Source organism: Fontibacter flavus (assembly GCF_042432905.1).
GTDB classification, from domain to species: domain Bacteria; phylum Bacteroidota; class Bacteroidia; order Cytophagales; family Cyclobacteriaceae; genus Fontibacter; species Fontibacter flavus.
The window spans coordinates 1-55,582 of sequence record NZ_JBHLWI010000043.1 but is presented as its reverse complement, the minus strand read 5'-3'; the positions used below and the strand labels follow the sequence as shown (position 1 = coordinate 55,582).

At 39.8% G+C, this 55,582-nt stretch carries 48 protein-coding genes; 17 read left to right on the top strand and 31 right to left on the bottom strand.

From position 1 onward, the window contains the following. Positions 1-329: 329 nt before the first annotated feature. On the top strand, positions 330-1,331 hold the full coding sequence (locus ACFFIP_RS15740; RefSeq protein WP_382388660.1) for a hypothetical protein: 1,002 nt from the start codon (positions 330-332) through the stop codon (positions 1,329-1,331). 10 nt (positions 1,332-1,341) lie between these two features. Here ACFFIP_RS15740 and ACFFIP_RS15735 read toward each other — a convergent pair whose 3' ends face one another. The 7 genes from ACFFIP_RS15735 to ACFFIP_RS15705 form a co-directional block, all read right to left on the bottom strand. After that, on the bottom strand, positions 1,342-2,604 hold the full coding sequence (locus ACFFIP_RS15735) for a polysaccharide deacetylase family protein (RefSeq protein ID WP_382388659.1): 1,263 nt from the start codon (positions 2,602-2,604) through the stop codon (positions 1,342-1,344). 252 nt (positions 2,605-2,856) lie between these two features. Continuing rightward, on the bottom strand, positions 2,857-3,246 hold the full coding sequence (locus ACFFIP_RS15730) for a DUF302 domain-containing protein (RefSeq protein ID WP_382388658.1): 390 nt from the start codon (positions 3,244-3,246) through the stop codon (positions 2,857-2,859). Positions 3,247-3,476: 230 nt separating this feature from the next. After that, positions 3,477-4,169 (bottom strand): hypothetical protein, encoded by a 693-nt coding sequence (locus tag ACFFIP_RS15725; protein WP_382388657.1) that lies wholly within the window; start codon positions 4,167-4,169, stop codon positions 3,477-3,479. A gap of 97 nt (positions 4,170-4,266) precedes the next feature. Then, positions 4,267-4,479: a hypothetical protein gene (locus ACFFIP_RS15720; protein ID WP_382388656.1), complete on the bottom strand. Its 213-nt coding sequence runs from the start codon at positions 4,477-4,479 to the stop codon at positions 4,267-4,269. Positions 4,480-4,725: 246 nt separating this feature from the next. Next, on the bottom strand, positions 4,726-5,427 hold the full coding sequence (locus tag ACFFIP_RS15715; RefSeq protein ID WP_382388655.1) for an HAD family hydrolase: 702 nt from the start codon (positions 5,425-5,427) through the stop codon (positions 4,726-4,728). An 18-nt stretch (positions 5,428-5,445) separates the two neighbouring features. Further along, positions 5,446-6,528 carry an MBL fold metallo-hydrolase gene (locus ACFFIP_RS15710; protein WP_382388654.1) on the bottom strand — a complete coding sequence of 361 codons (1,083 nt, stop codon included), beginning with the start codon at positions 6,526-6,528 and terminating at the stop codon, positions 5,446-5,448. Between the two features lie 192 nt (positions 6,529-6,720). After that, on the bottom strand, positions 6,721-7,338 hold the full coding sequence (locus ACFFIP_RS15705; RefSeq protein WP_382388652.1) for a TetR/AcrR family transcriptional regulator: 618 nt from the start codon (positions 7,336-7,338) through the stop codon (positions 6,721-6,723). 291 nt (positions 7,339-7,629) lie between these two features. Between ACFFIP_RS15705 and ACFFIP_RS15700 the strand changes: the two genes are divergently transcribed. Further along, positions 7,630-8,751: a Gfo/Idh/MocA family protein gene (locus ACFFIP_RS15700; RefSeq protein ID WP_382388650.1), complete on the top strand. Its 1,122-nt coding sequence runs from the start codon at positions 7,630-7,632 to the stop codon at positions 8,749-8,751. A 245-nt stretch (positions 8,752-8,996) separates the two neighbouring features. Here the strand turns inward: ACFFIP_RS15700 and ACFFIP_RS15695 are convergent, their stop codons facing one another. The 13 genes from ACFFIP_RS15695 to ACFFIP_RS15635 all read right to left on the bottom strand — a co-directional run bounded on the left by ACFFIP_RS15695 (position 8,997) and on the right by ACFFIP_RS15635 (position 26,027). Beyond that, positions 8,997-9,602 (bottom strand): hypothetical protein, encoded by a 606-nt coding sequence (locus tag ACFFIP_RS15695; RefSeq protein WP_382388649.1) that lies wholly within the window; start codon positions 9,600-9,602, stop codon positions 8,997-8,999. Between the two features lie 251 nt (positions 9,603-9,853). Then, the gene (locus ACFFIP_RS15690; protein WP_382388648.1) at positions 9,854-10,507 is read right to left on the bottom strand and encodes a hypothetical protein; all 654 of its coding nucleotides are present in this window, start codon (positions 10,505-10,507) and stop codon (positions 9,854-9,856) included. A gap of 276 nt (positions 10,508-10,783) precedes the next feature. Continuing rightward, positions 10,784-11,965, bottom strand: coding sequence for a TolC family protein (locus ACFFIP_RS15685; RefSeq protein WP_382388647.1), 1,182 nt, complete (start codon positions 11,963-11,965; stop codon positions 10,784-10,786). After that, complete coding sequence (locus ACFFIP_RS15680; RefSeq protein ID WP_382388646.1) at positions 11,962-15,057, bottom strand: efflux RND transporter permease subunit; 3,096 nt, start codon at positions 15,055-15,057, stop codon at positions 11,962-11,964. The genes ACFFIP_RS15685 and ACFFIP_RS15680 overlap by 4 nt, the downstream gene beginning before the upstream one ends. 68 nt (positions 15,058-15,125) lie before the next feature. Beyond that, positions 15,126-16,622 carry an efflux RND transporter periplasmic adaptor subunit gene (locus tag ACFFIP_RS15675; RefSeq protein ID WP_382388645.1) on the bottom strand — a complete coding sequence of 499 codons (1,497 nt, stop codon included), beginning with the start codon at positions 16,620-16,622 and terminating at the stop codon, positions 15,126-15,128. Between the two features lie 228 nt (positions 16,623-16,850). Beyond that, positions 16,851-17,243, bottom strand: a complete 393-nt coding sequence (locus ACFFIP_RS15670; RefSeq protein WP_382388643.1) for a hypothetical protein — start codon at positions 17,241-17,243, stop codon at positions 16,851-16,853. Positions 17,244-17,570: 327 nt separating this feature from the next. Next, positions 17,571-18,281, bottom strand: coding sequence for a hypothetical protein (locus tag ACFFIP_RS15665; RefSeq protein WP_382388642.1), 711 nt, complete (start codon positions 18,279-18,281; stop codon positions 17,571-17,573). Between the two features lie 128 nt (positions 18,282-18,409). Next, positions 18,410-18,835 (bottom strand): DUF1801 domain-containing protein, encoded by a 426-nt coding sequence (locus ACFFIP_RS15660; protein ID WP_382388641.1) that lies wholly within the window; start codon positions 18,833-18,835, stop codon positions 18,410-18,412. Positions 18,836-19,013: 178 nt separating this feature from the next. Beyond that, positions 19,014-19,577 carry a YdeI/OmpD-associated family protein gene (locus ACFFIP_RS15655; RefSeq protein WP_382388640.1) on the bottom strand — a complete coding sequence of 188 codons (564 nt, stop codon included), beginning with the start codon at positions 19,575-19,577 and terminating at the stop codon, positions 19,014-19,016. A 44-nt stretch (positions 19,578-19,621) separates the two neighbouring features. Further along, positions 19,622-20,788, bottom strand: a complete 1,167-nt coding sequence (locus ACFFIP_RS15650) for an MFS transporter (RefSeq protein WP_382388639.1) — start codon at positions 20,786-20,788, stop codon at positions 19,622-19,624. 27 nt (positions 20,789-20,815) lie between these two features. Continuing rightward, complete coding sequence (locus ACFFIP_RS15645; protein ID WP_382388638.1) at positions 20,816-22,474, bottom strand: amidase; 1,659 nt, start codon at positions 22,472-22,474, stop codon at positions 20,816-20,818. A gap of 515 nt (positions 22,475-22,989) precedes the next feature. Continuing rightward, positions 22,990-24,390, bottom strand: a complete 1,401-nt coding sequence (locus tag ACFFIP_RS15640) for an aldehyde dehydrogenase family protein (RefSeq protein WP_382388637.1) — start codon at positions 24,388-24,390, stop codon at positions 22,990-22,992. Then, a complete protein-coding gene (locus ACFFIP_RS15635) occupies positions 24,387-26,027 on the bottom strand; it encodes an acetolactate synthase large subunit (protein ID WP_382388636.1) in 1,641 nt (546 codons plus the stop codon). The genes ACFFIP_RS15640 and ACFFIP_RS15635 overlap by 4 nt, the downstream gene beginning before the upstream one ends. Before the next feature lie 195 nt (positions 26,028-26,222). Here ACFFIP_RS15635 and ACFFIP_RS15630 point away from each other — a divergent pair, with 195 nt between their 5' ends. Further along, positions 26,223-26,387 carry a DUF1328 domain-containing protein gene (locus ACFFIP_RS15630; RefSeq protein WP_382388635.1) on the top strand — a complete coding sequence of 55 codons (165 nt, stop codon included), beginning with the start codon at positions 26,223-26,225 and terminating at the stop codon, positions 26,385-26,387. Positions 26,388-26,425: 38 nt separating this feature from the next. Here ACFFIP_RS15630 and ACFFIP_RS15625 read toward each other — a convergent pair whose 3' ends face one another. The 5 genes from ACFFIP_RS15625 to ACFFIP_RS15605 form a co-directional block, all read right to left on the bottom strand. Then, the gene (locus ACFFIP_RS15625) at positions 26,426-27,256 is read right to left on the bottom strand and encodes a fumarylacetoacetate hydrolase family protein (protein WP_382388633.1); all 831 of its coding nucleotides are present in this window, start codon (positions 27,254-27,256) and stop codon (positions 26,426-26,428) included. A gap of 38 nt (positions 27,257-27,294) precedes the next feature. Further along, positions 27,295-28,500: a BamA/TamA family outer membrane protein gene (locus ACFFIP_RS15620; RefSeq protein WP_382388632.1), complete on the bottom strand. Its 1,206-nt coding sequence runs from the start codon at positions 28,498-28,500 to the stop codon at positions 27,295-27,297. A gap of 110 nt (positions 28,501-28,610) precedes the next feature. Next, on the bottom strand, positions 28,611-29,237 hold the full coding sequence (locus tag ACFFIP_RS15615) for a hypothetical protein (RefSeq protein ID WP_382388631.1): 627 nt from the start codon (positions 29,235-29,237) through the stop codon (positions 28,611-28,613). 151 nt (positions 29,238-29,388) lie between these two features. After that, entirely contained in the window at positions 29,389-29,946 is a 558-nt protein-coding gene (locus ACFFIP_RS15610) for a porin family protein (protein WP_382388630.1), read from the bottom strand. A 223-nt stretch (positions 29,947-30,169) separates the two neighbouring features. Beyond that, complete coding sequence (locus tag ACFFIP_RS15605; protein ID WP_382388629.1) at positions 30,170-32,338, bottom strand: tetratricopeptide repeat protein; 2,169 nt, start codon at positions 32,336-32,338, stop codon at positions 30,170-30,172. A 147-nt stretch (positions 32,339-32,485) separates the two neighbouring features. Here ACFFIP_RS15605 and ACFFIP_RS15600 point away from each other — a divergent pair, with 147 nt between their 5' ends. Beyond that, complete coding sequence (locus ACFFIP_RS15600) at positions 32,486-33,448, top strand: NAD(P)-dependent alcohol dehydrogenase (RefSeq protein ID WP_382388628.1); 963 nt, start codon at positions 32,486-32,488, stop codon at positions 33,446-33,448. A gap of 27 nt (positions 33,449-33,475) precedes the next feature. After that, positions 33,476-34,030: a class I SAM-dependent methyltransferase gene (locus ACFFIP_RS15595; protein WP_382388627.1), complete on the top strand. Its 555-nt coding sequence runs from the start codon at positions 33,476-33,478 to the stop codon at positions 34,028-34,030. Positions 34,031-34,092: 62 nt separating this feature from the next. On the opposite strand, the gene ACFFIP_RS15590 is transcribed toward ACFFIP_RS15595, so the two are convergent. Beyond that, a complete protein-coding gene (locus tag ACFFIP_RS15590; protein ID WP_382388626.1) occupies positions 34,093-35,790 on the bottom strand; it encodes an amidohydrolase in 1,698 nt (565 codons plus the stop codon). A gap of 86 nt (positions 35,791-35,876) precedes the next feature. Continuing rightward, positions 35,877-36,743: a TraB/GumN family protein gene (locus tag ACFFIP_RS15585; protein ID WP_382388625.1), complete on the bottom strand. Its 867-nt coding sequence runs from the start codon at positions 36,741-36,743 to the stop codon at positions 35,877-35,879. A 346-nt stretch (positions 36,744-37,089) separates the two neighbouring features. Between ACFFIP_RS15585 and ACFFIP_RS15580 the strand changes: the two genes are divergently transcribed. Beyond that, a complete protein-coding gene (locus ACFFIP_RS15580) occupies positions 37,090-38,781 on the top strand; it encodes a bifunctional metallophosphatase/5'-nucleotidase (protein ID WP_382388624.1) in 1,692 nt (563 codons plus the stop codon). 75 nt (positions 38,782-38,856) lie between these two features. Here the strand turns inward: ACFFIP_RS15580 and ACFFIP_RS15575 are convergent, their stop codons facing one another. The 3 genes from ACFFIP_RS15575 to ACFFIP_RS15565 form a co-directional block, all read right to left on the bottom strand. Next, positions 38,857-39,660, bottom strand: coding sequence for a universal stress protein (locus tag ACFFIP_RS15575; RefSeq protein WP_382388623.1), 804 nt, complete (start codon positions 39,658-39,660; stop codon positions 38,857-38,859). Positions 39,661-39,799: 139 nt separating this feature from the next. Beyond that, positions 39,800-40,402: a class I SAM-dependent methyltransferase gene (locus ACFFIP_RS15570; RefSeq protein WP_382388622.1), complete on the bottom strand. Its 603-nt coding sequence runs from the start codon at positions 40,400-40,402 to the stop codon at positions 39,800-39,802. A 99-nt stretch (positions 40,403-40,501) separates the two neighbouring features. Then, positions 40,502-40,822 (bottom strand): antibiotic biosynthesis monooxygenase family protein, encoded by a 321-nt coding sequence (locus tag ACFFIP_RS15565; protein ID WP_382388621.1) that lies wholly within the window; start codon positions 40,820-40,822, stop codon positions 40,502-40,504. Positions 40,823-40,883: 61 nt separating this feature from the next. Here ACFFIP_RS15565 and ACFFIP_RS15560 point away from each other — a divergent pair, with 61 nt between their 5' ends. Further along, positions 40,884-41,924: an acyloxyacyl hydrolase gene (locus tag ACFFIP_RS15560; protein ID WP_382388620.1), complete on the top strand. Its 1,041-nt coding sequence runs from the start codon at positions 40,884-40,886 to the stop codon at positions 41,922-41,924. A 3-nt stretch (positions 41,925-41,927) separates the two neighbouring features. On the opposite strand, the gene ACFFIP_RS15555 is transcribed toward ACFFIP_RS15560, so the two are convergent. Next, the gene (locus ACFFIP_RS15555; protein ID WP_382388619.1) at positions 41,928-45,926 is read right to left on the bottom strand and encodes a hybrid sensor histidine kinase/response regulator transcription factor; all 3,999 of its coding nucleotides are present in this window, start codon (positions 45,924-45,926) and stop codon (positions 41,928-41,930) included. 234 nt (positions 45,927-46,160) lie between these two features. On the opposite strand from ACFFIP_RS15555, the gene ACFFIP_RS15550 reads away from it, so the two are divergent. The 10 genes from ACFFIP_RS15550 to ACFFIP_RS15505 all read left to right on the top strand — a co-directional run bounded on the left by ACFFIP_RS15550 (position 46,161) and on the right by ACFFIP_RS15505 (position 55,441). Then, positions 46,161-46,793, top strand: a complete 633-nt coding sequence (locus tag ACFFIP_RS15550; RefSeq protein WP_382388618.1) for a hypothetical protein — start codon at positions 46,161-46,163, stop codon at positions 46,791-46,793. Positions 46,794-46,901: 108 nt separating this feature from the next. After that, entirely contained in the window at positions 46,902-47,504 is a 603-nt protein-coding gene (locus ACFFIP_RS15545; protein ID WP_382388617.1) for a hypothetical protein, read from the top strand. Positions 47,505-47,515: 11 nt separating this feature from the next. After that, on the top strand, positions 47,516-48,136 hold the full coding sequence (locus tag ACFFIP_RS15540) for a hypothetical protein (protein WP_382388616.1): 621 nt from the start codon (positions 47,516-47,518) through the stop codon (positions 48,134-48,136). Positions 48,137-48,159: 23 nt separating this feature from the next. Next, positions 48,160-48,714: a hypothetical protein gene (locus ACFFIP_RS15535; RefSeq protein ID WP_382388615.1), complete on the top strand. Its 555-nt coding sequence runs from the start codon at positions 48,160-48,162 to the stop codon at positions 48,712-48,714. 178 nt (positions 48,715-48,892) lie between these two features. After that, a complete protein-coding gene (locus ACFFIP_RS15530; RefSeq protein WP_382388614.1) occupies positions 48,893-49,702 on the top strand; it encodes a DUF4412 domain-containing protein in 810 nt (269 codons plus the stop codon). A gap of 17 nt (positions 49,703-49,719) precedes the next feature. Continuing rightward, positions 49,720-50,325, top strand: a complete 606-nt coding sequence (locus tag ACFFIP_RS15525; RefSeq protein ID WP_382388613.1) for a hypothetical protein — start codon at positions 49,720-49,722, stop codon at positions 50,323-50,325. A gap of 21 nt (positions 50,326-50,346) precedes the next feature. Further along, positions 50,347-50,685 (top strand): DUF4870 domain-containing protein, encoded by a 339-nt coding sequence (locus ACFFIP_RS15520; protein WP_382388612.1) that lies wholly within the window; start codon positions 50,347-50,349, stop codon positions 50,683-50,685. 20 nt (positions 50,686-50,705) lie between these two features. After that, positions 50,706-51,512, top strand: a complete 807-nt coding sequence (locus ACFFIP_RS15515) for a hypothetical protein (protein WP_382388611.1) — start codon at positions 50,706-50,708, stop codon at positions 51,510-51,512. 16 nt (positions 51,513-51,528) lie between these two features. Next, positions 51,529-54,588: a vWA domain-containing protein gene (locus tag ACFFIP_RS15510; protein WP_382388610.1), complete on the top strand. Its 3,060-nt coding sequence runs from the start codon at positions 51,529-51,531 to the stop codon at positions 54,586-54,588. A gap of 157 nt (positions 54,589-54,745) precedes the next feature. Next, positions 54,746-55,441 carry a hypothetical protein gene (locus tag ACFFIP_RS15505; RefSeq protein WP_382388609.1) on the top strand — a complete coding sequence of 232 codons (696 nt, stop codon included), beginning with the start codon at positions 54,746-54,748 and terminating at the stop codon, positions 55,439-55,441. Positions 55,442-55,582: the final 141 nt, after the last annotated feature.

The following is a 55,582-nucleotide window of genomic DNA, read 5'->3' as shown; positions in this document are numbered from 1 at the left end:
TTAACTTGAATTCATTTACAATTAAAGTTTTAAGGCTTCCAGCACTCCCTGCTTTCGGAAGCCTTATTTTATATCTCTAATATAATGAATTTCAGTTAATTAACCACTAACTAAACGGCATTAATTTGTAATTATTTATATGTGAAGTATGCTTGGTATTTTTGATAAATATTCTAACATTCTTAAATAGCTTTTATATCCTTTCGATAGGCATCAATATTGTCATTCATCTATTTAATGTAATTGAAAGCATGATGAAGCATCCAAATTCTATTTATGAAGAGGGACCAAAACCCTTCCTAAATCCTTTTCTATTTCAAATTGACCCCATGAAAAGGCTGTTGCTGGTCAATTTTGAAAAAGACACTGATTCAAAATACATAGGTTTGGAACCCCAATATTTTGATGACAAGATTAATGGGAAAGGACTTTTGGTAATCGCCTGGAGAAAGGATATGAAGGTGGATGTTTACCATGAAGCCTCTCTTCATCCAAATCCTGATAAATTTGATATTGCAGGAAAAGGTTTAGGGTTGATGCAGAAAGTGATTTTTGAGCAAAAGGATTTTGAAATCAATGAGTATGGGGTTCAGGCTAATATTATTTTTAGGGATTCAGAAAATCGAAAAGTTGAAATTTTGATCAAGGAATCCCACCCCAAAATGCGTGAACCATTCGGGTTATTGGCCCCAATGGGGGATGCAGCTACGAATCCATCAGCTATGCCACTGGTTCTACTTCATGATTTCTATTTTGTCCGCAGGAATAACACCGTTATACATGTAAAGATTGACGGTAAAAGCCACCAACCTGATAAACTTCCCATTCCCTTGGATAACACGTGGATGTATTTCACAAGATATTCCTCAGATCCTTTTATCGTCACTTTTAATCCTTCTCAAAATGGTGCTTTAGTCAATGACTTGCAGGGTGTGATACTGGAAATCAACGGATTTGGAGCAGAAATGAAGAAACTTGTCAAATCAGGTGCTGGACATGAAATCAGGCTGGTTTTTTCTCCTGCATTTCCTCAGATCAACTTGTTGAAAGAAGGCACTGAACTCAAGGGGGAATTTGTGATTTCAGGTCATGAAAGCACTGGGAAAATCAAAGGGATATACCATGTGAAAAGGGAAATGAAACAAGTTCAACTTAAAATTTGGCCTTTAGGGGGTTGGATTCCCAATGAAAGTAAGTTTTCCCTCAGATTTTTGTATATGGTAGCAAAAGTCTTTAAAAATTGGCCGAAAACATATGAATGGCAAGCTACCTTAAAAGAGGTTGAAGGTGGATGGGAAATCCATTCCAAATGGGAAAGAAAAAATTATTAATCACAAATAATCAATGGTTAGACTTTAATGACAAGGGCTGATTTCCTATCTTATTTCTTTTGGACCTGATCAAGCTGACATAATTATTTGACCGAATCTTCTCTTTTAAGTTCAGAAGGGCTTTGTCAATTTTTCTGGTAAAGTCATCTAAGATATTTCTGTAATTGATATAGGCACTGAAGGGATTTTGATCTTCCTGCAAGGAATCATTATTCTTGGATTCAAAAGACATTTCATGTAGGTTAATATCATCCTGTAGATAATGCCAAGTTTTGATGAAGTTCTCTTGTTTGGTTTGGTAAACCTTGTCTTTTAGACCGGTTAAAATGTCCAATATTTCTTTTTGGAGCTGGTTAGGTGGGTTTTTCTTTTCCTGAAGTTTTATTTCAAAAGAAACATTGGTCACTTTTGGGGAAAAATCAGCAGAAAGAGCTGCTTCCAAAGGCGTAATGAACCCAATATTACTCTCCATTGCTTTTTGGGGTAACTCATGGATAAAGTTCAATAAGGGTTTGTTGGCATCTTTTTCACCCAAAAAGCCCTTATAATCTATTAACAGGGTAACAATCTGGTTTTCTTCAGGCATCGCATTGATCCAATGGATAAATTCATCGGCATAACGTAAAGGAGGCTTGTTCAAGACTTCTGATTTTTTTAGACCCTCCGGTTTTTGTAAAAGGTTTTCAGTGAAAAGCATTTTCAATCCATCCCTGTCCTTGATTTGATACAGGGTGTGTTTGGAAAAACCTTCATGCATACCGTATGATTCTTGATTGATGACAAGGTCAAATTCAAGAAAAGGCAAAACGGAATTCAGGAATTCAAGACTGAAATAATTGGTATTTAAAAAGGAACGGGGATACTGCCCAAAGAGATTGAGCACCTTGTTTTTTTGTTTGCTTACCTGATATATAAATTCCTGTTCATTATTCAGGTTCAAAATGGAATGGGAATAGGTTTCACCTAGAAACTCCACACTTCCCAGGTCATTGATCTTTTTGAGGTCTTGGATAATGTCCGGACAGCAAGTTTCCATAAGGTCCATGGTAGTTCCTGAAAAGGCAAAACTGATTTTAAAATACTTTGAGAATTGGTTAAAAAGCGCCATCAATTGTTGGTTGACAGGACCATATTTTTTAATTGCGGCCTGTTGCATTTTCGCGCGATTATTCTCTTGATTAAAATAGGAGCTAGAACCACCGATTTCATAAAATCTGAATTTATTGAGCAATACAGGATGGTGAGTATGAAATATTAAACAGATATTTTTCATCGGTCAAAACATTAGGTTGAATGTTCTCAAACCTCAATAGGAAATCATCAAATCCCAACATGGGAACTGTCAGGAACCTATAACGTAAAATATTAGTTAAAAAGCGTTCGTAGCTTACTTTTCAGTTATAATTTACTGTAAATCAAATTTATATATTAAAAATATGAGATGGTATGATTTTCATCATCTTTTAAAAAAATCCCTGAGCAAAAAGTTTTACCCAGGGAAATTGAATACAGGAGAAATCTCCTGTTAAACTTTTTCGACTACTCTTTCCAATTTATTTCTGACCTCCTTAGCCAACGGTTCAATATCACCATGTCCTACACTTGCCATGGCTGCAATTGGGTCGATGGCTGAGACTTCGATTTCTCCGGATTCCAACTCACGCAAAGAAACATTGCAGGGAAGCATAGCGCTCATATTGGGATCAATGCTCAATACTTTATCAGCAAAAACGGGATTGCATGCTCCTAAGATTACAAAAGGTTTGTAATCTTTATCGAGTTTCTTCTTCATAGTTGCCTGAATATCTATTTCAGTGAGTACGCCAAAGCCTTCTGATTTGAGCGCTTCTGTTACTTTTTCTTTAGCACTGGAAAAATCCTGTTTCGCGATTTTTTTAGATATGTGGTATGTCATGGGTTTAGAATTTTGATTTATTCAACTAAGGTACAAAAATCAAATGGCACATCTTAGTGATCAATGTTACGCAATCAAGGACCTCTAAAAATATTTTATTCATAGATCTTGGATTAGCAAAATGCCATCAAGGGTTAAACTATATTTCAGTACTTAGGTATTCCTTAACCCCATTTCTATGACCGTGATATTTGGAAAGGGATGGTCTACAAAAATACTTCAATTTCATTTTAATCACTGAAAATAAAAAAGCCCAATCCTCCCGGATCACGGATGATGATATTGTCAACAATACCCTCTTTGTTGAAATAGGTAATTTCCTCAGTGATTGGTATTTTGAGATCACGGATTTTTTGGATCACTTGAAGGTTTTCAACGCCATTAAAATAATTGAGAGAGGGGCTGAAAAATAGGTGTGGGCAGGTGAGGGGCTTCATGATCGATACACCAAAATCTCCATTTGCCATGACGACAAAACCACTATCAAGGGATCCATAAATGGGCTGGAAACCCAGGATTGTGAATATTTCGTATGATTTCTGCGCATCCATGCATTCCAAGCTAATTCCCATGGAATTGCCCAGTATGCTAAAACTATTTTCTGATTGCGTTAATGCCGTTGTCAGTTCCCCCTCATGAAGATATATCCATGCACCGCTGCTATCATTCAGCAGGTACCCCTCTTTAGTTTCCTTGATATAGGTTATTTCCGCCAATTTTTTCACCTCATCCAGCCAAGAGTTTTTATATAATTTGATCCCAGCACGGGCATACCTGTCCGGATTGATTTCTATATAAGCCTTTCCATCAGAATAGAGTAGAGGATTTTCTGAAAACTGTTGAAAGCCCAGCGTAGAAAAGAAGAGTTTGGAAGACTCAAGTCTTGGTGTTGGAGTTAGTATGGTTGCTTTTATATTTGACATTTGAGCTCAAATTAGGCTAAAGAAAATAAATAAAATAACATTACATAAGTTTCTTCTCCTTCTGAAATTGATCTTTGCTTAATAAATCATGGAGAAATTACTCTTCTTTCGCTCTTTTTTGATAACGGATAGCTTTGAAAGCAATAAATGTTGCCGTTCGATGGGTGAGACCTTCATGTTCGACCAAAAATTGAACGATATCTTCCTTGGTACGTAGGTTTAAAATGGACAACATACTGATCCATTTATCGAGCGTAATCCCAGTATTTTTAAATAGGATTTCATCCATGGATGATCCGTGTTCCTCCATTTTTAAAGAAAGATTATGAAATTAGATATTAAATTGCAGCTGGTCAGCAAGTTAGGTAAAATTGGGTAGATTAGCCCTCTCTAGGTAAAAAAAATACTCAAATGGTAGAAATCGTTTGTTTTAGGGAAAAGATTTTATATGATTTAGGAAAAATATTGTCTCTTTACCCATTTACCTTCAAAAGTTTATTGTACTAGATGATTTTAGCTTTGCTGAATTGTTCTTTTTTATCATTACTGCTATAATTTACCTGTTCTCAAGAATGTCGGCCACTTTTCTGATGTTTTCCACTTGGTAGAAATTTGAATGCTCAATGGTATGGCTTACTTCTTCATGTATCCAGGTTATATGAAAAGGTACATGTATTGCAGTTCCGCCCAATTCCAATACAGGTAAAACATCAGACTTGATGGAATTGCCTATCATCAGAAAATTTTCAGGCTTACAATCCAGATGTCGGAGCAGCTTTTGATAGTCGCTGATTTTTTTATCGCTCATGATCTCAATATGGTGGAAATGTTTCTCCAAACCTGATTTTTGGAGTTTTCTCTCCTGATCCATCAAATCTCCTTTGGTGGCAAGCACCATTTTATAGTCACCGTTTAATTTTATCAGGACTTCTTCTACTCCTTCCAAGAGGATCACGGGCTTTTCAAGCATCTCCTTACCGATTTGGAGGGCTTTTTCCACGATCTTAATATTGGCAGTGTTTTCTGAAACCTTTAAAATCGTTTCGATCATGCTCAGCATAAATCCTTTTATACCATAGCCATAGAGTGGAAGATTCTGGATTTCGGTTCTAAAAAGTTCTTGGTCAATAGTATGATGTGGTAGGTAGTCTTCCAAAAGAGCACAAAATTTGTTTTCTGCCTCTCTGAAATAGGGTTCATTTACCCATAAGGTATCGTCAGCATCAAATGCTATAACTTTGATGGTTTTATTTTTCATAAAAATTGATCTTTTTTCCTAATTGCTTACGAGAAGATTCCTTCCCAGGATTGGCTCAATCAAATTGCCATTGATTTTTGAACTATTTTGCACTAAAATATCCCAAGGTTCCATCCTAGGTTCATCAGAAAGGTCAAAAGTACCAAAATGCATTGGAATGAAATGCTTTCCTTCCAGAACATTGAAAGCTTCAATAGCATCTGTAGGACTGATATGGGCTTGGCGCATAAACCATTCTGGTTTGAATGCACCTACACCCATTAGGCAATAATCCGGTGATCCTAAAGCGTTTTTGATGTCCGAAAAATGCGGGCCATGACCACTGTCCCCCATAAAGTAAATGCTGTAATCTCCGTTCTGAATATAAAATCCTCCCCAAAGACTTTTGTTGTCATCCCAAAGCCATCGTCTTGACCAGTGCCTACTGGGCACGTATGTGATCCTAATGCCGGAATCCAATAAAGAATATTGCTGATACCAACCTGCTTCTTGGATGGTATGTCCATTGGACCAGGACTTGATGATATTTTCAATCCCTAATCCTGTCAGGATCTTTAAGTCTGAGTTGTTTTGGGTGAGGTATTTAATGGTTTTTGAATCCAAATGATCCCTGTGGTTATGTGATAAAAGAAGATAATCCAATGCAGGTAATTTTTCAATCGGAAAAGGAAGTTCACTTTCCCGCTTAAGGAAGGTATTGTCAAAAAGCAACGGGTCAACCAGAAATACTTTTCCATCGATTCTCATCAGAAAGGTTGCATGTCCAAGCCACATCAGGTAATCCGCATTGCCTTGGAAGATAGTAGAGTCAAATTCCACGACCAGTCTTCTGGATTCATTTTGTTTGGCTTCTTTTTGAGGATTTTTGCTGGTTTGCCATTTTAAAAGGTCTCCAAAACTGCTTTCGAAAGGGCTGTATAAGTTGGTAAACCGGCCATTTTCATCAAGAGGTGTACCTTTCCAATCTGCCGAAGGAGGGATAGTGATCAACTCGGGATTGGCAATAAAATTGGAATCTGGCTTAGATTTGGAAATATTACTGATCACAAAGAAATATAATGGAATGAAACCAATGATGAGGTAAGTTCTCAGTTTTTTCATAATACACTGATAGAACAGCCATGAATATATAAATGTTCGGCTTGGTCAAAAAAATGAAATTGGCTTAATTTTATTTTTTGCAGCTTTTTTATTTTAAATATCTGATATTTTATATCGACTTACTTCATTGAGTTTAGAAGTGATGAAGCATAGGGCTTTCATGCCAATTAATATCTGAAATCTAAACTTTTGTTACTGCCTATCCAGCATCATGCAGAAAGCCTGATAGCTGTTCATCACGATATTTTCTTCTTCGTTGATTTTAAGTTTTTGGGCTCTTCTTCTGATTTTGAGGGAAACCAAACCATGAATTGTTGACCAAACTAGGTAAGTGGTGGGTTCGGCGCTTTGGCCTCTAAAGTACCCCTGTAGCATGCATTCCCGCACATTCTTTTTCAAAATGCTGAAAATGGATTCCCCTTCGGACCATATTTTATCATCGATGTCATTGATGTGTTCCATAGGAGCAGAGAGGGTAAACATCAGGTCATAAATAATGGGGTTCTCAATGGCAAATTGGATGTACTGCTTTCCCATTGCTTTCAATCTGCCCATTGGGTCTGCTATATTGGAAACAGATTCCATTTTCGTTTTAAGATTTTTGAATCCCTCTGCATGTAAGGCATGAAAAATCTCATTTTTATCTTTGAAATAATGATAAATGATACCAGGGCTGTATTCAATGTTATCTGCAATATTTCGGATGGATGTTTTCTCAAATCCATGCTGGAAAAATAGGCTCCTGGCAGAATCTAAAATCAGATCCTTCAGATGCGCTTTTTCTCTAAGTTTCCTTTCTGCTACTCCCATAATTATCTGTTAAACAAGCTAATATAATTAAACGTTGTTTAACAAAACAATAAAAATGGCGTAGGAATACATAAAAAGTGTATTTGAATGCCATAAAAAGAGTTCCATGCGTTTATTTTTAGGCTTTTCTTGATCAAAATAGCCTTGGTTTCAAATTCAAGGAATTTTAAATTCTCAAATATTTTTGAGTTTTTATGGTAAGGTATTGATGGTGTGGTTTCGGCAGATTTTTTTGTTTATATTGCTATTATTGAAAAATCATCATACCTACCTACTTAAACCCATCCAATCATGAAGTCAAGAAGAGATTTCCTCCAAAAAATCACTGTAACAGCCTTTAGCATTCCTTTAGTTTCTAGTTTAACTCCGGGCGTTTTGGCCAGATCAACTTCTTTTGAAAAAAATGACAAAGTTCTTAGAGTAGCTATGATGGGCCTTGGTAGCTATGCCAATAGGGTAGCAGATGCCATGAAAGACTGTAAAAGAGCCAAAATCACAGGTGTCATCAGTGGGACGCCAACTAAAATCAAGGATTGGCAGTCCAGGTTCAATATTCCCGCGAAAAACTGTTACAACTATGGGAATTTTGATGCCATCCTTAATAATCCTGATATTGACGCCGTGTATATAACGACTCCTAATGCCTTGCATCATTCCCAATGTTTGAGAGTTGCAGCAGCAGGAAAGCATGTGATCTGCGAAAAGCCTATGGCGATTAATGCCAAAGAGGGCAGGGAAATGATTGAAGCTTGTAAAAAAGCAGGTGTTCAATTATTGATTGGCTATAGGATGCATTTTGAAGCCAATACAAAAGAAGTTGTCAGGATGAGAAGGGATGGGGAGTTTGGTAAAATCATGTTTTTCCAAGGGCTGAGCGGCTTTATCATCGGTGATCCAACACAATGGCGTCTAAATTATGAACTCGCCGGTGGTGGTGCGATGATGGATATAGGAATCTATTCGATCAATGGCGCTCGGTATATGATAGGAGAAGACCCAATTTGGGTGACTGCCCAAGAAGTGAAAACAGACCCTGTCAAATTCAAAGAAGGTGTGGATGAAACCATTACTTTTCAGATGGGCTTTCCGAGTGGTGCCATTGCATCCTGTCTGTCGACTTATAGTATGAATTACCTGGATAAATTTTACCTGAACGGCATCAAGGGTTTTGCTGAAATGCAGCCATCCACTGGGTATGGTCCTATCAAAAGTGCTACCCATAAAGGAAGGTTGGATTTACCCCACGTGACGCATCAAACCACCCAGATGGATGAAATGGCAGCAATAATATTGGATGGGAAAATACCCATGATTCCCGTTGATGGGGAAGAGGGTTGGAAAGATATGGTTATTATTGATGCCATTTTTGAAGCAGTCAAGACAGGGAAAAAAGTGGAAATCAAGTATGTGTAAGGAAGCGGGATTCTTTTTGAAACATTGAGGAGTTAAGAGTTTTAGGGATTCATTAAGTCGGATTTCGGAAGGTGGAACTTAAGCTTTGAGTGCGCTGCGGCGTGCTTGAAGGGTTTTTAAGTTTGGATTCAAAGATTATTCTTTCTCATTCCTTTCTTGGTAATCGTAAAAATAATATCAACTTCCAAAGACCTTTTGGAATGCCTTAATATGTTCCAACATCGTTCATTAAGCATCATAGCTTCTTAATCCACCTCCAACCAATCATTATAGAATTTTGCAATATCTCCGGGGTTCTTTAGTTCTTTATTACGGATTTTTTCCATCAACTCAGGGTAATCTTCAAAGTAATTTTCCAGGTTGTTCATTTTAAGGCCTAGTAAGCCTTGGGTTACCCTTATGAAATAGTCTTCATCCCTTCGCTTGAATAGATCAATTGCACCAATTGTAGAAGATTCCTGATCCAAGAATTCCCATTGGTAATAAGTAAGAAAGCCTTTTTCTCTTACTTTCATAAAATGGTGCTTGCCCAAACCCTTTCGGCTAAGGTATTCAGTTTTGAACAAACGGGAGTAGCGCAAAATCCATTGGCTTTCGAAGATATCCTCTCCTCTGGTATATCCTCTGATCTTTTTGGCGCTGTATTTCCTGTTTCTGGAAAATTCACTTTTAAAACGGATTTTAGGATACAATTTTGCAAAAGGAGGCTCTTTTCGGTCTTTGATTGTTCCATGGATCGTGTCCAATGATTGGGTAACCACATAGCCGGGTTCATAGCCCCTCTGGGCTTTAACCTCTGAAAAAATAGATATTAGTAAAAGGAAGAAGAGAAAAAAGACATTTTTTGACATGCAGAGCTTTGTAGTTTGTTTTCCAATATTTTGGTTTAGTTCTTTGAATTTACAAAAAATGGGGGAATTGGAATAAGTCAAGCTCAAATTCTAGTTCGAATCTTCAGGCTTGGACTCTTTTAGCTACTGGCTTTATGCTGTATGGGGGTCAGTCTGAAGACAGACAGCAAAAAGGTCCAAGACTAGGTCTTAAACCATTCCGAGTAAGTTTGACAGCAGCACGGCTCAATAAAAACTTTTTAACATATTCATCAATCCCTTTTTGGCAATAAGAAGTATAAAACAAAACCAAGCAAACCAATCAATAAACTAGAGGCCATTTGAATGATGATGTCATATCCTAAAACATATAAAGCAATAATCAGGATGAATAACGTAAGACCAAGGATCTCCCAAAATGGTTTTCCTATAATCTGAAGGGTTTGAGGAGCCATTAAATTTTCGTTGGTATAGGGTCGAAAAAGAAATTGCCACTTTTCAATATCCCATAAAAGCAGGAAAAAAACAGCCAATAACAGCAATCCTGTTATTATTGGTGTTCCGGTAAATCCATAGGATACTGTGATGACAAAAATGTTTAAGATAATCCCAAAAAACATGGCTGCACCCAAACTTGCAAAGCGTTGGGTCATCAATAAACCTCCAGCTATAATCTGAGACCAACCTATGAAATTCCAATAAAGACCGGACTCTGCCATAACCCTGAAAAAAAGTTGGATAGGCTCCAAATCTTGGATTGGCTTGTTTGCAGCAAGCGCCAAAGGAATAGGATTATCAGATAGTTTCCCCATCCCTATTGCTGCTATTACAAATGAACCCCCAATAAGATATCGAAGATAGATTGTGAAAATCTGCAAAGCCTTGAATTTCCTAAAGAAGCTTATAAATTGGATCAGTTTCTTCATGATGGATTGAAGGACAAATTCTTTTAAATTTTTGATAATCTATTGTTTTCAGGCATATAGCGGTCAATTTCAATAAAATAATGCCCCAATATCCATAATATAAGAGTCTAAATCAAAAGCCAAATTCTCCCAATTTTTTTGCCATTTAGAATCTGTTTAATGCAATTCTTTAGACTTGGACTTTTATGGCCAATGGCTTTATGCTGTATGGGGTCATTGGGAATAACGACAAACAAAGCTAAGGGAGGTCTTGTATTAACTCCTTTTGAATTATTTTCACAATCTAAACCTCAACAACTCCGCCTTTACCCGATAATAATCGTTTTCAGTCTGCAGGTAATTGGTATAGGCGGTGTAAAAGTAATTGGATTCCAGGAAATATTCTATGGTAGAAATATGGCCAAGTTCCAGTGCTTTGTCCAGATAGGCGATGCTACTGATGTTCTCCAGTACATTTCGGTAGTCCTGCAAAGTGGTGGACAGCTTCTCATACCTTTCGTAAAGCTGTCTCAGTTCGTAATACCGCTCGTTCTGGTAATCTGTCCATTGTAATGAGGCAAAACTAAACTCGGCCTCTTTTTGACGGACTTTGTATTTGTTTTCCCAAAGAGGAATGCTTGCACCCAGGCGGAACCCCTGAAATGTCTGACCTAAAAGAGACTGATACCGATAACCCGTAGATATCTTTGGCAAGGCCATAGCTTTCATGTGTTCGAGCCGGATTTTGGAAGTTTTGTTTTCCATTTCAACATATTTCCACATCGGGTCAGCTGCTTTGAATTCCTCAAAAAGCAGTTCAAAATCCGTAGTCAGCTCTTCTTCCTGATAACTTGATGCCATCACTTCCAGCTCTATGCCTCCATTTAAGGATTTCAGGTTTTGAAGCAATTGGTTGATGCCTGCAAGGTTGGATTGGAAATCCTTATTGATTTCGATCAGTTGCAATTTGGCCTTGTTGACATCCAGGATATTGCCGTCTCCGGTTGTTAACTTTCGTTCAAAATCCCGTAGCAACCTTTCTGTGGCTGCCTTTCTATTGGAAATCTGTTGCTGAAGCTTATTTCTAAAAACAAGTTCAAGATAAGATTGCTTGGCTTCTAACAAAATTTCCTGTCTAGTGGCCATCAAGGCAAAATCTGCTTGACTGCTTAGACCTTTGGCAAGTTCTCTTCTTTTTCCATATGCTGTAGGAAAATCAAAGCTCTGATTGATCCAGATATCGGTCAAATTACCAGCTGCTGATGGAGAACCATCCATATAATCGTATTCAAAATTGGGATTATAAAGGGGAAGATCCGCTTTGAATTCCAATTTACGCGCTTCAAAGTTCTGCTTTTGTGCCTGAATGGTTTTGTTGTTTGCCTCTATTCCCATCAAGACCTGCTCAAGATTACTTTGGGCAAGGACGGAAAAAGAGACCAAGCAGGAGAACAAGAATGCTATACTGTAAGTTTTCATGATAGCTCGGTTTTGGAATCTGAATTGCTGATGTAATAGACCATTGGGACGATGATCAGGTTCAATAGGGTAGAGGTGGTCAACCCTCCAAGGATTACTTTGGCCATGGGGCTTTGAATCTCATTACCGGGAAGGTCACCTGCCATCGCCAATGGGATAAGGGCAAGTGCCGCAGTAATGGCTGTCATCAAAATGGGGCTTAACCTGTCTTTGGATCCTTGAATGATGGTATCAAAAAGACCCATTCCTTTTTCCCGGAGTAGTTCATAATGGGATACCAAGAGTATGCCATTACGCGTGGCTATACCAAAAAGGGTAATAAATCCAATTATAGCAGGAATACTCAGGATACCGGAAGTAAAATAGATACTTAGAATTCCACCGATCAAAGCTAAAGGAAGGTTGATCATTATAATGGAAGCTAATTTTACCTTCTTGAATTCCTGAAAAAGTAAGAGAAATATTACCAAAAGCGAAAAGAAGGAAGCAACCAAGAGTGTGGTACTGGCTTCTTCTTCAGCCTCAAACTGTCCGCCCAGTTCTATATGATAGCCTTCGGGCAACTGGATCTTTTCATCAATTCTTGCCCTAATTTCATCGACTACACTTTTTTGGTCACGTCCGCTCACATTGGCAGAGACCACAGTTTTTCGCTGTACGTTTTCCCTATTGATCGTACTTGGACCGCTGCTGCTGACAATATCCGCTACGTAATGAATTGGGATTTTATCTCCCGAATCCGTATCGATCAAGGTGTTGAGGATATGGTCCATTTTGTCTCTATTATCCTCATCAAAACGTACAATGAGGTCGAACGAGCGGTTGCCCTCATAGATCTCAGACACTTTTTCACCAGCAATCCCCACATCTATCATTTGGTTAAACTGGGCTATACTGATTCCGTACTGACTGAGTAATTCACGGTTTGCTCTTAATTGGTATTGTGGTATTTCTATTTGGGGTTCTACCGAAATGTCCACCAATCCTTCTATGTCTTCGATTTCATGTTTGATCTGATTGGAAAGTTTGAACATCCGGTTAAGGTCGGTTCCGAATATCTTGATGGCAATATTGGCCCGAGTACCAGAAAGCATGTGGTCAATTCTATGGGAAATGGGCTGCCCTATACTGATATTGGCCTCTTTGATGTGGGAAAGTTTTTGCCTGACATCGGCTAGAAATTCCGCACGGTCTCTTTCTTCCAAAATAAAAGGTATTTCAATTTCTGAAGAATTGACACCTTGAGCATGCTCATCCAATTCAGCCCTTCCCGTTCTTCGGGTAGTAGAAATGACTTCGGGAACTGACAGTAGCGCTTCCTCAATCCTAGTTCCTATCTTATTGCTTTCTTCCAAAGACAATCCCGGTCTTGCCACTGCCGCAATGGTCATGGCACCTTCATTAAATTCTGGAAGAAAGCTTCTGCCTAATTGGCTGAAAATCAAAATTGCTAGAGCCAGGGCTCCTAAAGTCAATCCGATAAACAACTTTTTGAAGTTCATGGCCTTTTCCAGAAAAATACCATAGAAATGTTGGAGTTTGTCCACCAACCAACTCTCCTTATCCTGCTTCATCAATTGTTTCTTGTCGGTCAACAAAAAACTGCATAATACAGGTGTAAGGGTGATGGCAATGATCAAAGAGGCAAATAGGGAGACAATAAAGGCAATGCCTAGCGGAGCAAGTAGCCTTCCTTCCATTCCGGTAAGGAAAAACAATGGTAAAAATGCTACAATGATGATAAAGGTGGCATTGATAATGGAATGCCTGATCTCAAAAGAGGCATCAAAAATGACACTCAATTGTTTCCCTCGCTGTTCTTTGGGAAGTTTGGCATTTTCTTTCAATCGCTTGTATACATTTTCCACATCGATGATGGCATCATCCACCAGGTCACCAATGGCAATGGCCATGCCGCCCAAACTCATGGTATTGATGGTGAATCCAAGCCATTTCAAGGTAAGGATGGCTACAATCAATGAAATTGGAATGGCTAACAAAGAGATTACTGTTGCCCTCCAGTTCATCAGAAAAAGAAAGAGTACAATGACCACAAAAGCAGAACCTTCCAGCAACACTTTTTGGATATTGCTGATGGAGGCATTGATAAAGTCCGCTTGTCGAAAGACATTGGTGTTGATTTGGATATCAGCCGGCAGGGTTTTCTTGAGTTCATCCAGTGCAATGTCAATTTTTTCGGTTAACTCAAGTGTATTGACATCAGGCTGTTTGGACACGGAGAGTACTACAGCCGGCTTGGCATAAGCTGAAGCGTCTCCGATTTTAGGAGCCGAACCGATTTTTACATCAGCGACATCCTCTATTCGGATAATCTGGTCACCCTGTTTTTTGATGATGGATCTTCCTATTTCGTGGATTTCATTTGTTCTACCTAAACCTTTGATGATATATTCATTGCCATATTGGTTGAGAAACCCTCCGGAAGAATTGCCATTGGAGGATTCGGCAGCAGTGATGAGTTCCTGAAGGGAGACGTTGTGATAACGCATCCTTTGAGGATTGGCCAAAATCTGGTATTGTTTATAATCCCCACCGTAGACAATGACCTGGGCCACACCACCAGTTGCCAACAGTCTGGGTCGGATAATCCAATCTGATATGGTCCGAAGGTCCATCATAGACGTGCTGTCCGCATAAAGTGCCACAAACATGATTTCCCCCATGATGGAGGACTGTGGCGCCATTGTTGGGGTACCCACACCCAGTGGAAGTCTGTCGGAAATCGTAGCTATTTTTTCATTGACAATCTGCCTGGCCCGGTAGATGTCGGTATCCCATTCGAATTCAATCCAGACTACGGAAAAGCCGCCTGAGGAGGCAGATCGTACCCGCCTGACATTGGTAGCGCCATTGACAGCCGTTTCGATAGGAAAGCTAACCAATCTTTCGACTTCTTCCGGAGCCATTCCATGGGCTTCTGTAAGTATTACAACAGTAGGTGCAGTAAGGTCTGGAAATACATCCACCTCCATATTGAATGCTACGTAGGTGCCGAAAAAGGACAGCAATGCGAATCCAACGATTATCAGTAGCCGATTATTAAGAGAGAAATGTAATATTTTATTGAGCATGGTGATATATCATTGTTGGTTGAAAATCAGTGTACTATATGATTTTTTGTATCAGGTTACCTCAAACCCTAATGTGTATGTCCATGCTCCGGAATGGCACCTGAAGAAGTGGCAAGCTTGATAGAATAGGCTCCTTTGGTGACCACGCGATCTCCTTCTTGAAGACCTGCCAACACCTGAACCATTTTCCCATCATTACCCCCCAACTGAACCTCCTGCTTCAGAAAGGTTTCCCCGCCTGTTTGGATATAGACAAAGTGACTGCCCATTTCTTCCATCAAAGCTTCCGTTGGGATCAGTAAAGCATCGGGAATGATGGTGGATTTCAGAAATACCTCGGTGATAGCTCCAGGGATAATTTGACCAATATTGTCGATTTCAAAGCTGATAGGGACATAGGCAGCATTTGCATTACTGCTTTTTCCATATGAAATTACTTTACCATTCATCATCTCCGTGTCAAAGACCTTGTCATCACCAGCCATCCTGAAATTAGCGGCTGTAAAGGACGGCAGGAGGTGGAAATATTTTTGGGATATCTCTGCCTGCAGGATTAACTTCTGGTTTTTGCTGATAACAGCCAAAGGGGTTCCTGCTTCTACATACTGACCCTCGCTGACCAGTATATTTTTGACAAAACCATTCAAGGTGGAGGCTATTTTTTGTCCTGTGTTGGAGTAGTTTTTTGCGATAACCTGATAGCTGTTGGATGATGTTTCATAAGCTGCTTTGGCCTGTAGAAAGTCTTTCTCTGAAATGATCTGATCTTTCACTAAGATTTCAGCCCTTTCAAAATCCGCTTTTGCCTGTTCATACCGGACCTGAGCATCTTTGAAAATAATCTCTGGGTTGCCTTGGGTCAGCCCACCGCCAGTAACGGTAAATAGCTGCTCTCCAGTCTTGACAGCAGAGCCAATAATGGATTTGTTGCCGGTAAACAAAACCGTACCACTTGATTTGGCAGTCAGGATGGTTTCGTCTCCAGGAGCGGAAAGGATCCGGCCACTTGTTTTGAAAACCTGGCGAAAAACTTCTTTTTTAACAGGAGCATTGGCAAAATCAATGCGCCAAGCTTGGTTTTTTAAGTAGGAAATTTCATCCCCGTTTGCAGCCTTACTTAAAGCACGTACGGCTGACGTCAAGTTGGGATACACATTCACCTGTGGAAAGCTGACTGTCTCAGAAACATTTGGAGCTTTAATGTCAATAGTAAGCTGGCCCACGCCTTCAGATTCGGGTGTTAGGTCAAGTTCAAAAATACCAGGCGTTTCAGGCTGATTACTGGAAGCGGTGTACTTTTGGCCATTGAGAGAAAGGCTTAAATGTATCTGCCCTTCTTCCAAAGGCTTGAAATTTTCTCCCAAAATGGTGATATGTGCCATGATGGTGGACATCTTATTTTGCACCAAAGGCTGAAAATCAATAAAGACTTCCACGCTTTCTGTGTAGGTAGTCATGGCTTCTGAAGGAATTGCCGATTCCTCTTCGTGCTGATGTTCTTGTCCGGATTGGCAGGAAGCCAAACCGAGCAAAAAGCAGGTCAAAATAATTTTTGCCTGTTTCATATGATTTGAATTTATTGGTAAAGTACTGGGAAGGATTGTTCGTGGTGATTGATCCTAATTTTTGACACCTGACTTTGTTTGATAACCAGCCCGATAGAAAAGTAGGAATTACAATCCGTTTGCATTTTTTGATACAACTGCGATTTTTAATATGATTTCCACTAATTCGGAACGGTAAGAAGTAACCCAAGGTCACCTATAATCCTATAGTAAGTGCAAAAGGATCAATCAGGTAAAAAAAGGAGGTGCCCTCAGTCCCCAAGGTAAAAGTTTAAATATCGGATCAAAATTCCCAATGTGAGGAGCAAATGAATCCTTTACGAAAATGAAGTTTCTTATAACATTCAGATCATCCGGAAATACAGCCGACAGAACCAAAGTTTGTTTGCTTACAGGTTGCTCGACATGTGTACAGTGCATTGCCTCCATTCCTTTTTCAGAATGGGGGACCAAAGAAAAGATGGTTTCCAATATACCATGATCATGCTGATGGTGGGAACATTGATGGGATTTGATAAAAAGGCTTTCAAATGGGTCCTGATGATGGTGGGGAATAAAGTTATGTCCCAGCATCATGATCTGGGCCAAAAATAAAAACCATATGGCAAGGTTCCGCTTCATATTAACTTGTTAAAGTTAATCTATTTTTCTTCTGAAAAAAGTGACTTTGATCATGTTGATACAAATCTTTAAAAAAAAATAAGAGCTGATATTCTGAAGCTAAACTAAAACTTTGTACATCTACTATGTACGATGAACCATCCGCGACGGCGGACAAGATGTACAAGGTAGCATGTACCAAAAAATATCCTGTGAAGATTATTGGTAATTGTTCATCAGTAATTTTGAGCTTGGATATCCCTTGACTATAGGGTAGGTTTGAAATTCAAAATATTGAGTTTAGTCTTTGGTCTTTGGTATTTGGAGTTTGTAATTTGTAATTTGTTTTCAATCTTCCCAAGTAGAGCCAAAAGGCGTCATCCTGAAAAACTGTCCTCTTACTTCAGCATTTTCGACTTTAAGGTATTTGCCATTTTCAGCTTTCAACAATGCGCTGAATCTTACAGTGGCGACAACATAATCAGCATTGTTTTCAGACCTTTCTTCAATTTCAGAAAGGGTTACATTAAAAATTGAATTGGCCACTCCAATACTAGAATACATGGTGCCTTCATCAAAAAATTGGACAACAAAATTCCCAAAATCTTCAAAATCAGTTGCCATTCCATATTGGGCAGGCTTGAATAAATTGAAAAATGATTCCCTAGTACTGAAATCCATACAGGAAAAAATCCCCATTACCTCTAGGTATCTTTTATAATAGCTGTTTTCTACGGCATTTAGATCGTTTTCTGACAATAATATGGCAGTTCCCAAAAACGGATTTTCAAACATTTCATAACCCACCCCACAATTTCCTATACCTGACCCTCCAATCTGAATGGGGGATAAATCTGACCAACAAACTGCTTCTTGTCTACTGGGATTACGAAATGCGGATTGGTTGGGATTGCCCTCATAAAACCTTAGGATAAAGCCACCATAGTACGCTGTTTCAGGTTCGCAGGAGAGAATAGGATCATCCTCTTTATTTTCTAAACATGAAGTAAGGGAGAAAATAATCAATGCGGCAAAAAGTAATAAAGGTTTATTTTTCATAATCTGGTTCAGGATGGTAAATCTAATATCAAAAGATAGTCATTTTACGCAGACCCTGACTAAAAAGCTCTTTATAAATTTAATCTTTTTTCAAAGAAAGGGTAAAGGAGGGTTTAAAGGTTGTGAAATTATTTGTCAGCGTATTTTTCAAGCGTAAAACTGATAGAGGCTTTTGCCAAGTCTTTGGTGATTTCTGGATTGACATCCGATAATTTGTTGATATAGACACAGCCTTTGCCTGTTTTATGTTTACCCAGTTTGGCCAGCAAATCAGCATGCTGACCGTTCACATCACAGGAAAAATAAAGTGTGATGGCATTTTTTCGTGGTGAAAAACCTACCAATGGTGCATCGCCCTCATGGCCACTTTGGTATTTGTAATGATAGCTGCCAAAGCCAATAATGCTTGTACCCCACATTTTTGGTTCATGTCCTGAGGCATCTTTTAAGATTTCAATTAGGGCAAGACTGTCCTGTCTCTTTTGCTCATTTTCCACCGCTTGGATAAAATCCCATACTGATGAATCCGTTTCCTTTGTTTTGTTTTCAGGCATTTTGTTTTTTTTTTATGTACCATGTACAATGTATCGGGTTCCAAAGATGATAATTGGTAATTAGTTATTGGTTAATTAGTAATTAGTTAATTCGTGAAATGTAATTTTGGGCTTGGAGCTTGGACCCGCCTGACCATTGGGCAGGATTTGGGTTTTGGTCTTTTGTAATTTGGAGTTTTCAACTCTTCTTATACATATCATTCAGCCCAATTCCATCCATAATCATGGGCTTGATTTTCTCTAGTCTATCGATTTGGGTCTGTTCCCTTTTAGCTGTGGTGATGTACTCTGCAAATTCTTTTTGTTTTCCTAAAGTCAGCTTGTCAAAGGCGGCTTTCAATTTTTTGTCTTGCTCTAAGGCCTGTTGTAATAGTTCCGGTAAATCAGGCTTAGTGGGTTTGGCAGGAACCAATTTTAAACCTGCTTTTTCGTTTTCAATGGCTTCTTTGATGTAAGCAGATACTGATGCTTCGTCTATTTCCTCTATTGAATTGAACCGCCATTGCCGAAGACCCTTGGTTTTGCCTTCCTGGGCATTGATGAAAACATTTTTTGAGTCTTTCATGAAAACCCCATTGTAAAACCAGATGCCAACATAGGATTTGAAAGGTGCTATGCCCATCACATTTTTTCCCTCAAGGGTATAGACATCTATGCCCCATTTGATGCTATGTTCCAATTCGGTTCGTTCTGCCAGGGATTTGAGCAGGGCGATTTCTTCATTCCATTGTTCTTTTTTCATTATTGGCAGAGGTGTTCTTCTTCAAAGATGCAAAAAATCTACTTTTATTGGGAATCAAAAGTTTCTTTTCTGAAATGATAAAGCCCGATCAGCGGGCCAATACCCAAGATTAAAAACAAATATTCGGGAGAGAGGATAGGGTTTAGGTAATTCAATAACTGTATACTGAGCACAGAAATGCCAAAACCTATTGAATTAACGATGGTCAGGGCCGTACCCCTGTTTTTTTCAGGGGAGTTTTGGGCAACCAAAGTGGAGAACATGGGGGAGTCAGCAGTGACTGCCAAACCCCATATGAGTAAAAATAAAAGGAAAATCAACATGGATCCTTGTATAATCAATAATGGAGAAAGGAAACAGCAGATTCCTGAAATGCTCAGCGCCCAATTGGCGATTTTATTTGGAGGGAATTTTTCAGACAAAAAACCGCCCATTGCGCATGAAAGACCTCCGATGCCGATAATAGAAAAAGCCATGAAAGGGATGTCAAATTCCATTTGATGGCGGAGTCCATAGTATTGGATCACTATAGGAACAAAAGCCCAAAATGCATATAATTCCCACATATGGCCGAAGTAGCCCAAGGCTGCGGCGCGAAAAGGTTTTAGGCTGAAAACCTTGAAAAACACCGTAAAATCGAGGGATTGGCTTTTTTTCCGGAATGGACCGTTAGGAACAAAAAGGATGATCATTAAACCACCGATTACAGCTAATAAGGAAGTCGTATAGATCACAAATCTCCAGGGAAATTCATTTGTCAGGCTTCTGACCAAATGGGGAAAGGCAGTACCCAATACCAAAGCGCCAACCAATAAGCCCAAGGATTTACCCAATCCTTTTTGGAAATAGTCAGCGGCGATTTTCATTCCTACAGGATAAATCCCTGCAAGGAAAAATCCTGTTCCGAATCTCAATAGAAGGATCTGCAATCCTGATAAGCCCTGTAAACTCACGGCAAGATTGAAAAGGGCCGCTATGATTGCACTGATGAGGAAAACTTTGGAAGGAGAAAATTTATCTGAAATGGTCAACACCGCAAAGATCAAAGTCCCGGCAATGAATCCTAATTGCACTGCACTGGTCAGGTGACCAAGGTATGCCGGCTCCAAGTTCAGGTCAACCGCCATATCCAAAAGTACGGCATTACCGGCAAACCAAAGAGATGTGCTCAAAAACTGGGCAATGACAATTATGGGTAAGATGTGTTTCAAAACAATGGTTAATAAAATGGAGGGAATCTATTCTTTTAGGCCTTTAGGTACCAGCCCATGATATTGATACTGCTTCTGATAGGCCTCAGCCAAGGCAATCAACTTATCTTCTCCAAAATAATTACCCAACAAAGTAATACTAGTAGGCCTTCCTTTTTCATCGAATCCATTAGGTAAACTCAAGGCAGGATGTCCTGTCAAATTGGTAATCAACATTTGTCTACCGGCAAAAGTAGGGGAAATGACCACATCGTAATCCTTGATCATTTGGTGGAACTTTTCTATCAGCTTGCTTCTGTGCCTATTGGCCTGCAAATATTCCACAGCAGGGATAAAACGGGATTGCCTGAGGGAATTGGCGCGGGAACCTTTGTGTTGCTCCACCATCTCATCAACAACTCCGGAGAGTACTAACTGGTCAAAAAAAGCACCTGATTCCGCACGGAGGATAATGTCAAAAACTGAAAAAGGGAAGTTTTCAGGTAATGTTACTTTTTCGGGCCTGATGCCCAAGGCTTCAAATTCACTTAAGGTTCTTTGGTGATGAATACTGATTGCTGAAGTGTCTTTTTGAAATAAATCCTGTAAATAGGCTACTTTTAATTTTTTGATATCTGGACTTTGCTGATAGTTGAAAGCCGCATTTTTGACTGACTTGTCCAAACCATCCTGCCCTCTGATATAATCATAAACGATGGCACAATCTGTGGCATTTCGACATATAGGACCTACTTTGTCCATACTCCAGGAGAGCACCATAAAACCATGCTTGCTGACTGCCCCAAAGGTAGGTCTAAGGCCGGTGCTTCCAGTTCGGGTGGAAGGTGAGATGATAGACCCCAAGGTTTCTGTTCCAATAGAAAATGCTACCAAACCTGCAGCAGTAGCTGATCCTGAGCCTGCTGAAGAACCTGATGCACCTTGTTCCAGATCCCATGGGTTTTTGGTTTTCCCTCCAAACCAAACATCACCCCGGGCAAGGCTACCCGAAACCAATTTGCCCAACAAGACAGCTCCCGCTTCTTCCAATTTCCTGACAACGGTAGCCGTTTCATCGATAATTTGGTCTTTATATGGAGCTGACCCCCATGTAGTTGGATATCCAGGTACTGAAGCCAGATCTTTTAAACCATAGGGAATCCCATGAAGTGGACCTTTATATATCCCTTCGGAAATTTCCTTATCTGCCTTTTGTGCCTGTTGAAGTGCAAGCTCTTCGGTAACGGTCACAAAGGCCAGTAATTTTGGGTCATGTTTTTTGATTCGGTCCAGGTAAATTTTTGTCAGCTCAACTGAGGTAATCTTTCCGGATTTGATCAAGCCAGCCAAATCCTGTATAGAGTAAAAGGCCAGTTCTTCTAAATTTCCAGGGAGCTTTGCCTGTAAATTGATGGGCCATTGATTTTTTCCCAGATCAGGGCTTAAAGGATAATCCAAAGGAATGGGGTCAAAATGAAGAGCGGGGGAAATATCATTCTCCAAATGAAAAGTCCTCATCGTATCAAAAGCTTTTCTATTGCTTTCCAGGTATTGGAGCATGGTGTCGATTGCTGCATCTTCAAAATGAAGGTTGAAGAGTTTTTGGGCAATTTTGACATCCTCTCTTGTGAGGGGTTCTGTGGTTTTGGCTACAATGAATCCAAATAGGGTTCCTACTAATAATAATAACCATCCATGTTTTTTCATGGATTCAAAATATAAAAAAAGAACGAATCTCTAATTCTTTTTGAGATATGCGGGGAGGATTCTTTTTTGGAGGAGGATTACTTGATGCCAAATTAACAAAATCCAAATTTCAAATTTCAAATCACAAAACTCAACCAGCTTCTCGAAATTTTAATTTCGTGGAGCAATACAGCAGATTTTTAATTTGCAAACTTTCTGAAAAATAACTGTTCGTTGAAGTTAAAATCGGGAAACCTTTGAGTACGCCGAGGCGCACTCAAAGGTTATTCCAGCTTCTTAATGAAATCCTTAATCGTTCCCCATCTCTAACATCTGACATTTCGTCCTGCCCTTACCTTTGTGGTTAAATTAATAAAGCGTTGCGTTTTTTAGATTTCTCCTTCGTCGAAATGACTAGGTGAAGCCTTTGAACTATCTGACCTTCTGAACTTTTACAATGCTTTTTCTTAAGAAATCCATAAAACCTTAACTTCTGAATGGTTCAAAATACTCCTTCATACTTCCGACCTCCGCCTTTACAAAAACCTACTTTTAATCACCATCAGCTTCTCCCTGGTCATTTCATGCATAGAATAAGGGATACCGCCTAGTCCTTCTCCTGAAGCATCTCTACCCCCAAAAGGCATCCAGTCCACCCTAAAGGCTGTATGGTCATTGACCATGACAGCAGTGGCATTGAGTTGCTGCACTGTATCCAAGGCAATGTCCAAGTCCTTGGTAAATACTGCGGCCTGAAAATGATAGGGCAGGGCATTGGCCTTTTTGATCGCTTCTTCTCTATCTGCATAAGGATACACACAGACAACCGGACCAAAAATCTCTTCCTTGGACACCTTGATGTTCTGTGGAGGATTATATATAACCGTAGGGGCGTAGCAAGTATCTGAAATGCGCTTACCGCCACATAGGATTTCCCCACCATTTTCTCTGGCCTCATTTACCCATTTTTCCACCCGGTCCACTTCCTTGGGCAAAATCAAGGGGCCGACTTCGGTTTTCTCATCGAGAGGATCACCAACAATTAGCTTTTCCGCCATCTGGGCCATTTCTTCAGCTACTTTTTTGGCAATGCCTTCATGTACAAATACCTTTTGTACCGATACACAGACCTGTCCGGCATGGTAAAAGCCGCCTTTGACCAAGGCAGGGATCATATCGTCCAATTGTGCGTCAGACTCTACGATTACAGGGGCAGCACCACCGTGTTCAAGTGCGCAACGGGTTCCGGGTGCCAATTTTGACTTCAGGTACCAACCAACTTTTGCAGAGCCTATAAAAGAAAGGTAATTGACCCTCGGATCGGTGACCATTTTTTCAGCTGCTTCATTATCCGTTATTACTACCTGAACCCATCCTTCAGGCACTCCGGCTTCTTTCAGAATTTCCGCAAAAGCCAAACAGGAAAGGGGAGTAGTAGAGGCGGGTTTCACAATTACGGGACAACCTGCTGCAAAAGCGGTAACCGTCTGGTGGACAATGAGATTGAGAGGGTGGTTAAAAGCAGAGATAGAGGCAACCACTCCAATAGGTTCTCTTGTGGTAAAAGCTATACGGTTGACTGAGGCTTGTGTCAACCCCATAGGAATTTGTTCTCCAGTCAGTCGACCTATTTCCTCAGCAGCAATTTTCACCCCATTGATGGCCCGCATGACTTCCACTTTTGAGTCCACATAAGGCTTGCCGCCTTCAGCAGCAGCGGTTTTGGTGAGTTCTTCCACCTTGGCTTTCATCAGTTCCTGAACTTTCTCCAGAATCTCAATTCTTCGGTATGCTGGAAGCCATTGCTTCCGGTCTAAAAAAAGGGAATAAGCTTTATCTAATGCACTTTCCACTTCTTTGGCACCTACCATTGGAATTTCCTGGATTAGGCTTTGGTTATAGGGAGAAAATACTTTCAATGTCTTATGGTTACTCATAGTTTTTGTGCTTTTTCTTTCAACATAACATTTAAAATGGGATGATTCAAAGAATAATCCACTGGTAAATCGATAAGTTTTACCCCATCGGTACTCAAGCAGGTCTGCAGGATCTTTTGAAAATCCCGGTCAGATTCCGGTCTGAATCCTTTTGCCCCGTAACTTTCAGCATATTTTACAAAATCTGGGTTTTGGTAATCCAGTCCAAAATCATCGAAACCCATATCCTCCTGTTTCCATTTGATCATGCCGTAAGCTTTATCATTGAGTACAATGACGGTCAGATTCAATCCCAGCCTCACGGCAGTTTCCATCTCTTGGGAATTCATCATAAACCCTCCGTCTCCACAGACTGCAATCACATTTCTGTCAGGATACAACATTTTTACCATCATGGCAGAAGGCAAACCAGCTCCCATAGTGGCTAAAGCATTATCCAAAAGTAAGGTGTTTGGTTGATGGCAGGTGTAATTTCTTGCAAACCAAAGTTTATAGATGCCATTATCAAGGGTAATGATGTCCTCAGAGGCAAGATTTTTACGAAGAAGGTTTACCAATCTTTGGGGCAGCATAGGGAATCTTTCATCTTCAAAATATTTACTGAGGTTTCCCTCTATTTCGGATTTGATCTTTTTGAAAAAGATAAAATCCCAATGAGACTGCTTTTGCAAATGAGCCGTTAATTTTTTCACAGAGTGGGTGATGTCGCCGACCACATTCAATTGTGGGAAGTACACAGGGTCCACTTCAGCTGGGTTGAAGTTTATGTGGATTACTTTTTTGCCTCCTTTTTGCATGAAAAAGGGTGGCTTTTCAATCGTATCATGTCCTATATTAATGATAAGATCGGCTTCATCAAGGGCCGTATGGAGAAAGTCCTTACTGGACAATGCAGCAGTTCCCAAGTATTGACTGTGTCTTTCATCAATGACACCTTTGCCCATCTGGGTTGTGAAAAAGTAAATCCCGGTATGGTCTACAAAAGCCCTCAGGGCTTCACAGGTCACTTTTCTGTTGGCTCCTGCTCCGATTAAAAGCAGTGGCATTTTAGCCTCTTGGATCATATTCACTGCCTCTTCAATGGCCCTTTCATCAGGTTTTGGAATGATGTGTCCAATCGGTTCAAATACCTCCGTAGAACAATCTTCTTGGGCTATATCTTCAGGAAATTCCAAATGTACTGCTCCTGGTTTTTCTTCAATGGCCAACCTGAAAGCCTCTCTAACCTGTGAGGCAATATTGTTGGCATTGACAATTTGTTTGGTGTATTTGGTGATGGGGCGCATCATATCCACCACATCAATGATCTGAAACCTGGCCTGCTTACTTTTTTTGATGGGTTTTTGTCCGGTGATCATCAGCATGGGCATACCACCTAGTTGGGCATAAGCAGCAGGAGTGACGAGATTGGTGGCCCCAGGTCCTAAAGTGGCCAAACACACTCCTGGTTTTCCTGTAAGACGACCATAGGTGGCGGCCATAAATCCGGCACCTTGCTCATGTCGGGTAATAATTAATCTGATTTTGGAGTTTTTGAGGGACTGGAGCAAGTCCAGGTTTTCTTCACCGGGTACAGCAAAGATGTATTCTACTCCTTCATTTTCTAATGCTTTGACAAATAGGTCTGATCCTTTCATAAAATCTATTTATAGTGATGGAAAAAAGATAAATACATCTATATAACCACAAAAAGGCCAAATTGATTTACGAAAAGTCCATTTTTATTACGGAATATAGACCGTTTATATTCTTTGATGATTTGCAAAAACCATATTTTTTTCCGAAATTATTGAATTGAATTTGTAAATATTTCGAAAATAAAACAGAAAGTTATGCTATCATTCGTAGTTACCGCTTTAATTATAGCCCTGATTGCAGCTGTTTTAGGCTTTACAGGCATTGCCAAAGGACTTGCGGCCATCGCTAAATTGGTGTTTTACCTATTTCTGATCTTGTTTCTGATCAGTTTGGTAATCGGATTGATAAATGGGTTCTAATGTGTTGAAGTGAAATTCCAGTTGCTTTCATTGAAGGATTAGGCTTGGGCGATACTATTACTTAGCCTACCAATGCCTACTATATCAATATGAACCCAATCCCCAATGTGAAGTGTAAAGCTGTCGTCTGGCACCAAACATGTTCCGGTCATCAAGTAAACACCCTGTGGGAATGACATTTCCCTTGTCAGGTATTCAACCAATTCATCATGGGAGCGTTTCATTTGATTGATTGAAATTTCACCTTCAAATACGGTTTTCCCGGCGCGCTCTATCGACATCTTTATTTTCGTGTCTTGGTCGATTGGTTTTTCCGGTACCCAAAGACAGGGACCTATAGCTGCAGAATGGTCATAGCATTTGGCTTGAGGAAGGTAGAGTGGATTTTCTCCTTCGATATCTCTCGAGCTCATGTCATTTCCAATAGTATAGGCCACTATCTGATTATTATTATTGATAAAAAGGGTGAGCTCAGGTTCTGGAACATTCCATTTCGAATCTTTTCGGATGTTTACTGCACCATTGGGTTTGGCAACCCTGTAATGCGTGGATTTGAAAAATAATTCAGGCCTTTCCGCTTCATATACTTTAGAATAGAAGACTGCTGCACCGCTTTCCTTGGATTCTTCCATTCTGGCCTCGCGGCTTCTATAATAAGTCACCCCGGCTGCCCAAATTTCCTGGGTTCCGATTGGGGCATTCAATTCATTTGGAGACCAATTGATTTCATTCCATGGATTCAGTTCCTCCTGAAGCTTTTGGAAGAGGTTTTCTTGGTTTACCAGTTTGTCCCAATCTCTTGTCTGAGCAAGGTAATACTTGTCCTCATGTTCGATGATGATGTCTTTGGATGATTTGTATAATTTCATGTTTTCGGTTAATAGGTTTAGGTTAATATTTTGTTTGATCAAAACATTTCATTCACATTCAAAAAGATTCCAGAGGCACCTCTGACTCCAAATCCATAGTCAAGTGCTATGTTGATGCGCTTTTTAGGAAGGACCATATAGCGCAGACCTAAGCCATAGCCCAACTGAAAATGATTGAAAAGATCGACATCTTCAGACCTGCTGCTGGCTGTGGTGGTATTGGCAAAGACAACCCCTCCAAATCTTTCTTTATTCCTTTGTAGCGGGAATCGCCATTCCAGCTCACTATAGACCAGGTCTTCTCCTCTGAATCTTCCCTGAGTGTAAGCCCTACCTGATCTTGAAAACATATCCCAACCTACGGCAGGAAGAAACATATAAGGCACTTCTCCATGGGTCACAGACCAGGCATAGGTCCATAAGGCCAGGATATTTCTTGGTCGTTTTTTGCTAAGGCTAAAGTAATCACGGTATTCCAACCATAAAGTACCACTGTTTGAGGTACTGCCTAAGAATTCAGGAAATGCCCTCCAGGAAGCATAGAGGTATTTTCCTGTATAAGTATTGGCGATATTGTCTCTGCTGTCATATACTGCATTGAGCGAGAATCCGGATTGTTTGTAACTCGTAGTTGGTAATCCTTTGGATACCTGATAGGTTTCATGAAAAGTAATTTCTGGAGGATTTGCCTCAAGATTCAGTTCGCGGTCATCTATTCTGAACATTTTGTCATAATGGTATCCCAATCCGTAGAAAAACCTGGTGTCCTGATGTCTTTTCATCGCCACCCCATACATTCTGAAATGCCTGAAAAAGATCATTTCTTTTTTCAGGTCATCATTTTCTTCAGTAGGAATAGGTGTAGGCCCTGGACCGATCCAAAATTGAGGTCTTGCCCATATTTTTGTTCCCAGACCATAAGTGGGCTGATTGTTGATGTTAAACCTAAAGTCAGTGAGCAGGGTATAGGAGTCATCTTTCAAAAAAGCATTTGACCTCAATGAGGTATACAATTGCTTTTTAGTGGTGATAAGCGCCATACCTATTGCAGATGACATTCGGGTGGTTTCAGGATTGCCCATGGTCCAATTGATGGAGGGGGCTACCCCCAAAATCAAACCTGAGGTTGGATCTGCCGCGATAGCAGGAAGGGGAACGATCGAAACTTTTTTTTCTTTCTTCTGCTTCTTTTCACCGCCTTCTTCTGAAGGCCCTTGAACCTGTAATATGCCAATGGGGATCATCCCAATACATAGTAAAAGGGCTAAGTTTTTTCTAAAAAAAAATAATGTGCTAAGTTTCATAAGGGGATATAGGTCAGGGTTGATTGGCATCTAAACTATACCCTAAGATATTATTTAATTTTCATTAATTCATGCTCAAAAATGAATTCCTTTCCATCATCGAGTTTGAGAATGATGGTAAATTCAAGGTCTAATGTTCCACCATTGAGTTCATCTTTCCATTGCAATAAAAGAGATTCTCCAGTTCTGAAATAATTCTCTTGTTGGATAAATTCGGCAATGGCTTTTCCTGGAAATTGGGGGAAATCAGTAAGATTAAACCTGTCGGATATATTTTGTCCAACCATAAGTGTTTCTGTTTCAGATAAAACTGTTTCTTTCAAATTGATGATTTCCAAGGAAATAAGGCGTTGTTCGGAAATACCTTGGATAGGATCACATGCATAAGCCGCTGATATGAAACTGATCCCAGGACTTTTGGATGTGTTTTCAGTGATAAACTCAATTTGGGCTACTTGAATAACTTTGAAATATTTATCCCTATCATAGTAAGATTCGGGGTCGAAGTTGGTAATGTTGAGTACAAAATCTTCTGTTGAAAAGTCTGTGATGATAAAATTACGGGCAGGAGGCAAAGGTCTACAGCCACAGGAATCACGGCAAAAAAGATCACAGGCAGTGGGTAATACACCCATTACAATCATAAAGAGCCATAGCAGAAAAATTTTCCCTTTCATCGGTAGTATTGAAATGTTGACCTCCACAGGACGTATTGTAATTCCTGTTTGTCCTCCAAGGCTACATTAAATGTAAGGAAAAAAGCTGGATCTGATGCTTTTAGGCATTTCAGATCCAGCGGATAAATTATGCTTTATGAACAGTTTATAATCAGAAAGTCAGGCCAAGAGACAATTGTAAAACATTGTTTTTGACCCTGGCATCCGGCTTGACGTCAGTCAATCCCACATTGTAACGGCCTTGAATAAATAATGGCCCAACAAGATTGAAAGTCATACCTGCACCTAGGGAGAAATCAAAAGTTTTGGAATCCGAAATGTCCACATTTTCAGCTTCACTGAGCAAAAAAGAGGCCTGAGGTCCAAAATCCAAACTTAGCCTGCTTGGTATCAAGTAAACTCTTGCCATAACAGGAATAGCCAGGTAGCCCAGTTTATTTTCAATGTCCTCACCCACACCGGAGAGTTTGGAACCCGCTGTAGAATAAAGCAGTTCAGGCTGTAGTGAAAAGGTATCCATCAATTTCAATTCCACAAAAGCACCGGCGTGAAAACTGGTAATAGCGTTGAAATCATAATTGTCCAAGCCAGAGCCTGAATAATTGGCAAAGTTTGGACCGGCTTTGATGCCAAAGTTAATTCCTTGGGAAAATGCGGTTCCGGAAAACAGCATCAAAAACGAAAACGATAATAAAATGAGCTTTTTCATAGGGTAGCGTTTTAATTGGTTAAATAGTTAAAATCAAATTTTACCTGAATGATTGAAACCAGGTGATATAATTATTTTGAATTCTCAAAATATTTCCAAGCCAATGTTTTATGGATTATAACAAATTGGATGCCTAGTTTGAATTTCTTCTAGTTAGGAAGGGAATATTTTTTGAGATAATACAGCATCAACCTGGGAAACAAGGTAACATGGATCAAAAAAATTAATGGACTAATTCTGAGTTTACAGATGCCTTTTTGACACTGAAATAAAAGATACTTCCCTTACCAGGTTCGCTTTCCACCCAAATTTTGCCACCGCTTTTCTCTATGTATAATTGACAAAGATTTAATCCCAGACCAGTCCCTTGTTCTCCGGTAGTACCCCTCTTGCTATCTGCGAGGGTGTTCTGAAATAATTTCCCAACTTCTTCCTGACTCATTCCCAAACCTTCATCCTGAATTGCCACAGTGACAATATCTTCCTGCTCTTTAGTAGAAAGGGTAATCCGGCCTCCTTTATTGCTGAACTTTATCGCATTGTTGATCAAATTCCTCAAAATCAATTCCAGATGATTGGGATCCATCATCACAGCAAGATCTTCCGGAATCAGATTCTGGATCTGCAACATTTTTTGTTGGCTTAGAGTGGAAAAAAAGTTAAGCATTTCAATGGATTTTTCGTGGAGAATTATGGGGCAGGGTTCTGATTTGATCATCTTCATTTCACCCATTGACCAACGCAGCAGGTTGTTCAGTACTTCTAAAATTGCACCGACATTTTTGTACAGTTCAGGTACCAATTGCTTGAATTCATCATCATCCATTTGGTTTTTCCGGTACAAGCCCAAAAGCATGTATAAACTTCCGATAGGGCCTCTGAGGTCGTGCCCAATGATGCTGAACAATTTTGATTTTACCTGATTGGCTTTTTCAAGTTCATCTGTTTTTGCCTGTAATAGTATTTTTGCCTTCTTCTGCTTCTTGTAATTCAGGAAGATGACCGAAGCGATGATTATTAGACCAAAGAGCGAAAGAATGAGCAACCTCTTCTGGAAATTTTGCCTTTGTTTTTCTTTTTCAATTTCAAGATCAAGGGCTTTTTGTTCTGCCTGAATGATGGCCAACTTCTTATCATACTCATATTCCGCCTCGATTCTGGCGGTTTTTCTTACTATTTCCTGATTGAAAACACTGTCCGCATAAGCATGGAATAGTTGGTTGTGGTATAAGGCAGACTTGTAATCTCCTAAAGCTTCATAGTTTTTGCTAATAAGTGCGTTAAGATCTCTCAATTCTGCTTTGGAATCCAACTGTTTTGCCAGGATGATCCCTTCTTCGGCAAATCGTAGTGACAACTTGTGATTTTTTAAATTAAAATAGATGTTAGATAGGCTGGTAATGCTCAAAAGCATGCCTCTTTTATTGCCGATTTCCTCATCTATTTTTTGGGATTGGAGAAACAGTTCCAGTGCTTTGTCCATTTGGCCTTGATCTTCATAGATACTGGCCAAGTTATTCATGGCTGCTGAGATGCCCTCTTTTTCTCCGATTTTTTGAGAAATTTCAAGAGACTGTTGAAGGGCAATCAAGGCTTTGTCAAATTCTCTTTTTGTTTGATAAAGACTTCCTATGTTGTTGAGAGTAGTGGCCATTCCTTGGGTATCTCCAGTCTGTTCTTTGAGTTCCAAAGACCTTTGGTAGTAATCTAAGGCTTCAGACAACTTTTCCTGCTTTTCATAAATGAGGGCGATATTATTATAGACAAATGAAATGCCAGTGGTGTCTTTTAATGATTCCGATATTCGGAGTGCCCTGAGATTGGTTTCTAAGGCAGCTACATAGTTGTCCCTGTAATAATGGATAGAGGCAATGTTTTTGAGTGTGGAAGCAATTCCTTTTTGGTCATCAATTTTTTCTTTTATCTCCAATGACTTTTCATAAAAACCCAAGGCTTGAGGATAATCGCCCAGTCGGTTGTACACATTGGCCAGGTTATTATAACCGGATGCCAAACCTTTTAAATCCTTTAATTTTTCCCTTTCAGCAATGGATAACTGATAATATTGGATTGCCTCCTGTGAGTCACCTAAGAAGTAGGCAATATTCCCAAGGTTATGCAGACACTCACTGTATTTTTCATGGTTTTTGGAAGACAAAAAAATTTCACCTGCTTGTTGATGATATTGAAGTGAATGTTGAAAATCACGGTCCTGGTAGTAGGCCATGGCTATCTCTAATTGTAACTCGGCAATTTTCTCCAGCCTATTTGGGCTTTGTCTTTTCAAGTTGTCCAAAACCCTCAACAATGAATCTGTCTGACCAATTGCTAAAAAGTGGGGTGAAATCAGAAAGCAGCTGATCAGGAAGAATATTGTTTTATTAAGCATCATAATTCTTTGTTACAATGATAAGCAAACAAAAATAATAAGCTTATCAAAAGTCCAGAAAAGTATCTCTAACTTTATGCTATGTTGAGGTCAAAAAAGGAATTTTGTAGCTATTTCCGAATCCTTAATTCAGTGAGTGGAATGTAAATCATGAAAGCAGCCGTCCGTCATCATTATGGAAGCCCAGATCAGATCAGGATTGAGAATATGCCCAAACCTGTACCTAAGCCCCATGAGCTTTTGATCCGGGTATATGCCACCACGGTAAATAGAACAGATTGTGGTGTATTGAGCGGTGCCCCCTATGTTTTTCGATTCTTTGTAGGTTGGCCAAGGCCCAGGACGGCCATTTTGGGTACTGATTTTGCAGGAATAATCGAAGAAGTTGGTAGTCAGGTTACCAAATTTAAAGTGGGTGATAGGGTTTGGGGATTTGATGACAATGGTTTGCCTTCTCAAGCGGAATATTTGGCTTACAGAGAGGATAAAAACATTTTGACAATTCCAGAGAAACTTTCATTTTGGGAGGCGGCAGCATGTGCCGAAGGAGTCCATTATGCAGTAAATTTCCTAAAATATGTCAAATTAGGTTCTGAATCTAATGTGTTGGTCAACGGAGCCACAGGAGGCATTGGCTCTGCTTTGGTTCAATTACTGAAATACCAAGGAGTGAAAGTGACCGCAACAGCGAATACCAAAAACATGGATTTGATAAGGTCTTTAGGAATAGACAAGGTAATTGATTATGAAAAGGAGGATTTTACAAGGTTAGAAGAGAAATTTGATGTCATATTTGATGCCGTTGGAAAAGGCACTTTTAAGAAATGTAAACCAATTATGAAAGAAAATGGATTTTATCTGTCCTCGGAATTGGGAGATGGCATAGAAAACCTGTATTTGCCTTTGATTACCAAACTAAAGGGAGGGAAAAGGGTGTTGTTTCCAATTCCAAAGGATATCAAAGGCAGTATGGATTTGATCCAAAAGGCAGTTAAGGATAGTGGTTTTCGCCCGGTGATTGAAAAAAGCTTTCCTCTGGAAAATGCCAAGGAGGCTTACCAATATGTTGCACTAGGAAGTAAAACAGGTAATATAGTGTTGGAGATTGGATGAAGACAAGATTTTAATGAATGGTTGGAAATGAGTAATTCTATAAAATATTTCCTTTTCGTAGGGTTCTTTTACTGGGTAAGCTTTGAGGCTAAGTCTCAGGAAGATTCTGCTTCATTCGCTGATCTTGTTCCATTTGTCACCACCCCTTGGGAAGTAGTGGATGCCATTTTGGAATTGGGAAAAGTCACTAAGGATGATGTGATCATTGATTTAGGTTCAGGAGATGGTAGGATTCCCATCAGGGCTGCTGAAAAATTTGGAGCCAAAGGCATTGGTGTGGAAATAGATGCAGAACTTGTAGTGTTGGCCATTTCAAATGCCGAAAAAGCTGGAGTATCCAAGATGGTTGAATTTTATCAGGGAGATCTCTTCGCCATGGATTTTTCTGAGGCTACTGTACTGACCTTGTATTTGTTTCCGGACATCAACCTCAAGCTAAGACCTAGGATTCTGCAAATGAAATCCGGAACGCGGATCATTTCCCATCGATTTGATATGGGGGATTGGAAACCTGATGCTACACAGGTGATAACACTTCCTGACGGTAAGGAACATGTGATTTATTTGTGGATAGTGCCTTGATTTTTGACTAAAAAAAATACCTGCGAGGTTTCAGAAACCTCGCAGGTCTTCCAAAAAAGAAATTATTTAGCTTTATAGACTAATTTTCCTCCTACTACGGTCATGGCCACTTTGGTATTGAGGATATCATTTTCCGGAACTTCCATGATATTCCGGTCAAAAACAGTAAAATCAGCTGCTTTTCCTACCTCAATGGAACCCTTGAAATTTTCTTCAAACTCAGAATAAGCACCATCCAATGTATAGGATTTTAAAGCCTGTTCTCTTGTCATTTTCTGATCGGGCTCATAACCTCCTTCCGGGGTCATTTTGAGGGTTTTTCTGGTCACAGAAGCATAGAAAGAAGGTATAGGATCAAGAGGTTCAACAGGAGCATCAGTACCATTGGAAATCACAGCGCCTGACTGTAACAATTTTTGCCACACATAAGCACCGTCCTTAATACGTTTAGCACCTAATCTGCCTATCGCCCAGGGTCTATCTGAGCTCAAATGAATGGCTTGAATGGCGGCAATTACACCCATTTCCCCAAACCTGCTGATGTCATCAGGATGAAGGTGCTGGGCATGTTCAATTCTAAAACGATGATCCGTTATATTTGGGAACTTGGCAAAAGCCGCCTCATAACGGTCCAAAACTTCCCTATTGGTCCTATCTCCAATGGCATGGGAACAAACCTGAAAACCAAGTTCAAGTCCTTTTTCGGAAACTTCACTGACAAGCGAAATAGGCATGGTCTCATGGCCTGTATGTCCGGGTTTATCCTCATATTCTTCCAATAACCAAGCTCCCCAAGGGCCGAGGGCACCGTCCATGTTCAATTTAATGGATCTGACGGTCACCATATGGTCAGGGTCAATTTTAGGCCCTTTCTTATACCATTCCTGAAGCAGGTCAGGCTGTCGGCTGCTCAACATGATGTACATTCTTGAAGTTAATTTGCCTTCATTTTTGAATTGCTCTACCAAGTCAATAACATCCTGCCCACTGCCGGCATCATGAAAGGAAGTGATGCCCTTTTCAGCCAATTCCAGCAAGGCCAACTCTAGTGCTTTTTCTCTCCTTTCTGGGGTATCAGCGGGAATCAGTTTCCTTACTAAGCCTGATGCAGTTTCCACCAAAACACCTGTTGGATTACCTAGTTCATCTCTCAATACCTCTCCGCCTTCAATTTCCTGTTTTGGATTTTCACTTCCGAGCTGTGTAATACCTGCAAGTTCCATGGCTTTTTGATTGACAAAAGAAGCATGTCCTGAAGCATGGGCTAGGAAAACAGGATTGTCGGGGGTGACTGCACTAAGCTGATCATGGGTTTGGAATCCTTTTACGGTATTATCCGGCATTTTGATCCACTTGTCCTGATGCCAACCTCTACCTGTTATCCATTCTCCTGGTTTAGCTTTAGCAGCTGCCTCAGCCACCTTTTCGATAAGTTCATCGTAGGTTTGTACATACATCAGGTCGATTTCCAGTTTGTTGTAGCCAATACCCATCAAGTGGGCATGGGATTCTATGAAACCGGGTGTCATGGTTTTTCCTTGAAGATCAATGACTTCGGTTTTATTACCTACATAGGATTGGATTTCCTTAGTTGTACCAACAGCGAGAATGAGGCCATCCTTGACTGCTACTGCTTCTGCTTTTGGATTGGCTTCATCTACTGTGTAAACAATTCCATTGATGTAAACCTGATCAGCATCGTTTTGACTGCAGCTTAGGAGCAAGAAGCCAAAAACGATTAAGAAGTAAATATTTTTCATAGGATATAATTTTCAAAAGCAAAATTGAAGATTTGGGGTGTAGCTTCAAAACCACTCCTGTAATCAGTTGTTTGGGATTTTTTGAATTATCTTACAGGTTCTACCGTGTAGCCTGCATTTCGGAGCAATTGAATCACACCTAATTCAGAGGACAAATGCCCTGAACCCACAGCGATAAATGTAGCTTGTTCTTTAATGGCCTCTTCAATTTGTGGAATCCAGGTTTCGTTTCTGAAGTTAAGTAAGATATCGCCATTTTGCTGAAACATCTCATTGACGGTGATCAATTCAAAAAGTAGGTCAATGTCTTCATTCAAATAGGCATCTACCAAGGTTTGGAATTCCTCCATGCTATTTCCTTCAATGACCATTTTGCCGATATCGTCCAGTTGGGTTTTGATAGGAATTTGGTCAAATAATCCGATCTGAAATTCGGCTGTTTCCAATCCTCCCATACCTTTGCCTAGTTCTTTGGCTTTTTCGATAAAGAACATTTCATAACCACTTATTTCTTCACAGGGCAACATCTTGGTCATTATCATGGTGGAAAGGATAAATGGTTTCATGACGCCTAATTGGTCCAGGCCTACACCTAATTGTGCTTTTAAAAATTCATCTACGGCAACTTGATGATCCGGATCAAATTCATCTTTGATATTTTTGAAATCCTTGTTTAGGGAAAGTCGTTGCATATCCATCATCACATTGGGATCAGATATGTCAATTTCCATAATGATCTTTTCTGAAGATTCAAAAGCCTGTAGAATTCTTGCATCCATTTTGAATTGATCCTGGCAAATCAGGTGTATAGTACCGAAAAGGTAGGATTCCTGTTCGAGTCCGTTTCCACTGATTTTCCAAAGCAGGGACTTTTCTTCTGTAGCAAAAACATTGAAAATTAACAGCATTAAAAAATTGCTGATGATCAATGATTTGAATAGTAGTTTTTTCATGTTATGTGGCTGTGTAATAATTGTTGCTAGGTCCGATTTAACGCTGAAACAAATTTCTAGATACTTCAATTTTTTGTTTTCAATCAAATGTCACACTTTATAATTGTCACAGGATAAAATTAGTTGATTTTCTTTTAAAAATTTCCGCTAATGTAAAAATATGAATGGAAAGGTATACGTGTAATAAAAGTCACAAAAGATCAAATCAGAAAACTTCATATTTGAAGCAAAGATATAATTTGGGTAAGTTCATGCTTGCTTGAATTGTAGTGAAAATAATTTATATCTTGTTTGCAATCTGTTGAATATTAGTAATTTAATCCTGAAACATTACAATTGACCCATAATGAATAATTCAAAAAGAGAATTTCTCAAGAAACTTGGCGCTCTAGGAGCTGGTACTGGTTTATTGGCAGCGAATCCTTTTGTTGCCTGTGAAAGTCCAAAGAGCGAAAATGCTTCCGCTTCAGACGAACCAAAAGACAAATTCAAGGTAACCATCTTTCAGACTACTGATGTGCATTGTCAGCTGCATCCCCATGATGAGCTTTTTTGGGAAGATGGTCAAATCGTCTTTAGGAAAACAGGGGGTTATGCCAATTTACATGCGTTTATTCAACAGGAAAGAGCAAAGTGTGATTATTCTTTCTTAATTGATACTGGAGACATGTTCCAAGGATCCATGTTGTCAGTAAAGACTGAAGGAAGTGCCATTGTTCCGATTTTAAATGCCATGTCTTACGATCTCTATTCTCCCGGTAACTGGGAAGTAGTGTACAATAAAGCGCCTATGCAAAAGCTTATGGGGTCGCTTCAGGCAGGTAAAGTTTGTGCGAATATGTACCATGACTTAGGTGATGGTAGAAGAGGTGAGTTGATATTCCCTCCTTATCACATCTGGCATGTTAACGGCGTGAAAATTGGTTTTATTGGGTACAATGATCACTTGGTGCCAAAAAGACAATCTCCTGGCTACAGTGAGGGAATCATCTTTACCAAACCTGAGGATAACCTTGCACATTATGTAGATGTGCTCAGAAATCAGGAACAATGTCAATTTGTGGCCATCATGTCCCATATTGGATTGTCTCAGGAAATAGCTTTGTCAAATCATCCTTCATGTGAGGGGGTAGATTATATTTTAGGTGCTGATACGCATGAACGCGTAAGAAAACCTATCCAAGGGAAATACGCCAAGGTGGTGCAGCCAGGTGCATTTGGATCATTCCTGGGTAAGTTGGAGTTAAACTTTGACCAAGGAAAGCTGGTAGGTGAAACATATGAAATGCTTGAAATTGAAGCAGATAAAATCACTGAATCTCCAAGATTGGCAAAAATCATTGATGAGGTAGAAGCGCCATTCAAAGAAGAAATCAGTAAAGTGGTGGGTTACAGCACCATTCCACTTTACAGATATTTTGTGATCGAAAACCCAATTGATACCATGGTCACAGATGCTTTAAGCTGGCAAATGCCGGACATTGACATCGTGTTGTCCAATGGCTTCAGGTTCTGTCCACCTTTGGCCACTCCAGATGAAACCGGTAATATTCCGATCACAAGAGGATTTATCTATGATATGTTGCCTGTAGATTCCGTGGTTCGTAGAGGTGAAGTGACTGGACAGCAGTTGTGGAACTGGATGGAAAAGGAATTGAATAATGTGTTTGCTGAAGATGCTTCCAAGAGATTTGGTGGTTGGGTAACCAAATTCAAAGGAATGGAAGTCAGATTCCATGCTTTTGGAGAAGAAGGTAAAAGGATACAATCCATGACTGTCAAAGGTGAGCCAGTAGATTTGAATAAGACTTATAAGATTTCTGCCTGCGAAAGGGAAGGAGACCCGGCTGATGTGGTGTGTAGAATGAATGATGTGAAAAATGTAGTCAATACAGAATTTACTTTGCACCAAGTGATGCTTGGCTATTTGGCGGAAAACTCTCCTGTAACACCTACTCCAAGAGGTGCAGCAGTAGCTTTGGATGCTCCGGCTACTTTACTGTCCCAGGTTAGTGGTGTAGATTATGAGTTCAGATAAGAATTTCAAATGGTAAATAAAGATAAAGCCCCAAACGATTTCATTTGGGGCTTTCTTTTTGCTTCTGATTGAAACTTATTTGATGACCAACAAAGGCACATGCGTATGGTAGGCCATTTCCAGTGTTTCACTTCTGTTAAACAGGTATTCAAAGAAGGTTTTATTTTTGTAAAACATCACCAGCATGGTATTCTTATTTTTGTCGAGATAGGCGTTCATGCCTTCCCCTGCTGTTTTGGCATTAAGCATCAGGAAACTGATCTCTGACTGGGGATATTTTTCTTTGATATAACCTTCAAGTCCCTTGAATTCAATTTCTTTTTCGAAATTTTCCTTTGTTTTGACATGGAAAAATTCATAAGGTAATCCTAAGGGAGCCGTCATTTTGAAAAGGTTTTTAAAATATTTTTCCTCTTCTTTTTCAAGTTCCAAAGCCACAGAGATTTTATAGTTATTGTCCCATTTAGCATGTTGGGGAACAGCAAGAACAGGCACCATGCTTTCTTTGATGACATGTCCGGTATTGGAACCGATCAGTGTTTTTTTGATGCCACTTGCACCCTGAGTGCCCATGACGATGAGGTCATAATCTTCTCGGTAGGCAAAAGAGGTGACCGAAGTGGAAACTGAGCCCTGTACCAATTTGTAATTGAATTCCAGGCCTTCCGCTTTTCCTGCTTCAGTAGCTTTTTTAAGCTCTTTTTTTGCTTCCTGCTCTATCTGACCGATGATTTCAGTTGCCTGTGCTGCGAAATCATATACCGCATAGAAAGCGTAGAAAAGGGTAATGGATGCCTTTTCTTTGTGGGCTATTTTCTTGGCAAACTCCAAAGCATTGTTGGCGTTATCGGAGAAATCGGTAGGGACGAGGATTTTCATGGTCTTGATGGTTTGTGTTCTGCTAAGCTCAAATTATTTCTCAATATCAATGAAGGGGCATTTAGATTTCCCTTCATTCATTTGTACGTACTCAAGATACCTAGGATTTGCCAAGAAAAAGCTGATTTTAATCAGTTTGTCATTTGATTTTTTTTCCGCGGAGTCGGATCACATGACCATCTCCTGCATGTCCTTCCCCTTCTTTGAGATGTAGGATGTCATCAAATTCAAGTTCCCAATGGATATTTGGAAAACTGGATTTTATTTCCTCAATATCATAGAGCATTTCCAGGTTTTTAGGTCCGCCTGAGCTGTATTCCAACTGTCTTTTTCCAAATCCTTCAATCAGGAGGGTACCTCCCTTCTTTAGCGATTTTTCGAATTTTTGATGGACTTGATCTCTGATACTCAATGGCAGGTGAAAATAGATCAAAGCAATGGCATCAAAACTTTCAGGTTCAGGAATAAATACAGTTACATCGCAAACAAGATAGTCGAGTTTAAGGCCAGCTGCATCAGCTTTTTGCAAAGTATGTTTTTGGGCAATCTGACTTTGGTCCAAGGCAGTGACATTCCAGCCCAAAGCTGCGGCATGCAGGGCATTTCTGCCTTCTCCTTCACCAGGGAATAAGATTTTCCCTGGAGTTAAATGTGTAAGCTGCTCTTGGATAAATTCATTGGGTTTTTCACCATATAGGTTTGGTGATAAGCTGAATTTTTCGTCCCAAAATTTACTGTTCATAATTGCGGTTACTATAATTGTTTTCAAACTCAACAAAGCAAATCAAAAGTGAGCTAAAATTATAGAACAAAAGTCACCCAAGATGTTGAAACTGCGTAATCAGCTTTTTTCAAATCCATAATCACGTTCTACCAGACTTATTCTGGTTTTATAAGTGGCATACCATTTTTCTTTTCCCAACTTTTGGGCTAGTAAATGATCGGTTTGCATTTTCCATTTTCTGATAGATTCCAAACTCTCCCAATAGCTTACGGTGATGCCAAGACACTCTCTGGCAGATTCATGACCTAAATATCCTTCCTGTTCTTGGGCAATGTCAACCATTTTTTCAGCCATCAAATGGTAATCTTCTTCGATCTCTGTACGTATACTGGTAAAAATAACCGCATAGTAGGGCGGGGGAGGTGTGTTGGCTATCATCTTGCTGTAGTTTGTATTTGAATTGTAATTAGTTTTTGCTTTTAGAATAGACTATAAAGTAATGAAAAAGATCTTTTTTTTGTTTTCATTATGTTTGTTTCATACCTATCTTTTTGCACAAAATGTAAAAAGGCTTGGTCTGGAAGGTAATTATGGATTTATCATCCCACATTCACAAGATCTAACAAGAATATCACAAACAGATCCATTTGGATTTTCAATTCACTATCAAAATCTCAAAACTGACAAGAAAAACTGGGAGAATTGTTTTTGTTTTCATTATTTGGGACTACAGTTTTCGTATCATAATTTCGGAAATCCAGAGATCATTGGTTCAGCTAGCAGTCTGACAGGTACCTTCGAACCCATTCTCTGGAAAAACGAAAAATGGACTTTCAGCCTTTTGTCCAGCATAGGGGTAAGTTACCTGAATAAAGTTTACAATGAAGTTTCCAATCCAGAAAACATCTTTTTCAGCGCACCGATTAGTTTCCTGATATACCTTACACCAAAATTGGAATATAGTATTGCTACAGATTGGGGTATGCAAATGTCATTTTCTTATAACCATATTTCCAATGGTGGACAGCGTCAGCCTAACAAGGGAATAAATTACCCGATGGCAGGTCTTGGATTGGTTCGGTATTTTCAAAATAATCCATTGCCAAACTATGAGAAGGAAGTAATTTCCAAAAAGCCCATCTATTATCTCGAAAGCGGTTTTTCAACCCAGCAAGGCCAAGATGGTAGAGAACCCAATATTTCACTAGTTTTTGCAGGGATTAAACCTTTGACCAATATCAATGGATTTGGGGCTGGGTTGGAACTCAACAAGGATTTTTCACTGGAAGTTGAAAACAGCAGAATAGAAGCCCTAATGCCGGCACCATTTATATCCCATCATTTCTTATTTGGGAAGATTGATTTCAGTCAGAGAATGGCAATGTACATTCATAAACCAGTAGGTTACAACGAATACATTTTTTATCAGCGTTATGTGCTGAATTATAATATCATGAACCAGTTTTTTATGGGAATAGGATTAAAAGCTCATGGGCATGTCGCTGAACACATGGATTTAAGGATGGGATGGAAATTCTGATTGCTATTTCTCACTTGCCAAATATTCATTTGGGGTCATCTGATAAGTCTCTTTGAAGCATTTGATGAAATAGGAAGGTGAACTGAAGCCAACAGCATAGGCAATTTCTGAAATGGATTCCCCTGATTTTTCCAGTCGCTGGATAGCAAGTCTTAACCTTTGATCCCTTATGAAGGCAGTAGTGGAAAGTCCGGTAAGCGCAGTCAGTTTTCTGTGCAGCTGCATACGGCTCATGCCCAGTTTTTTACAGAATTCTTCTACTGTAAAATTACTATCTGCCAAGTCTTCGTCTACTATCTTCTGGATTTTTTCCAGAAACTTCTCATCTGTTGAGGTCACAGCAATCTCATTCGGGGAAATTTGTGTTTTGCCAGAATACCTGATCCTCAGATTTTTTCTCAACTCTATGAGTTTTTCAATTCTGATCAGGAGCTGTTTGGTGGAGAATGGTTTCAGGACATAATCATCTGCACCTACTTCCAGCCCTTTGATTTTATCTGCTTCCTCTGACTTTGCAGTAAGGAGAATGATGGGGATATGGGATGTTTTTTCATCCTTTTTGAGGGTTTCACATAGGTTTATGCCATCTATGTCAGGCATCATCACATCGGAAATGATCAGGTCAGGTATCTTTTTAAAGGCCTGATAAAGTCCTTCTTTCCCATCTGCAGCTTCCAGCACTTGGTAATAGGGAAGGAGTTCGTTAGAAATAAAAGTCCTGACTTCTTCATTATCCTCGATGACCAGGACCAATGGAGCGGTATCGTTTTTTGGAGCGGATTTCAATGAAGTTAATTGAAGTTCTTTTTCTTCCTCTTCCATGACCTCCTCAGGTCGAAATGAAAATTTATCAATTGGCAATCGAATGCTTACAGCAAAAAGTTTCTTGCTTTCATCGACATTCAGTTTTATTTTACCATGATTGAGTTCCACCAGGTCTTTGATCAAAGGCAAGCCAATTCCGAAGCCCTCAGATTTCAGATCAGGCTTATAGAATTTATCAAAAAGATGGGTGATTTCTTCAGGACTGTACTTTTGGACGCTTGTGTTGGTCACCTTCAAATGCAGGTGATTTCCTTTGAGGGAACTGCTAACCTCAATATCTGTCCCCGTTTTGCCATATTTGATGGCATTTTGAAGGAGATTGCTGAGGATCTTTTCAATTTTGTCACTGTCAAACCATACCTCGGTCATCAATGGGACCGCTGGTATGATCCGCATATCTTTTTCAGCAGCCAGATAGAAGAAATTGGAGACAATGGACTGGATCAGCAATCCCAAATTCCCTTTTTGTACCCTTAGTTGATGTTTTCCGGATTTGATCTTGGTGACTTCCAAAAGTTGGTCTACCAGATTCAGGAGTCTTTGGGAATTTTGTTTGACTAGGTTCAACTGGGATTTGACAATGGGATTTTCGGACTGACTGATCAACCTTTCCACAGGGCCGGCAATAAGCGTCAGCGGAGTCCGGAATTCATGGGAAATATTGGTGAAAAAATTCGTCTTGAATTCATCAATTTCCTTCAGTCTTTGGGCTTCATCATCCTTCATTTTCAGGTTGAACTGCATTTGCCAGCGCCATTTAAGGTATTGGTAAACCCAAATCAAAGCCAAAGCTAGAATAAATGCATAGATGAGATATGCCCACCAGGTCAGGTACCATGGCGGTAAAATCGTAAAACTTATTCCAACAGGTTCCACTGACCAAATGCCGTCATAATTACTGGATTTGGCATAGAAGGTATAATCTCCCGGTGATAAATTCGTGTACCTGGCTTGGTGGTTGGATCCTGAATTAATCCAGTTTTCATCATGCTTATCCAATCTGTACTGGAATTCGTTTTTGCCAGGGGAGGAGAATACCAAACTTGCCATATTGATGGTGATGGTGTTCTCATTATGTTTTAATGTCAAGTTAGGGCTGATTTTCACCTTTCGGTTGAACACAAAAAAATCTGAAATGACCGTTTTAGGCTGAATGTCATTCAGCGCAATGTCTTCTGAATTGAACCAATAAAAACCTTCGAGGCTTCCAAAATACAAGGTGCCTTTATCGGTTTTGAAATAAGCACCGGTATTGAACTCTGTGGCCAGGCCATCATAATTGGAATAATTGGTGATAGTAAAGCTGCCGTCTTTATTTTTGTTTGTCTCGACTTTGGTGATGCCTTTGTTGGAGCTCAGCCATAAGTTACCAGCATTATCAGGAAGAATTCCATAAACCACATCATTGGATAAACCCGTAGCGGTATTGATGAGGTCAACTTCCATGCTGTTCAAATCCAGCCTGTTTAGGCCCGCACCGTTAGTACCAACCCACAATATATTGCCTTGAGCCAAATGCAGCGACTTGATATTGTTGCTGCTCAATGATTCGGGATTGTCGGGTTGATGTCGGATTTGCTGGAATTTTCCAGTGGAAAGGTTGAGTTTGGCAATTCCTTGATTTTCAGTACCTATCCATAATTCATCTTTTCCCGACTCCAAGATGGTCCTTACATTATTGTCAGGAAGACTGTTTTGGGGCTGATCAGGTTCATGAACAAAATGAGCCATCACGCCTTGTTTGGGGTCAAACTGAATCAGACCACTGTTTCTGGTACCCAACCAAAATCTGTTTTGGCTGTCTCTATGGATTTTCCAGATGGTCGAACCTGGTAACCTGACAGAGGATTGTTCGTGATAATGGGTGAATTTGCCAGTACTGATGTTCATTAGGCTCAGCCCCTCATCCTGATATCCTATCCATAAATTGCCATTGCGGTCGCCTTCCAAACTCATGACCCTATTGCTGGATATGCTGTTGGGGTCGTTTGAATTGTGGGTGAAAGTTTTCCAGGTATTGTTTTTCGGATCATACTTGGTCAGACCTTTTCCGGAAGTCCCCAGCCAAACCTGGTCAAATTCATCCACATAAATTGCCCGGATGACATCGATATGGATGTTTTCAGGGACCTGCTGATTGTGGAAAAAATTGAATTTTTCCAAATAGGCGTCATAAAAACTCAAACCGGCACCATCGGACCCAAACCACAGTGTACCCGTATAATCTTCAAAAATGCAGAGGATATCATTATAGTGTAATGATCTAGGGTTTTGTTTGCTGAATTGGTAATAAGTAATGTCAGCATTGGTCTTATCAATCAATGCGATGCCGGCCCCATAAGTAGCTGCCCAGATCCGGTTTTGGGAGTCAATAAAGATATCCAACACCATATTCCCGGTAGGCTGTTTTCCCTTGATTTCTTTGGAATGAGGCTTTCCCGATTTTTCCTTCACATCATAAGTCCAAACTCCACTGTTTAAGGTTCCTATCCAAATCAAACCTTCATGGTCCACCTTGGCCGTTGAGAAACCCACATCGATTCCTGTTTCCAGCAAAGAGCTTACCTGTAAGTTTTCAGTATTGAACAATGCAATTCCATTTTTAAAAGTGATCAGGAGATGTTTTTGGTCATATTGGCTGATTGCGGCAAATTCTTTGGCCGGATCTGTCCATACCAATTCTGCTTTTTTCAACTGTTCATTCCATGCATAAAGCTGTCCGGATAGCGTACCAAAATAAATAGTAGACCGCCTGTCTTCAAAAATGCAGTTTGCTGCTTTGATGCCCTCTATGGCTTCAAATTCATCTTTTTCTCTGTTGAGTAACTCAGGTGTTGAAGTTTCAGGAATAATCCAAATCCTGTTTTTGGAATCTGCAAAAACTTTTCCGAGCAAGAGCCTTTTTTCTTCGGTGATATCGAGGAATTTTTTGTTGTACACCACAAACTCAAACCCATCATATCGGTTGAGCCCTTCCTGTGTCGCAATCCACAAATAACCATCCTGATCTTGGGTGACGGAGATTGCTGAATTTTGGGAAAGGCCATCATTCACCGAAAGCTGCCTAAAGCTCAGGCCTGATTGGGAGAAAAGTGGATGAGTCAACAGCAACATGAATGCTGTAAAGCTCAAGCAGATCATCAAAGTAAGCAAACCATCAAAAAAAGTGCTTTTCATAGTTTTAAGTCAGATGGGGTGAAGAAGAATTATATTTTGAATATAATGAAATCTTTCGAATATAATTAGTTATGGTGTTTTGGTTTATTCAAATAAATGGATAATCGGCCAAATTTTAAAATATTAAGAAATCGTTTTTTTAATCATGTTACATCTGTGATATGCTTCGATACATTGTTGATATAGAATGGCTCAAGGGATTTATAGCTTGCTTACTCAAAATCCACTTTATCTATGTTGAAGCCTTCAAACCCTTTGAACTTTTCCCATTTGTTCAGTGCTATTTGCCTTCCTTTTTCTGCTGTTTTGATTTTGGCTCTTTTGTCCGCTTCATGCGGAAAGGACAAAGGGACAACATTGGAACAGGTAAGTGAAGAGATAAGCAATCAAGAAACAACTTGGCTGATGAAATTGATGGAGAAAGAGCTGCTCAACGATGGGGATTATCTACAGATGATTCCTGATCAATTGATCGGTTTTCCTATGCGCAACAGTAGGTCTTACCCAGGACTGAAAGGTGTCTATGCAGTGTATTCCAACTCCGAGGACTCGGATAGGCCTCATGTTGTTTTACAAGTGATAGATGGTGCCGGTCACCACCAATTTCAACATGTCAATGCTGTCTTTAAAATGCTTGAAATGGATCTCAGCGAAAGCTCGGAAGAAATTCAGGCCTCCACGATGACCTATAAAGGAAACAGGGTTTTGGCAAAAAGCATCCTGAAAAAAGACCAAGATAAAATGGATTCAGAAATCGAATTCATCAAAGACCAACGCTATCATGTGACCTTGACCGGGCATGACTTGTCCCTGGATAAGCTCTTTGTTGCTGTAGATGTGGTTGTAGACCATGATTTTCCAGAGTAAAAGTAAAGTTTTCGAGACTTAGGAAAAGATGAGACAAATGGCCATTTGCTGTCAAAAGGAATGTGGAATGGCCTAATCTGACAAAGAAAAATTTAAATAAACCAGTATATGAGAAAGAAAATAAGATTGTTGTTGCCATGTCTGATCGCGATCAGTTTTTCAGCATGTTCCCAAAAGGAGACCAACGATGGTGAAAGTAAAATGGATAAGATTAACCAAACCAAGGACATGATCCTGAAAGCTGCTGCTAAGCAGAATAAAGGTGAAGAACCAAAAATAGGAAATCCACATTCCATTGAAGAAATCAAAGCCTGGCTGCCAACACAATATAAGGAATACCAACTTGATCCGGACTCCTTTATAGAGAATGGGGAGGATTCAAGGATCAGTATGACATACAGGGTGCCTAATGATCCCAAGAAATCAATTTATCTGGAATTTCTAGATGGGGCAGGGAATTTGGGTCCTGCAGTATTTGCCCTATTGGAGATGAAATTGGGGAAGGAATATGAAGAAAGCAATGCCCAGGGATACATCAAAGTTTATGAAAGAAACGGCGTAAAAGTCTTTCAAAAAGAGATGCTGCAAAGTGGATCTTCGATGTTGGAATTCGCTTTGGACAAGAGATTTTATTTCATCATTTCAGGAGAAAAAACTACAGCTGAAGAACTCTGGGGTTTTACTGAACTCCTTGACCCTTCCAAAATTTAAGAAGACTGCAAATGTCGAAAAAAATACAGATATGGAGCTTCATGATTGTCTTTTTGGGTGTTATGGCCTGTAACCGTGACAACAAAAAGATACGGGACACAATTTCTACTCCTGTTGGAGTGCTTCAGGGGAGTTTGGCGCCTCCAAACGGACCCCGGGATTCTTCAAGTAAAACTTTTCAAGGGTTGGAAAGGGAAATTCCCTTGAGCAATGAGAAATTAAAAGATTTGTTGCCTGAGAAAATAGGGCTTTTCAGTAGGACGAAAATGATGTCCGGGCATACAGAATCTTTGGGATTTGTAGGCATTCAGGGGATCTACCAGCATTTTCCAGGTTCAGAAAAATCCATTTCCATAGAAATTACCGATGGGGCCGGTACTACCGGGGCCATCATGGTGAATGCAGCCGAACAGCGCCTGAAAATGGATTTTGAAGAAAAAAATACCATTGGATACACGCGGATCTTCGAAAAAGAAGGGGTTCGGGTAAGAGAAAAGGAGAATACTTTCGACAGCTATGCAGAGATAGAATTTGTCTACCAAAAGCGGTTCATCCTGCTAATCAGAGGCCAAAAAACAGCCATGCAGGAGCTTTGGGAGTTTATCGGCCAAGCTGGCTTTGTAACATCTTAATTATCAACCTAAACAAAATAAAAATGAGAAAAATTACAGGAATTTTATGCATGATGATTGTACTGAGCGCAACTGCGGTATTTGGACAAAGAATCGAGGGGAAAATGGCCGTTACAGGTTTTCCAAGGGATGGTGTCATCAAAGAAGTAGTACCGGTAGATCTATTTAAGAGTTTTAAGGAAGGAAAGTATAAAGTCAGTTTTTCCTACAAGGCAGATGGTATGGGCAGTAGGGGGATTGTGCTTTTTGACTTAAAAACAACGGTGAAAAGAGATGGGAAGACCATCCATACCAGTACAAGAAAAGGATGGCCATGGCTTCCTGGAGATCTCTTTTTACCTGGAGATATTTTTGTTCCTATCGAAGCCTTTGATGTGATTCCAGCCTTACAAAAACATGTGGGGGATGTGCCTTTATCTAGCCTTCATGATCCCAAGGCAGAACGTCCTTTGCCAATAGGAAAATATGAGATCATGTTGGAAATGGTTCCGGTCGCTACCTGGGTTGGGGATAGGGAAAGAGAGCTGGTTCCTGATGGAAAAATTGGACCGGCCAGTATTGTCTTTGTGGTAAAATGATACTAGTTGGAAGTGAAACTTATTTTTAATTGAATGTACATATTTTTCAACCTGCTCAGAAGCGATTTTGGGCAGGTTTTTTTTGTGATGTTACCACAGTACCATCTTTTGATACATCTCTTTCATCCTTTTTCTGCATTCCTGATGAGATTTGAGAAACAATTAAAATAAACTCACCATGAAAAAAATATTGCTATTTGTATGCACCATCGTGATGATGGGCAATCAGGCGGATGCCCAATTTTTAAAAGACCTAAAGAAAAAGGTGGAAGAAAGAACAAAAGAAGTCGTTGAATTCAAAACTGCTGATAAGGCTGGTCAGGTAACCGAGAATGCCATGGATAAAATCCTGAACCCTAATTTTAAAGGGATGGGAGCTGGTAAAATAGGGAAACCTGTTGATACAGCCTCCTTACCGGATTCCTATTCATTTCAATACAGGTATGCCCTGAAAATCAATACTTCAGAAGGGGATATGACGATTGATTATTACCTCAATGAGTCGGCCTCTTATATGGGGATTAAAATGGACGCCGGAATGGATTTTTTTATGGTGATGGACGAAGAAAATAAAGTAATGGTCAATTTTATCAACGACCAAGCGATAGCCACCTCTCTGGATATAGGGGAAGAATTGGATGAAGGAGAGGACAATAATTTTAATTACGATAATTATACCATCACAGAATTACCCAATAAGGAATTCTTGGGCTACGATTGTATAGGCCGAAAAATGGAAAGTGAGGACCATACCTTTATCATGTATATGGCCATGGACATGCCAGTGACTTTCAATAACGAAGCCTTTGGATCCGGCCCCAATACCATACCGGCTGAACTACGCTCTTTGCAATCAGAGTATCAAAACGGCCTGATGATGTATATGGAATTCATCGATAATAAGAATACCAAGAAAAAGAAAAATACCAGTGGCATCATGGAATGCGTGGCCTATGAACCAGTAGAATTACAAGTAAATGTCAGATAATGTTAACCAATAGAAAGATGAAAAAGATATTCAGTTTATTTTTAGTATGCTCAGTTTTTATAGCCTGTGATAAGGACGAACCGAATCCAACTATAAAAGACCCGGAAAGATTCGAAGCAGTTTTCTCGGGTGATATAAAAGGAGAAATGGTTTATGATGAAAGCAAATACGTGGGTGTATCCTCTGCCAATTCGCCCCTTACAGATGATTTTGATGCCTATGTTGCCATTACAGGGGTTCAGATGGATCCTTTGATTACCATTAATTTTTATCCTCCGGACGATCATCCTCGCAGTTCAGATGTAATTTCCATCACTATCAAATCCAAAGATTCCAAGCCCTGGGCCTTGGATAAGGAGTACAGAACCCCTTACATCAATCAATTGCTCAATTACCCGGACCATGCGATTGTAAGTTACTGGAACGGTGAAGAAAGTGTTGACTATATATCATTCTATACTTTTGAAAATACGAATAGTTATGTCAAAGTATGGCGTGAAGGAGGTCTTTTGAAAGGAGAAGTCAAGGCACTCAAGCTATACAATTTCAATGGCAACAGAAGACTGAACCTTGAGAGACTGGTCTTTCAGGTAAGGCCTGAAGATGATGATTTGAAGGATTGATTTTAAAAAAAAGATTAGAATATGCAAGAACAGGAAATAACCCAGCAAACAGAAGGTAAAACAGAAGCCATTTTGGCTTATATCACCATCATAGGATTGGTCATAGCCTTCGTGATGAATAATGAAAAGAAATATCCATTTGCCACCTACCATATCAAGCAGTCTCTTGGTCTCATGATTACCGGGCTTGTTTTGGCTGCCATCAGCTTGATTCCCATAGTTGGCTGGCTGGTCTATATCGTAGGAATGTTTCTCCTCTTCTTCCTTTGGATAGTTGGACTGATCAAAGCCGTCAATGGGAAAATGGAACCGGTTCCGGTTTTAGGAGAGAAGTACCTGGAGTTGTTTAAAAATTTATAAAACTGCCTAAAATATCAATCATGAAATCTTCTTTGACAAAATTGACCTACTTCATTATTGCGTTTTTAACCATCAGTTCCTGTTCCTTATTTGACAAAGATGAGGAAACTACTGAGGATGGACCTGAAGTCGGTTTTTTTCCTGAAACAATCAGTTATTTCAAGCCAAATGAAACTACTGTGAATTATAGTTTTGATTTTATTTATGACGATGCGAATAAATTGCAAGCCATCATTCAATCAGATGCTACAGGATTTAAGGCAGATAATATATTTTTTACCTATAATAATTCTGGTCAAATCATCAAGACCGTCCAAAATCGCTTTGGTGACAGCGATGGATTGAATGATCGTATCACCAATTTCACCTACCAAAACAATCAATTGGTAAGCTATGAACATATCTTATCTAATAGTTCTCCGAGAAACTACTCTGTAGATTTTAATGAATCTACCGGAATAATGAATGTTACCAATGTGGAAAATCCTGAAATCCAATTTACTATAAAGTTTGACAAGGATCTTGATTTGATAGACAATGGGGATTTCAATGAAATAAAATATTCAGGTGGAAAAGGTGCTTTTAATTATGTAAACAGCAAACTGAATTTCCATCTTTTACCCAATATCTTAAACTATTACTTATTTGCTTCAAAGCAAATAACTCAAATTAAAAACAGCTGGCAGGGAATTGAATTCATTAGAAACTCGGTAAATAAAATCGATTCTAATGGAATGGTTACTGAGATTGAATTTAGATCTGCAACCACAAATGAGTCATACGGAAAATACACTGTTAAATACCAGCAACGCGTTTTAAATCCTTAAACTTTTTGAATAAGCTATGCCGGATTCCAGCACTTCTTATACTGATCATGATACCAACAATGAAAACTCCAGAAGGGATTTTCTCAAGCAATTGGCGCTTATGGGCTTTTTTTCAGGGATATCTACCTTATTACCATCTTGTTCAAACGCCATAGAAGCCAATGGGAAATCAGAGGATGTTTTTGGGGTATGGGAAGAAATGCTGCAGGCGATTCAGCAAAGTCCTGATTATTTACCGAAAAGGATAGAAAATCTTATAGCAGGAAAGGATCCTGAAGCCATGTTCAATTTCGTAAGGGATGAAATCAACTTGGTTCCTCCTTCAGCTTCTTCCCTCAGAGGGATGGGGACGGCAATACGATATGGCATCAATGGGGTGTTGAGGGATGGTTTTGCCACCCCAAGGGAAAAAGCTGAGTTATTGAATCAAATGTTTCAGCAGGCTGGGATTACTTCTAAAGTGGTTTTTGAAAGGACAGATTTCAAAACTGAAGAGGTGCCTTCTTTATTTTTCAGACCTGTTGAAAGAAAGGCAGAACCAGCGATTTCTGAAACCCAATACAAGAATTGGGAGAAGGTTCTCAATGGCAATTTACCAAAACAGGAACTGAGTTTTGTGGATGAGAACGGAAAGGAAAGCAAGGATTTAGCAGATAAGCTTTGGGAATTACTTCCCGAAAAAGAAAAAATCCGATACCAGAATTTTGATTTCCGTTGGGATAATTACAGAACACCTGCTGTCTCTTTCGAATGGAATGGAGAAACCAAATACGCACACCTTTTTGACCCTACAGTTCCATTTGGACAACTGAGAAGTTCCAATCAGCTTGCGGAAGCTGGAGAAGCTACTTTTTCGGGTGATAAGGTACAGGTCAAAGTGACTTTCAGAGAAGGCATTGAGCCCCGAAAAGAACATTTGCTGGTTGAGAAGGATTGGCCTGTTGAACAGCTGATCGGAAAGCAGTTACAACTGTCCTTTTTTCATGGTCTGAATCTCAAGGAACAGGCACAGACCAATATTGGAAGTTTGAGAACTTTCACGCCTGCATTGACCTATCAATCATTCGAGCATACTTGGGAAGAGATGGAACAGCGCTCCGTTTTTGGAAACCCGATCACGCTAGAAGGAAGGGTTATCGATGTTTCCGGTGAACTTCCCAAAATCGGTAATTTTTCTTTGCTTTCCAATGCTGATCCTGAACTGGTCAAAAAGGTGCAGGGTTTGGAAGTGAAAGCCATACCTGCAGCCTTTCCTTTGGTGAAACTGGAGGTTGTGGCCAAAGACCAAAATGGTGAGTTGGTAGAAGGACTTGGCGCCGGAGATTTCCAGATTCAGGATAATGGCAGGGATGTGCAGGCCCTCATGGAAGCCAATAGACGGACACCAAGGATATTGGTCCTGTATGATACCTCACTCAGTATGCCAAAAGATTACTTTGGGGAAAAGATGGCGCAATTTCTGGAAAACCTCGAAAAAAGTATTTTGGATCACTATCCTGCGGCACAGATCCAATCTTGGGCAACGGATTCAAACCTGTATACCTGGCTGATGAAAGCCTCTAAAACATCCCATGACCTGATTATTTTTGCTACAGATGGAGATAATGGGGATGAGCTGCAGGAAAGCTACAAAGCAATTTTTGCAGCAGGTCCACCTGCAATGGTCTTAAACGTGTATAATTCCAATGAGAGGCATCGAAAAGTTTCCTTTGAAAACATGGCTAATTTGACTGGCGGTACCGTTTTGGATGCCAAAGATCAGGAGGTCACCCTTGGGAAGATTTTGGATCATATTCAAGGCATGAACATTTCTCCCTACGTTTTCACTTATTATGCTGCGGGTCCATTAGAAGTCCATGAGGTCAAAGTCAGCATGGATCAAAAAAGGTTGAATGAAAGTCAAGAGTTTCAGTTTTCCGAAATTGGAAGTAATGAAAGTCCCGTAGGGCAGAAGATCATAGGTCTTTATCTTACAGTGAAAATAGGCAATCAGGAAGTTAAGCGGGTTTTGGCAGGTTGGGATCCGGTAACCGAAAGTAAAGCAGAGCCTCGACAAGATCATTTCGAAGCGGTGAGAAATCAGATGTTGGGATCCATTTTGATCGGAATCGAAGGAGAGGGGCCAACCTACTCTGCGGCTTTAAGTGATCTATTTCAATACCGATTAAGTAAGAAAAAATGGATTGATGCTATCAATGAAAAGGATGTGGAGAAAGCCATATCCGAATCCCACAATCAAAGTTTCGGTTTTGACCCAATGTTGGTTCACTTGCTTGCACCACTGAATGATGCTGTGACCCAAAAATCCCTGACTTTTGCTTCAGGGCCCAGAATGGTCATTTTCAAAAGGTCTATGGGAGTGGGTAAGGATTCCTCTACTTCAAGTTTTGACTTTTTACCCACAGGGAAATTTGTCACCATGGCAGAGGATACTGAGGAGGCCTTCCGTGTCAATATGACCAAAACAGCCCAAATGGCGGTACTTGAAAAGTCCTATTATCAAGAAAGTACTTTGGAACTCTTGAAAGATGCCCAGCTGATAAGTGATACTGAAGCCAAAGATCAGGATTGGTTTAAGGCGCGATTAAGGGAAGGCGAAGATGCGGGATTTTGGTATGAAAGGATTTTTAGGGGAAATAATACTTTCAAGATTTTTGACAGGCAAATGCAGACCCAGGCATTCTGGCAAATCCATCAAAATACGGGCGAGCTCTATGGGATTTTACCCGATATGACAGGTGGAGGAAAGGATCAGGTATATACCAAATATGATGACATACACCATGTCTTACAGGGATATGCCGAGAAGCTTGGAGAAGATGAAGGTGCTGGGATCAATTATGCAGCTTATGGAATTATCCTGATGAAATTATATGCCATCGCTGCACATGCACTGGAAACGATGGATACCACAAATATGGAAGAAGAAGTCATGTTGGCCTTGCAGATGCGGGCATGTCATGTGGCCTGGTTTATACATGGAGGCATGGTGGGCCGACCTCAGAAGATTATGGGAGGAGTGGCACAATTGATCAGCATGATGGATAGGACAGATAATGGGTATCCCTGTTCATAAAAGTTGGTGCAACTCAACAAGTCAGACTTTTATAGATTTTCCCGCTTTGTTACATCAGTGATATCATATGATACAATTTTGATATACCTAGGGAGGGAAATCAAATAAATTTGACCATTGAAACTTTTAAAGTATTACCAATAATCAAATGTAAATTATGAAAGCTTTATTAACGCTTTGTTTTATGTGCGCTTTCTTTTGGGCAGATGCCCAAGAAATCACAGGTACAGTCAAAAACCATGAGAAAGCAGATATGGACTTGGTCCTGATGCTATTTGGGATGGATTATCCTATTTCAATTGGGTCGGTTGATAAAAAGGGGCAATTTACTGCAAACCTTGAAAATATAAACTTGGACAATATCCCGGAGGAGAATATGTCTATGTCTATGGGCCCTCTTTATTTTAACTTTTACTTTAACTGTAATAATGCTGAAGCTTTTGGAGAAAATGCAGAAAAACTGGCAGCTAGACAGGATTTTGTCAGAATGACCAAGAGTGGGGATTGGGCAGGTACCGTTTTTTTGGTTTCTGATGAAGGACTAAGGCCTTGGATAGAAGACTCAGGCTATAACAATGCCATAAAAGGGTCTTTTTATGAAGTGATGTATGTAGCAGAGGATTTAAAGGTAAATATGACCTGCAATAGCAGTGTCTATGTTTCCGATGATGAAGAGGTTGAAACCGAATACAGTTTTGATATTGAATTGAAAAAAGGCTTCAATTGGGTAGAATACACCATAGAAGAAGTGTATGAAACAGATCCCAATATCAGGGCATCCTTTCCTTCTAAAGTAAGCGTCAGCAATGTGAAAGATCCCTCCAAAATACTTTGGGTAGGCACTTACTATTAAAACCTCAAATTCATTTTTTAGGGGCTGTCCGAAAAGGGCAGCCTTTTTTATGCTGCAATTTTTTGATTTTGAAAATCTAAAGTCATGATTGGGGATTTTTGATTAGATTTTTTCCTTGACACGTATAATACTGGTCGACTA

Coding starts and splice junctions, on each gene's coding strand:
- ACFFIP_RS15740 (WP_382388660.1), top strand. CDS start 330: ATGAAAAGGCTGTTGCTGGTCAATTTTGAAAAAGACACTGATTCAAAA.
- ACFFIP_RS15735 (WP_382388659.1), bottom strand. CDS start 2,604: ATGAAAAATATCTGTTTAATATTTCATACTCACCATCCTGTATTGCTC.
- ACFFIP_RS15730 (WP_382388658.1), bottom strand. CDS start 3,246: ATGACATACCACATATCTAAAAAAATCGCGAAACAGGATTTTTCCAGT.
- ACFFIP_RS15725 (WP_382388657.1), bottom strand. CDS start 4,169: ATGTCAAATATAAAAGCAACCATACTAACTCCAACACCAAGACTTGAG.
- ACFFIP_RS15720 (WP_382388656.1), bottom strand. CDS start 4,479: ATGGAGGAACACGGATCATCCATGGATGAAATCCTATTTAAAAATACT.
- ACFFIP_RS15715 (WP_382388655.1), bottom strand. CDS start 5,427: ATGAAAAATAAAACCATCAAAGTTATAGCATTTGATGCTGACGATACC.
- ACFFIP_RS15710 (WP_382388654.1), bottom strand. CDS start 6,528: ATGAAAAAACTGAGAACTTACCTCATCATTGGTTTCATTCCATTATAT.
- ACFFIP_RS15705 (WP_382388652.1), bottom strand. CDS start 7,338: ATGGGAGTAGCAGAAAGGAAACTTAGAGAAAAAGCGCATCTGAAGGAT.
- ACFFIP_RS15700 (WP_382388650.1), top strand. CDS start 7,630: ATGAAGTCAAGAAGAGATTTCCTCCAAAAAATCACTGTAACAGCCTTT.
- ACFFIP_RS15695 (WP_382388649.1), bottom strand. CDS start 9,602: ATGTCAAAAAATGTCTTTTTTCTCTTCTTCCTTTTACTAATATCTATT.
- ACFFIP_RS15690 (WP_382388648.1), bottom strand. CDS start 10,507: ATGAAGAAACTGATCCAATTTATAAGCTTCTTTAGGAAATTCAAGGCT.
- ACFFIP_RS15685 (WP_382388647.1), bottom strand. CDS start 11,965: ATGAAAACTTACAGTATAGCATTCTTGTTCTCCTGCTTGGTCTCTTTT.
- ACFFIP_RS15680 (WP_382388646.1), bottom strand. CDS start 15,057: ATGCTCAATAAAATATTACATTTCTCTCTTAATAATCGGCTACTGATA.
- ACFFIP_RS15675 (WP_382388645.1), bottom strand. CDS start 16,622: ATGAAACAGGCAAAAATTATTTTGACCTGCTTTTTGCTCGGTTTGGCT.
- ACFFIP_RS15670 (WP_382388643.1), bottom strand. CDS start 17,243: ATGAAGCGGAACCTTGCCATATGGTTTTTATTTTTGGCCCAGATCATG.
- ACFFIP_RS15665 (WP_382388642.1), bottom strand. CDS start 18,281: ATGAAAAATAAACCTTTATTACTTTTTGCCGCATTGATTATTTTCTCC.
- ACFFIP_RS15660 (WP_382388641.1), bottom strand. CDS start 18,835: ATGCCTGAAAACAAAACAAAGGAAACGGATTCATCAGTATGGGATTTT.
- ACFFIP_RS15655 (WP_382388640.1), bottom strand. CDS start 19,577: ATGAAAAAAGAACAATGGAATGAAGAAATCGCCCTGCTCAAATCCCTG.
- ACFFIP_RS15645 (WP_382388638.1), bottom strand. CDS start 22,474: ATGAAAAAACATGGATGGTTATTATTATTAGTAGGAACCCTATTTGGA.
- ACFFIP_RS15640 (WP_382388637.1), bottom strand. CDS start 24,390: ATGAGTAACCATAAGACATTGAAAGTATTTTCTCCCTATAACCAAAGC.
- ACFFIP_RS15635 (WP_382388636.1), bottom strand. CDS start 26,027: ATGAAAGGATCAGACCTATTTGTCAAAGCATTAGAAAATGAAGGAGTA.
- ACFFIP_RS15630 (WP_382388635.1), top strand. CDS start 26,223: ATGCTATCATTCGTAGTTACCGCTTTAATTATAGCCCTGATTGCAGCT.
- ACFFIP_RS15625 (WP_382388633.1), bottom strand. CDS start 27,256: ATGAAATTATACAAATCATCCAAAGACATCATCATCGAACATGAGGAC.
- ACFFIP_RS15620 (WP_382388632.1), bottom strand. CDS start 28,500: ATGATCCCCATTGGCATATTACAGGTTCAAGGGCCTTCAGAAGAAGGC.
- ACFFIP_RS15615 (WP_382388631.1), bottom strand. CDS start 29,237: ATGAAAGGGAAAATTTTTCTGCTATGGCTCTTTATGATTGTAATGGGT.
- ACFFIP_RS15610 (WP_382388630.1), bottom strand. CDS start 29,946: ATGAAAAAGCTCATTTTATTATCGTTTTCGTTTTTGATGCTGTTTTCC.
- ACFFIP_RS15605 (WP_382388629.1), bottom strand. CDS start 32,338: ATGATGCTTAATAAAACAATATTCTTCCTGATCAGCTGCTTTCTGATT.
- ACFFIP_RS15600 (WP_382388628.1), top strand. CDS start 32,486: ATGAAAGCAGCCGTCCGTCATCATTATGGAAGCCCAGATCAGATCAGG.
- ACFFIP_RS15595 (WP_382388627.1), top strand. CDS start 33,476: ATGAGTAATTCTATAAAATATTTCCTTTTCGTAGGGTTCTTTTACTGG.
- ACFFIP_RS15590 (WP_382388626.1), bottom strand. CDS start 35,790: ATGAAAAATATTTACTTCTTAATCGTTTTTGGCTTCTTGCTCCTAAGC.
- ACFFIP_RS15585 (WP_382388625.1), bottom strand. CDS start 36,743: ATGAAAAAACTACTATTCAAATCATTGATCATCAGCAATTTTTTAATG.
- ACFFIP_RS15580 (WP_382388624.1), top strand. CDS start 37,090: ATGAATAATTCAAAAAGAGAATTTCTCAAGAAACTTGGCGCTCTAGGA.
- ACFFIP_RS15575 (WP_382388623.1), bottom strand. CDS start 39,660: ATGAAAATCCTCGTCCCTACCGATTTCTCCGATAACGCCAACAATGCT.
- ACFFIP_RS15570 (WP_382388622.1), bottom strand. CDS start 40,402: ATGAACAGTAAATTTTGGGACGAAAAATTCAGCTTATCACCAAACCTA.
- ACFFIP_RS15565 (WP_382388621.1), bottom strand. CDS start 40,822: ATGATAGCCAACACACCTCCCCCGCCCTACTATGCGGTTATTTTTACC.
- ACFFIP_RS15560 (WP_382388620.1), top strand. CDS start 40,884: ATGAAAAAGATCTTTTTTTTGTTTTCATTATGTTTGTTTCATACCTAT.
- ACFFIP_RS15555 (WP_382388619.1), bottom strand. CDS start 45,926: ATGAAAAGCACTTTTTTTGATGGTTTGCTTACTTTGATGATCTGCTTG.
- ACFFIP_RS15550 (WP_382388618.1), top strand. CDS start 46,161: ATGTTGAAGCCTTCAAACCCTTTGAACTTTTCCCATTTGTTCAGTGCT.
- ACFFIP_RS15545 (WP_382388617.1), top strand. CDS start 46,902: ATGAGAAAGAAAATAAGATTGTTGTTGCCATGTCTGATCGCGATCAGT.
- ACFFIP_RS15540 (WP_382388616.1), top strand. CDS start 47,516: ATGTCGAAAAAAATACAGATATGGAGCTTCATGATTGTCTTTTTGGGT.
- ACFFIP_RS15535 (WP_382388615.1), top strand. CDS start 48,160: ATGAGAAAAATTACAGGAATTTTATGCATGATGATTGTACTGAGCGCA.
- ACFFIP_RS15530 (WP_382388614.1), top strand. CDS start 48,893: ATGAAAAAAATATTGCTATTTGTATGCACCATCGTGATGATGGGCAAT.
- ACFFIP_RS15525 (WP_382388613.1), top strand. CDS start 49,720: ATGAAAAAGATATTCAGTTTATTTTTAGTATGCTCAGTTTTTATAGCC.
- ACFFIP_RS15520 (WP_382388612.1), top strand. CDS start 50,347: ATGCAAGAACAGGAAATAACCCAGCAAACAGAAGGTAAAACAGAAGCC.
- ACFFIP_RS15515 (WP_382388611.1), top strand. CDS start 50,706: ATGAAATCTTCTTTGACAAAATTGACCTACTTCATTATTGCGTTTTTA.
- ACFFIP_RS15510 (WP_382388610.1), top strand. CDS start 51,529: ATGCCGGATTCCAGCACTTCTTATACTGATCATGATACCAACAATGAA.
- ACFFIP_RS15505 (WP_382388609.1), top strand. CDS start 54,746: ATGAAAGCTTTATTAACGCTTTGTTTTATGTGCGCTTTCTTTTGGGCA.